We start from the raw sequence: 57,313 nt of genomic DNA on the forward strand, positions 1-57,313 counted from the left end.
TTTTTCCTTGCATTCGGCCATTTTTTACTCAAAAAACCGCTTCGCAAGCCGAATGTCAACACGCCCTAGTTTGAGGCAGCCTGAAAACCGGTGGCAGGGTTTCAGGCTGCTTTTGTTTTGCGGGGGAGGTCTGAAACGGTTTTTTCAGACGCCTTTGCGGCTTTCAGGCTGCTTTTCGTTTTTTAACATAATGCAGGGCGGCGGGTAAAGCAGTTTGCTTTTGGATGGGAAGCGGTGGCTGAGCGGGCGGGCGGAGATGTTTTTCAGGCTGCTTTTTTGGGAGTGGATGGACGGCAAAAAGCAGCCTGAAAAAACAGAAGCCGTCTGAACCCGAAATCAGGTTTTCAGAGAGCCGCGAACACGCAAAGGCAGCCTGAAAAATGTTTCAGGCTGCCTGCGCTGTTGGTTTTGCTTTGCGTTTTTTAACAAAAAACAAAACCGGCGCAGCAGTAGTTATCTGTAAAAAAACTTTGTTAAATCAAATTTGAATGCGGCGGTTATTTGCGGCGCGGATATGCGGTATCAGAAAAAAAAATTAGCCTGGGGCGCTCGGGCTTGTTTATAAATTGCTGCAAGGTTGGGGCGCGGGCCGTTGCAGACGGTTCGCAGGCAGCCTGAAAGGTTTTCAGGCTGTCTGTGTTTTCAGGCTGCAGCTCTTTCGCTTCCCCGGCCGACAATGATCCGAAAAACGATGAGAAGAGGAGCAAACCGATGAGTAAAGCGCAAACTCGAAACCATGCTGCGGAAAAAGCGCGGGCGGCCAGGGTGCTGGCGCATCCGGCTTTCCGTTCGATGGCGCGGCAGAAAGCCTGGTTGGGCTGGAGTTTTTCCGCGATTGTGTTCGCGGTGTATGTGGCCTATATCTGGGTAATCGGCACGTCGCCGCAAACGCTGGCGGCGAAGGTGAATCCGGGGGAGGTGACGACCTGGGGCATTTGGGTCGGGATGTTTGTGATTGTGTTTTCTTTCCTGATTACGCTGGTTTATGTGTGGCTGGCCAACGGCAAATTTGAGGAGATGACGCAAAAAGCGGTGCGCGAAACACAAGAAGGAGAAAAATGATGGGAAAACATAAGTTTCTGTTTGCCGCGTGGGCGGCGGGTTTTTCAGGCTGCCTGTGGGCGGATGCGTTTAGCGGCGAGGTGGAGAAACAGGCGACCAACTGGACGGCTGTGGTGATGTTCTTCATCTTCGTGGGCGCCACGCTGTGGATTACCAAATGGGCGGCGAAGAAAAACCGTTCCACCCAGGATTTCTACACCGCCGGCGGCGGTATCACCGGCTTTCAAAACGGGCTGGCGATTGCGGGGGATTTTATGTCGGCCGCGTCGTTTCTCGGCATTTCGGCGATGGTGTTCACCACCGGTTACGACGGCCTGATTTATTCGACGGGCTTTCTGGTCGGCTGGCCGCTGGTGCTGTTTCTGGTGGCGGAGCGGCTGCGCAATCTGGGGCAGTTTACCTTTGCCGATGTGGCGGCCTACCGCCTGAAACAGACGCCGGTGCGCCTGTTTGCCGCTTCGGGTTCGCTGCTGGTGGTGATGCTGTATCTCATCGCGCAGGTGGTGGGCGCGGGCAAGCTGATCCAGCTTTTGTTCGGCATGGACTATATTTGGGCGGTGCTGATTGTCGGTGCGCTGATGGTGGCCTATGTGCTGTTCGGCGGTATGCTGGCGACGACTTGGGTGCAGATGATTAAAGCCGTGTTGCTGTTGGGCGGCGCAACGTTTATGTCGTTTATGGTGCTGTATGTCAGCGGTTTCAGCATGGAAACGATGTTCCAAAAAGCCGTCGATACCCATACGCTCGGCGAGGCGATTTTGGCGCCCGGCGGCTTGGTGAAAAATCCGGTGGACGCGCTCTCGCTCGGCCTGGCGCTGATGTTCGGCACCGCCGGCCTGCCGCATATCCTGATGCGTTTCTTCACCGTGCCCGACGCCCGCGAAGCGCGCAAATCGGTAGTCGTCGCCACCGGCTTTATCGGCTATTTCTACCTGCTCACCTTTATCATCGGTTTTGGCGCGATTATTTTCCTGACCAATAATCCCGAGTTTTTCAAAGCCGTAGTCAAAGACGGCAAAACCGTGTACGAAATGATCGGCGGCACCAACATGGCGGCGGTTCACCTGTCGGCAGCCGTCGGCGGCAACCTGCTGTTGGGCTTTATCTCCGCCGTAGCCTTCGCCACCATTTTGGCGGTGGTGGCCGGACTGACCCTGTCGGGCGCATCGGCGGTGAGTCACGATATTTACTCTTCGGTAATCCGCAAAGGCAAAGCCCTGCCGAAAGAAGAAATGCGCGTCTCCCGCGCCGCCACTTTGGGTTTGGGCGTGTTGGCCATCATCTTCGGCATTGCCTTTGAAAACCAAAACGTCGCCTTTATGGTCGGTCTCGCCTTTGCCGTTGCCGCGTCTGCCAACTTCCCCGTGCTAATGCTGAGCATGTTCTGGAAAGGGCTGACCACGCGCGGCGCCGTTGCCGGCGGCTTCGCGGGACTGATCGGCGCGCTGGTGCTTATCGTGCTCGGCCCCACCGTGTGGGTGAGCGTGCTGCACAACGACAGCCCCATCTTCCCCTACGGCAACCCCGCGCTGTTCACCATCCCGCTGGCCTTTGTTGTGGCGTGGATAGTGTCGGTGCTCGACAAGTCCGAACAGGCGGCGCAGGACAAAGCCGGTTTCGACGCCCAGTATGTGCGCTCGATGACGGGCATTGGCGCGGCGGAGGCGTCGGATCATTAGACTCGACGGCAACCGGTTTTCAGGCTGCCTTTGCCAAACACCAATAGCAAAAGCGGCCTGAAAACGGCAAAAACCAAACAGGCAGCCTTTTTCAGGCTGCCTGATGATTTGGGTTTCGGCATCGCTCGCCAAACCAGCCAAAAAACCGCAAGCGCCATTATCCGCTGAAGCTGCCTGTTCAAACGCTTTCAGGCTGCTTTCACTAAAGCTAAAGGCAGCCTGAAAACTTCAGCGGCGTTTTTTTCAGGCTGCCTGAGTGTTTGGCAAAAGCAGCCTGAAAATAGTGGGAATCAAACAGGCAGCCTGAAAAGGCCGCCTGTTTTAGTGCTGATGGAGAGACGAAACCGTGCGCCGGCATTTGCTGCTTGTTTTTCCAAACGTGCCATCAGGCAGCCTGAAAACGGAATCAGTGCTTTCAGGCTGCCTGATCGTTATCGCTCTCGATTTCAAGGTGCGGGCCGCGCTGTTTGAAGGCTTCCTGAAAAGCCGCCAACAGCGCGGCGTCGGTGTACCAGCGGCCGTTATCGGTGAGCAGGGCGCCGCTGTCGCAAACCATAACGGCGCTGCGGCCGGAAACGGGATCAGTTTCGCGGATGCGCAAGCGGCCGGCGGCCGGCCAGATGCCGCGCGGCAGGGCGGGCAGCGCCCGGCGCGCGCTGCGCTCGTGTAAATCAAAGTCTTGCCGCGCGCAGGCAGGGCTGCAGCCGCCGGCCAGCGCGGCGGGACACGGTGCGCCCGCCGGCAGGGTGTGGGGCAGGATGCCGAGCAGGGTCGGGCACAAACCGCTGTCCTGCGCCCATTGCTGCAGGCTGCGTTTAGCGGCTTTCGGATGTTTGAACACGCCCGTCGGCGCATGCTCGCGCCAGCCTGAAAGCAGCGGGCGCACACGGGCTTTCAGGCTGCCTGCGGGGGCGCCGGCAAACCATTCGATGCTGTGGCAGCCGGTATTTTCTTCGGGTGGCGGCAGCCGGTGTTCGGCCAATAGCGCAATGCGCAGGGCGTGGCTGTGCAGGCTGCCGGCGGCGGGCAGAAACTGCAGCCGCGCGACGGCATCCGGCTGGCGGTGCAGCAGCCGCACGGTTTCGCGAAAAGCCTGACGGTGGCTGTGCACGGCGCCAACGGCACCGTCGTGCCCGTACCAAACCGATACGCCATAGCCGTCGCCAAACGCGGACAAATCGTCGCGCAGCGCAGTGGAAATACCCGCCGGCAGCCGCTGCGGATTGAGCAGGCTCTCGGCGGTGTTTTGCCAGCGCTCGGCACCGTGCTCGGCCAGCGCGGCCTGCAGATACTGCGCCAGCGCTTCCACATCGGCCAGCGCCCGATGGCGGCCGCGCACGTTGATTTGGTGTCGTTCGATAATGCTGTCGAGACTGTGCTTGCGCTGCTGCGGATAGAGTTTGCGCGAAAGCTGGACGCTGCACAGCGCCGGCGCGCCAAAGGCAAAACCGTGGCGGCGGCATTCCTGCTGCAGCATGGTGTAGTCGAAACGGCTGTTGTGCGCGATCAGCAGGCTGCCGCGCAGTTGCGGCAGAATCTGCGGCAGGCATTGGGAGAGCGTCGGCGCGCCGGCAACGGTGTCGTCGCTGATGCCGGTGAGTTCGGCAACAAAGCGGCTGATGGGAATCTGCGGATTGACCAGTTGTTCGACGGCGCTCACCGCACCGTTTTCAAAACGCAAAAAAGCGATTTCGGTAATGCGGTCGCGCTCGAGATGGCCGCCGGTGGTTTCCAAATCAAGAATGGCCACCGGCTGTCCGAAGGCGGCGAGCTGTTCGGCCAGCGGCTGTAAATATCGGTAGGGCATGGGATGGGTGCCGCGCGGGCGGCGGAAAATTTTTCGGCAGGGGTGCGGCGGGATTTTTTCTTGTTTTCAACAGGGAAACCGGAAAAGCCGCTGGAAATGGGGCGCGGATTATAAAGTTTTTTAAAAATTTTCGGCAATAATGCTTGACGCAAAACGGTGCCGTTACTATAATCCGAATCTTTGCTGCACCCGTAGCTCAGTTGGATAGAGTATCTGGCTACGAACCAGAGGGTCGGGCGTTCGAATCGCTCCGGGTGCGCCAAAAACCATTCCGCGCCCATCGTCTAGCGGTTAGGACATCGCCCTTTCACGGCGGTAACCGGGGTTCGATTCCCCGTGGGCGTGCCAGTTTAGAGAAAAAGCCTGCAAGCGATTGCAGGCTTTTTCGTATTGTGTCGAAGCAATCGGGCGGGCGGTTTGCAGATGCCGCTGCCGCTGCCGCAGTTCCCAAGCCGGCAACAGGCGTTTTACCCTTTGCGCGCCAAGTTTTCAGGCTGCCTGCCGCACGTCCCGCAGGCAGCCTGAAAATATATGCCGCCGAACGGGCTGCTTGCGGCAGCCGCGAAAGTCTGATCAGCCTGCCTATTACCCGCCATCGGCGCGCGCAATGAGCAATCAGGACATTGCGGTTAAAGCAAACCCGCCTGGCTCTTTTCAGGCTGCCTTTGCAGCGCGGCGGCTTTTAGTATAATCCGCGCTTTTTCAGGCAGCCTGAAAGCTGCTGCCAAACCACAAAACCACAGAAAGAAACGAATATGACCGTCAAACCACGCTTCACTCTCTTTGCCGCCGCGCTGCTGCTGGCAGCCTGCGGCGAACCGGCTGCGCAAAATGCCGCTTCGGCGGCGCCTAGCGCATCATCCGCCGCTTCCGCTCCCGCCGTTGATACCGCCGCATCATCTGCCGCTTCGGCGTCGGCACCGTTTTCGCTGGCGATGAAAACCGATTTGGAGCAGATTTGGTCGGTGCTGCAGCCCGGTTTTAGCGAGCAGGCGGCCAAGGAAGTGGAATGGTCGCGCCGCATTGATGCGGCGAAAACAACGGCGCAAGTCCAAGCGGTTGCCGAAGAGAGGCTGGCGTTGAACGACAAACAATGGCGCGCGCTGCAGGATTTGAAGCTGGTCGATTCCACCGCGCAGTCGCTGCGCGACCGGCTGGTGCTCGAAGGGCGCAAGAGCAGCGAAGCCTATCAGGCCGAGCTGGCCGTTGCCCGTGAGAAAAGCGGTGGCGTGTTGAGCGAAGAGCAGTTTGCCAAACTAACTGCCGGCGAACGCGAACGCCAGGTGGAAATATCGCAAACGCTCACCGAACTGCTGAAGCTGTCCAAACAGGCCGGCATCAAAAACGAGCTGGTGCAATAGCGCCGCCGCCCGTATTTTCAGGCTGCCTGCCGCCCGCAAGGCAGCCTGAAAAACCATTCGCAAGGAGACGCCCATGAATATCCGCGCCGTATTGTTCGATCTCGACGGCACGCTGGCCGATACCGCGCCCGACTTGGGTGCGGCGCTCAACAGCCTGCTGCGCGCGCTGGGGCAGCCTGAAAAAGCGCTGGCCGACATCCGTCCCCACTCCAGCCACGGTGCCGCCGCGCTGCTCGCTTTCGGCATGGGCATCACGCCCGAGCATCCCGACTATCCCGGGCTGCGCCGCCGCTATCTGGACGAATACCAAGCCTGCAACGGCGAAGCGAGTGTTTTGTTTGACGGCATTCCCGAATTGTTGGAAGAGATCGACGGCCGCAATCTGGTTTGGGGCATCGTAACCAACAAGCCCGAAGCCCTTGCCCGAGAGCTGGCCGACGCGCTGCCGCTGCCGGTGCTACCTGCGGTGCTGGTCGGCGGCGACACCTGCGCCCAAGCCAAGCCTTCGCCGCAGCCGCTGCACCACGCCTGCGCCGCCATTGGCATTCCCGCCGCGCACTGCCTGTATATTGGTGACGCCGAACGCGACATGCAGGCCGCCAAAAACGCCGGTATGGTGGCGGTGCTGGCCGAATGGGGCTATATCGGCGCCGACGATTGCATAGCAGACTGGCCGGCCGATTACACCGTCCGCCACCCCGCCGACATCGTCCGCCTGCTGTAAGCCGTGCAAACAAGGCAGCCTGAAAACGCAATCTTCCGTTTTCAGGCTGCTTTTTGCTTTACAGACGGCGTTTTCAGGCTGCCTTATTTCTTCAACCTGCCATGCAGTTCCTGCACGCTGTACACGCCCATGTTGTTCAGGCTTTTGGCGCCTTCGCTCATGGCTTCGCCGCCGGCGACGGTGGTGTATTGCGGCACGCGCTGGGTGAGGGCGCTGCGGCGGATGCTGTGGCTGTCGGCGATTTCCTGCGGGTTGCTGGCGGTGGTGTTCACCACTAGGGCAATTTCGCCGTTTTTAATCGCATCGACAATGTGCGGGCGGCCTTCGGGGACTTTGTTCACGGTTTGCACCACCACGCCGTGCGCGGTGAGATAAGCCGCCGTGCCGCGTGTGGCGCACACGCCGTAGCCTAAGGTTTGGAAGTTTTTGGCCGTCTGAACAATCAGCGGCTTGTCTTCTTCGCGCACGGAAAGGAAGATTTTGCCGGTGGCGGGCATGCGTTCGCCTGCGCCGAGCTGGGCTTTGAGATAGGCTTCGGAGAAGGTTTCGCCCACGCCCATCACTTCGCCGGTGGAGCGCATTTCGGGGCCGAGAATGGTGTCCACACCGGGGAATTTGATGAAGGGGAACACGGCTTCTTTCACGGCATAGAAATCGGGGATGATTTCGTGTTCTACGCCTTGCTCTTTCAGGGCGATGCCTGCCATCGCGCGCGCGCCGATTTTGGCAAGCGGCTGGCCGGTGGCTTTGGAGACAAACGGCACGGTACGCGAAGCGCGCGGGTTCACTTCCAACACAAACACCACGCCGTCCTGCACGGCAAACTGTACGTTCATCAGGCCGACCACATTCAGCGCATACGCCATCGCTTTGGTTTGGCGGCGGATTTCGTCTTGGATTTCTTCGCTGAGCGAGTAGGGCGGCAGCGAGCAGCCGGAGTCGCCGGAGTGGATGCCTGCCTGTTCGACGTGCTGCATGATGCCGCCGATAACGACGTCTTTGCCGTCTGAAACGCAGTCTACATCGACTTCAATCGCGTTGTTCAGGAAGAAATCGAGCAACACGGGGCTGTCTTCGGATACTTGCACGGCTTCGCGCATGTATTTTTGCAGCTCTTCGGCGGAGTGGACGACCTGCATGGCGCGGCCGCCGAGGACGTAAGACGGGCGCACGACCAGCGGATAGCCGATTTCTTCGGCTTTGACGAGCGCTTCTTCTTCGTTGTGGGCGATGCGGTTGGGCGGTTGGCGCAGGCCTAAGTCGTTCAACACTTTTTGGAAGCGTTCGCGGTCTTCGGCGGCGTCGATGCTGTCGGCGGACGTGCCGATGATGTTCACACCGTTTTCAACCAGCGCGTTGGCAAGTTTCAGCGGGGTTTGGCCGCCGTAATGCACAATCACGCCCCACGGATTTTCGGTGCGGACGATTTCCAATACGTCTTCCAGCGTCAGCGGCTCGAAATACAGGCGGTCGCTGGTGTCGAAGTCGGTGGACACGGTTTCGGGGTTGCAGTTCACCATGATGGTTTCAAAGCCCGATTCGCGCAGGGCGAGCGCGGCGTGAACGCAGCAGTAGTCAAATTCGATGCCCTGACCGATGCGGTTCGGGCCGCCGCCGAGAATCATCACTTTTTTACGGTCGGAAGGACGCGCTTCGCATTCCTCTTCGTAAGTGGAATAGAGGTAGGCGGTTTCGGTGGCGAACTCGGCGGCGCAGGTATCGACGCGTTTATAGACGGGATGCAGGTTCAGCGCGTAGCGGTGTTCGCGCACTTCTTTTTCTTTTACGCCCAAAAGCTGCGCGATGCGTTTGTCGGAAAAGCCTTTGCGTTTCAGACGACGTAAGGCGGCGAAATCCAAATCTTGCAGGCAGCCTGCACTTACCTGCTGCTCTTCTTTCACCAAGTCTTCGATTTGCGCCAAGAACCAAGGGTCGATGGCGCAGATTTCGTGGATTTCTTCCAGCGTGAAGCCCGCGCGGAACGCGTCTGCCACAAAGAGCATACGCTCAGGGCCGGGGTTCGCCAGTTCGCGGCGGATTTCGGCTTTGTCTTCGCTGCGCGGATTGAAGCCGCACAAGCCTGTTTCCAAGCCGCGCAGGGCTTTTTGGAAGCTTTCCTGAATCGTGCGGCCCATCGCCATCACTTCGCCCACCGATTTCATCTGCGTGGTCAGGCGGTCGTCTGCGGCGGGGAATTTTTCAAACGCAAAACGCGGGATTTTGGTCACGACATAGTCGATGGAAGGCTCGAACGACGCGGGCGTGCGGCCGCCGGTGATGTCGTTGCGCAACTCGTCCAGCGTAAAGCCGACCGCCAGCTTCGCCGCCACCTTCGCAATCGGGAAGCCCGTCGCTTTGGAAGCTAGCGCGGACGAACGGCTCACGCGTGGGTTCATCTCAATCACAATCATCTCGCCGTTTTCAGGGTTCACCGCAAACTGCACGTTCGAGCCGCCCGTGTCCACGCCGATTTCGCGCAATACCGCCAACGAAGCGTTGCGCATGATTTGGTATTCCTTGTCCGTCAGCGTTTGCGCCGGCGCAACCGTAATCGAGTCGCCCGTATGCACGCCCATCGGGTCGAAGTTTTCAATCGAACAGATGATGATGCAGTTGTCCGCCTTGTCGCGCACCACCTCCATCTCGTACTCTTTCCAGCCGAGAACGGACTGCTCAATCAGCAGCTCATGCGTGGGCGACGCATCGAAACCGCGTTCGCAAATCGCCAAGAACTCGTCTTTATTGTAGGCAATACCGCCGCCCGAACCGCCCATCGTGAAAGACGGACGAATCAGCGTCGGAAAGCCGACCTGTTCCTGCGCCGCCAAGGCTTCGTTCATCGTGTGGCAGACAAAAGATTTCGGGCAGGAGAGGCCGATTTTCTCCATCGCCTCCTTAAAGCGGCCGCGGTCTTCCGCCTTGTCGATCGCATCTTCCGTCGCGCCGATCAGCTCGACATTATATTTCGCCAGCACGCCGTTGCGCGCCAAATCCAGCGCACAGTTCAGCGCGGTCTGGCCGCCCATCGTGGGCAGAATCGCATCGGGCCGCTCCTTGGCGATAATCTTCTCCACCGTCTGCCACATAATCGGCTCGATGTAGGTAACATCCGCCATTTCAGGGTCGGTCATGATGGTGGCGGGGTTGGAATTCACCAGAATGACTTTATAGCCTTCTTCACGCAAAGCCTTACAGGCCTGTGCGCCCGAATAGTCAAATTCGCAGGCCTGACCGATAACGATAGGGCCGGCGCCGATGATAAGGATGGATTTTAGGTCGGTACGTTTGGGCATGGGTGGGTCTTTCTTAGTTAAATATTCTTTAAATTATCAACATAGTCATTATAATTTAAATTATTTATGAATTTTTTCTCAATTTCATTAATTAGGCTATGAATATCAACTTCTTTTACTCTTATATCATTTATTTCTTTTATCTTTTTTGTTGATCCTTTGGTAATAATCCAGATTTGCTTGTCAGAATTTTTACTAAGACTAATTTCTTTACCATTTACAGTTAAACTTGTTTGCTCCAATTTTGCAGCATAATTATGTATCTGCTCTCTTTTGTAGTCTTCATAATTTGATGACAAAGTACAATCATAGATTACTTCTAGATTCTTTATTTTAAATAAACCATCAAACATTCCCGCTTGATTCTGTTGTGGAATTGGATATATCTCCGTAACAAGCATTTTTAGTATTATATTTGTATAGTCTTCGAAGATATAAGGATCTGTAATTAGATTAGCATTTTCTCTTATACTAGAAATAATAGTTTCTATAGCTTCAGAAATAGAATTAACTACTTGCCTTTGTAAATTATCTGATACAGCCTGTTTGGCTTCTACCATGGCTGGTTTGTTATTTATTACATTTATTTTATTCGCAAAATCTCCGTTCGGTTCAAATTGAACGTCCATGCCTTCTTTTAATTGTTCAAACTTAATATTGAGCAATTCTTTTTCAGCAAAGACAAAATCTTTTTTTGCATTTTGATTTATTTTAGAAATAAACCCAGTTCGCTTTTCGGCATCTAACTTTTTAATTTTAGAAGAAATTACAGATCTTTCAGGTTTAAGAATTTCTATTTTATTTGCAAAATTCCCGTTTGGTTCAAATTGAACTTCCACACCTTCTTTAAGTTGTTCAAATGTAATATTGAGTAATTCTTTCTCTACAAAGAAAAAATCGTTTTCCGCATTGTTATCCAGTTTTTTAATATATCCATTGCGTTTATCCGTATTCAAAAATTTGATTACAGAAATTTTCTTACTGTCCATGACAATCTCCTAGTTTATATAGCAAACGTAGCAAGCCGTAGCCCGCATGTAGGGTGTGCGCGGTACGCGCACACGCGTTCTCCATTTTCCCTGCAACCCCAACCCACCGCGTGCGTGCCTTGCGGCACACACCCTACCGATGGGTTCAAAGGTTGTCTGAAAAAACGCTCGCAGCGTTTGTTCCATCTGCCTTGCGATAAAGGCTACCTGAAAAATTTCCACTGTTGATTTTTTGGGCATTCTTTTTCAGACGACCTGTAACGCTTAAATTCGCCGCAACCTGCTCCCTCCCCCGTGGGGGAGGGCTGGGGAGAGGGCATTCTCCAAATTGCGGCAATCTTTCCCACCACCCTAACTGCCCAATACAAGCCTTGCGGCTTGTTGCCCTCTCTCTAACTCTCTCCCACGGGGAGAGAGCAAGCGTAGGTTGGGTCGCGATCCAACAAAAAATCGGTCAAATCATCTGCTTTGTGTTGGGTTTTCAACCCAACCTACCGCGAGGTGTTTGGCCGTTGCTTGAGGCCGTCTGAAACTGTAGGTTGGGTCGAGACCCAACAAGAAACCGTTAAATTATCTATCTCATGTTGGGTTTACAACCCAAGCTACCAAGGTTCGCCAAAACTGCTGTCTTCCATATCGCCGCCCGCCCAATCTGCGGGCAGTATGCCCTGCCGCACATAACGGTGAAACGAGGAATACGGCCAATCTGCCACGTAGGTAACGTATCCGTGTTTGACGGGGTTGATATGGATGTAGTCGATATGGGCGTTTAAATCTTCTTGGCTGCGGATTTGGTGTTCCCAATAACGCCGCTGCCAAATGCCGCGCTCGTTTTTATGTCTGCGCGACGGGGAAACGGTTTCAGTTTTCGGTAGTGCCTGCGAAAACTTGGCTTTAATCAGGCGCAGGCGCATCGAGTAGTTTTGGTCGTGTTCGGGTAATTTGACCAGTAGGTGCAGATGGTCAGGCAATACGCACACGGCGGTGATTTCAAACGGATGCCGCGCTCTGACTTCGGCAAACGCCTGCCGCAGGATGCCGATATGGCGCACCAGCAAATCTTGTTTTCTGTCTTGCAGGGCAAGTGTGAAAAAATAGCTGCCGCCCGGGGTAAATGCGCGGCGGTATTGCATGGCCTGCTCCCGTTTATGTTTTCGTTTGGGTTTAACAAGGTAGTAAGTTTGTGCGTTTGATGTTGGGTTTACAACCCAACCTACCCTACTTGCCTCCCCAATTTCAAACTACTTTTTCAGGCAGCCTGAAAGTCTTCTACGTTTTCAGGCTGCCTGTTTTAGCGGTTTTACGCTTTGGCCGCTGCCATATTGGCGATAAATTTGTCGAAGAGATAGCCGACATCGTGCGGGCCGGGGCTGGCTTCGGGGTGGCCTTGGAAGGTGAAGGCGGGGCGGTCGGTCAGTTCGATGCCTTGCAAGGAGCCGTCAAACAGCGAGCGGTGGGTAACGCGGGCGTTGGCGGGCAGGGTGTCGGCGTCCACTTCAAAGCCGTGGTTTTGGCTGGTAATCATCACGCGGCCGCTATCCAAATCCTGCACGGGGTGGTTGGCGCCGTGGTGGCCGAAGGGCATTTTGCGGGTTTTACTGCCGAGCGCGAGTCCCAAAAGCTGGTGGCCGAGGCAGATGCCGAAAAAGGGTTTTCGGCTGTCGAGCACTTGGCGCAGGGCGGTAATGGCGTAGTCGCAGGGTTCGGGGTCGCCCGGGCCGTTGGAGAAGAAGATGCCGTCGGGATTGTGGGCAAGGGCTTCGGCGGCGGGGGTTTGCGCGGGGACGACGGTTAGGCGGCAGCCGCGCTCGGCAAGCATGCGTAGGATGTTGGTTTTGATGCCGAAGTCGTACACGACAACGTGATAGCGGCTTTCAGGCTGCCTGAAACCGGCACCGAGCTGCCATACGCCTTCGGTCCATTGGTAAGGCGCGCCGACGGTAACTTCTTTGGCCAGGTCTTTGCCGACCATGCTGCCGAAGGCGGCGATCAGTTCGCGGGCTTTGTCTTCGGTGGCGTCGCTGCCGGTGAGAATGGCGCCGGCCTGGGCGCCTTTGTCGCGCAGGATGCGGGTGAGACGGCGGGTGTCGATGTCGGCGATGGCGACGGTTTGGGTGCGGATTAGGTATTCCTGCAGGCTCTCTTGGGCGCGGAAGCTGCTGTGCAAGAGCGGCAGATCGCGGATAACCAGGCCGGCGGCATATACTTCGCGGCCTTCGGTGTCTTCGCCGTTGGCGCCGGTGTTGCCGATGTGCGGGTAGGTCAGGGTAACGATCTGCCTGCTGTAGGATGGGTCGGTAAGGATTTCCTGATAGCCGGTCATCGAGGTGTTGAACACGACTTCGCCGGAGGTCGAACCCGGATGGCCGACAGAGATGCCGCGAAAGATGCTGCCGTCGGCAAGAACGAGAATGGCGGGGGTGGACATGGGTGGCTCCTGTGATGGGTCGGAAGGCGCGGTCGGCCTGCAAGAATGGGTGTGTGTTTCGCTGTGAAGGCAGCCTGAAAAGCTTTCAGGCTGCCTGAAGTGTTCTGGAAACCTGTTCAAAAAAAAGCACGCGCACAACTGCTAAGCGGCTGTGTGACGTGCTTCTGTACGCGGCGGATTCCCTGCCGCAGAAAGCAGCGCATTCTACGTCAAAACCTGCCTGCTTTCAAGTTGGCGGCGGGCGGGCGCGGCTATTCGAACAGGGCGCAGGTGCCGTCTTCGGCGCAGTTGGTGCGGCGGTAAAGGCGGATCAGGCGGGTCGTGGACGAGTCGTGTTCGGCCGGCTCGATGGCGCCGGTGAGCTCGCCGAGTATGGTTTTGGCCAGCTGCTTGCCCAGTTCCACCCCCCATTGGTCGAAACTGTTGATGCCCCAAACCACGCCCTGCACGAAGACTTTGTGTTCGTAAAGCGCGATCAGGCTGCCCATATTGCGCGGGTCGATGCGGTCGGTCAGGATGATGTTGCTGGGGCGGTTGCCGTCGAACACTTTGTGCGGCAGCAGCTCGGCGATTTCGTTTTCAGGCTGCCCCTGCGCTTGGAGTTCGGCGCGCACTTGGGCGGCGGTTTTGCCCTGCATCAGCGCTTCGGCTTGGGCGAATACGTTGGAGAGCAGGATTTCGTGGTGGCCGGGCAGGTTGCTGCGTTTTTCCAAGCTGGCAATCAGATCGACCGGCACCAGCTGGGTGCCCTGGTGCAGCATTTGGAAAAAAGCGTGCTGGCCGTTGATGCCCGACTCGCCCCACAGCACGGGGCCGGTGCCGGCGCGCACGCGGCCGCCGTCGAGCCGCACCTGTTTACCATTGGATTCCATATCGAGCTGGCGTAGGAATTTGGGCAGCAGGTGCAGGTGGTAGTCGTAAGGGGCGACCACGCAGCTGCCGCTGCGGTAAAAGTCGATATACCAGATGCCCAGCAGCGCCAGCACCACCGGCATATTCTGCGCCAGCGGCGCGGTGGCGAAATGGCGGTCCATCAGGTGGGCGCCTTCGAGCATGTCGATAAAGTTTTCTTCGCCCAGATACAGCATGATCGGCAGGCCGATGGCCGACCACAGGCTGTAGCGGCCGCCTACCCAGTCCCAAAACTCAAACATATGCGCCGGATCGATGCCAAATTCCGCCACCGCCTGACGGTTGGTGGAAACGGCAACGAAATGGCGGGCGATGTCCGCTTCGCCGGCTTCGCGCAGAAACCAGGCGCGGGCGGTGCGGGCGTTGGTGATGGTTTCCTGGGTGGTAAAGGTTTTCGACGCGATCACAAACAGCGTGGTTTCGGGGCGCACCTTATCGAGCACGTCGCGCAGCTGGGCGCCGTCCACGGTGGAAACAAAGTGCATGTTCAGCCGCGGCGAGCCGTAGGGCGCGAGCGCCGAACACATCATCAGCGGCCCCAAATCCGAGCCGCCGATGCCGATATTGACCACGTCGGTAATCATCTGGCGGGTATAGCCCAGCCATTGGCCGCTGCGCACCGCGCGGGCGAAATCGCCCATCTGCGAAAGCACTGCGCGCACTTTGGGCATCACGTCTTCGCCGTCCACCACCACCGGCGCGTCCGACAGATTGCGCAGCGCGGTGTGCAGCGCGGCACGGTGTTCGCTGCGGTTGATTTTTTCGCCGGCAAACATCGCGGCGATTTTTTCCGGCAGACGGCATTCTTCGGCCAGCGCCACCAAATCGTTCATCACGCGGTCGGTGATGCGGTTTTTCGAGTAGTCCAGCCGGATGCCGCCGGCTTCCAGCCAGTAGCGCTCGGCGCGGCCGGGGTCCTGGCGGAACAAATCGCGCATATGCAGGTGGCGGGTGGCTTCAAAGTCTTGCTGCAGCCGCTGCCAGGCGGGCAGGTCGATAGGGTACATAGTCGGCTCCAAACGGGTTTTACCCTTAGGGGCAATGGAAAAACGGCATAAGGCTTTTCAGGCTGCCTTTGCCCTGTGCCGGCAGGCAGCCTGAAAAGCCGTTTTCATTCTTCGGCGGCACCGGCGCGGTGCGCCTCCACGCTGCGCTTGCCTTTGGCCAGGCTGCTGCTGGCGGCCTCGCCCAGCCGCAGCGCCAGCGAAATCACCAGAATGTCGATTACCGCCAGATGCAAAAGGCGCGACACCATCGGCGTGTACAGCCGGCCGTCTTCGCGCGAAGGCACCGCCAGCAGGCAGTCGGCCTGTTCGGCCAGCGGGCTGCCCGGGCGGGTCAGGCCGATAATTACGCAGCCGTTGTTTTTGGCGATTTCCACCGCTTCGAGCACCTCGCGCGACAGGCCGGAATTGGACACCGCCACCAGCACGTCCTGCGGGCTGAGCACCGACGCGGCCATCAGCTGGATATGGCTGTCCACATAGGCGACGGTGGAAATGCCGAAGCGGAAAAACTTGTGCTGCGCATCCTGCGCGACAATGCCGGAATTGCCGACGCCGTAAAACTCCACCCGCCGCGCCGCCGCCAGCAGCGACACCGCGCGCTCCACTTCAGCGTCGTCCAGGCTGCCGCGCAAGCCGAGCATGGCGGCGGCGGTGTTGGACAGCACTTTTTCGCGCACGGCGGCAACGTTGTCGTCGATGTTCAGCTCTTCATGCACATAGGGCAGGCCGTTGTGGCTGGTGGCGGCCGACAGTGCGAGCTTGAACTGCGGCAGGCCGTCGTAACCCAGGCTGCGGCAAAAGCGGATCACCGTGGGCTGGCTCACTTGGGCGCGGGCGGCGATTTCCGCCACCGGCGACTGCACAAACCATTTGGGCTCGGCCAGCACATATTCGCCGACTTTGCGTTCGGCTTTGGAAAGGGTGTCGAGTTGGCGGCTGATGGTGGCAAGCATGGGAAACTCCGTATCGTGGCGGTAGCGGGCGGCTTTCAGGCAGCCTGAAAGGCAAAAAACGGGCGGCGCGGTTTTTCAGGCTGCTTTTGGGCTATGGAGCGCGGCGGGTGCGGCAAAACGCGGATGCCGCATTGCGGCGCGTGTTTCGGTGCGCGGGGCGCACCCTATGGCGCTTTGGCGAAACGGGCACATCGGTGCGAAACGGACGGCGGGCAGGGTTTCGCATTTTCAGGCTGCTTTGGTGTTTCGGCTGTAGGGTGCGCCCCGTGCACCGCAAACCGGCGCTGCCTGATTCCTTTCGCCCTATCCCGAATCTGCAAAAAGCAGCCTGAAAACATTTAGCGCTTGGCGAGCAGGCGTTGCAGCAGAAACAGCGCGGCCAGCGTGCGCGAATCGCCGGTGGCGGGGTTGTCGAGAATTTCGTCTAGGCGCGACAGCGGCAGCGGGTGCAGGATTAGCGGTTCGGGTTCGTCGCCTTCCAGTTGCGACGGGTACAGGTCTTCGGCCAGGAAAACGTGCATCGGGCTGTACATGTGGCTGGGCGAAGAATACAGCACGCGCAGCGGTTTCAGGCTGCGGGCGGCCATGCCGATTTCTTCCTGCAATTCGCGATTGGCGGCCTGCTCGGGCGTTTCGCCCTCGTCTATCAGGCCTTTGGGCAGCGTCAGCTCGTAGCGCTCGGTGCCGACGGCGTATTCGCGGATCATCATCAGGCTGCCTTCGTGCAGCGCCAGCACCATCACCGCCGGCCGGCGCGCGGGGGTCAGCCGCTCGTAGGTGCGCTCGGTGCCGTTGGCAAAACGCAGATCAACCGCCTGCACTTGGAAAATGCGGGTTTGGGCGGCGGTGCGTACCGCCAGGATTTCGGGTTTGCCGCGTTCGCTGTCGAAAGCCGCCATACGATGTCCTCTCTTCGATGGCAGGCAGCCTGAAAGGTTTTCAGGCTGCCTGCAGATGGTTGTCCAGCGCCACCGCCGCGCCGCTGATGCCGGGGTGTTTGCTCAGCACCACATATACCGGAATCGCCGCCAGATAGGCGTCGAAGCGGCCTTTGCTCTCGAAGCGGTTGCGAAAGGGCGACTGGCGGAAGTAGTCGATAAAGCGCGGAACGATGCCGCCGCACAGGTACACGCCGCCGCGCGCGCCTAAAGTGAGCGCCAGATTGGACGACACGGTGCCGAGCATGGCGCAGAAAATGTCGAGCGTCAGCCGGCACAGCGGCGACGAGCCGCTTAGGGCGCGTTCGCTGATTTCGGCGGCGGTCAGATCCTGCCGGCGCGCGCCTTCGCGCTCGGCCAGCGCTTCGTAAATCAGCACCAGTCCAGCGCCGCTGAGAAAGCGCTCGGCGGAAACGTGGCCGTAGCGCTGTTTGGCATACTGCCAGACTGCCATTTCCGCATCGTCGAAAGGCGGAAAGCTGGTGTGGCCGCCTTCGCCGGCCAGCGGCACATAGCCGGCGGGCGACGGAATCAGCCCGCTCACGCCCAAGCCGGTGCCCGGGCCGATAACCGCCTTGGGCGCGCCTTCCACCGGCGCCAGCCCGCCCACCTGCAGCAACTCTTCGCTGGGTGTGCGGGTAATGGCCAGCGCCTGCGCGGTGAAATCGTTGAGAAACAGCAGGGTTTCCAGATGCAGCGCCTGGCGGGTGGTTTCGATGGAAAACGCCCAATGGTGGTTGGTCATCTGCACCCAATCGCCGACGATTGGGTTGGCAATCGCCACCGCGGCGTGGCGCACGGCGGAAATATCGTGGCGGCGCAGAAATTCTTTCACCGCATCGACCAGCGTGTTGTAGTCGTTGCAGGCGAGCACTTCGACGAATTTGAACTGCTGCGGCGCGATTTCCAGCGCGAAGCGGGCGTTGGTGCCGCCGATATCGGCCACCAGCCGCGGATAGGTGTCAGGGGTGGGTGATGACATGGCAGTCTGCCTTTGCGGAATGAAGGACGAAGCTGACCGGCAGTTCGGGATCGACGCCCTGCTCGGCCTGCTGCAGCACGCGCAGCTTGTCGCCGCCGCCCAGCGCCAGATAGCAGTGCGGCGTGCGCTCGATGGCCGCCAGCGTCAGCGTGATGCGCTCGTGCGGCGCGGTTTGAGGGCTGGTAACGGCCAGCGGCTGCGGATTATCGGCGGCCAGCGCTTGCGCCAGCTGCGGCGCCTGCGGAAACAGGCTGGCGGTGTGGCCGTCGCCGCCCATGCCCAGCACCAGCACATCGGGCTGTTTGAACTGCGACAGCGCGAAAGCCAGCGCCTGCTCGTGGTTTTTCAGGCTGCCCTCGTCGGCATTATCGGCCACCAGCGGCAGCCATTGCGCGGCGGCGGCGCGGTTTTGCCGCAGATGGTGGCGCACCAGTGCGGTATTGCTGTCGGTGTGATCGGTCGGCACCAGCCGCTCGTCCACCAGCGTCAGAGCAACGCGCGCCCAGTCGAGATCGGTGCGGCTGAGTATTTCAAAAAACGCCACTGGCGATTTGCCGCCGGATACCGCCAGCACGGCCTGCGGCGATTCCGCCAGCACGCGGCGCAAATCGGCGGCCACGGCATCGGCCAGCGTTTGCGCCGCTGCTTGGGCGTCGGCGGTTTCGGTGATACGGAACATGGGATTTTCTCCGGCAGGCTGCGGCAGGCAGCCTGAAAAAGCGATACGGCAGGGCAGACAGTCTTTCAGGCTGCCTGTCGCGAATGGGGAGCGGATGACCGCGGCAGGCAGCCTGAAACGTAAAAGCAAGCGCCATGCGTTTGGTGCTTGGGCTGTAGGGCAGGGCGTTTTTCAGGCAGCCTGAAAACGCTGCGGGCAGCCTGAAAGCCGCCGCGCGTTTGGAACAGACGTTTCAGGCTGCTTCCGACCAGCGGTTGCCGTCGCGCGCGGGCAGCTCGTCGGCGGCCTGCGGCCCCCAGCTGCCGGCGGGATAGTCGTAAAGCGGCACGCTGTCAGCCGCCCAGTTTTGCAGCAGCGGCTCGAGCCACGCCCACACGGTTTCGGCTTCGTCGCGGCGGACAAACAATTCCTGCCGGCCGGCAATCACTTCGCGCAGCAGCAGCTCGTAAGCGTCGGCACGGCGGCCGGCGGCAGCCTGCGCCAGATCGAGCGTCATCTCGGCGGCGGTGGTTTTGCTGCTGCCGGGCGCTTTCACCTGCAGCGACAGCGACACGGTTTCCTGCGGCTGCAGGCTGATCAGCAGGCGGTTGGCGCTGCCGCCGAAAGCGCCGGCTGCCGCTTTGAAGTTGAGCACGATGCGGGCGCTGCGCTCGGCCATGCGCTTGCCGGTACGCAGGTAAAACGGCACGCCCGCCCAGCGCGGGTTGTCGATTTCCAGCCGCAGCGCGGCAAAGGTTTCGGTGCGGCTCTCGGGCGGGACTTTGGACTCTTGGCGGTAGCCTTTCAGGCTGCCTTGCGCGGCGTATTGGCCGCGGACGCTGCCGGCGGCGGCATCGTCGCGGCTCATCGGTTTGAGCGACTGCAACAAGGCGAGTTTGGCGGCGTGGATGCCTTGGGCATCGGCGGCTGCCGGCGCTTCCATCGCGGTGTAGCACAGCATCTGCATGATGTGGTTTTGCAGCATGTCGCGCAGGGCGCCGGCGCCGTCATAAAAGCCGCCGCGCTCTTCCACGCCCAGCGTTTCGGCGGCGGTGATTTCCACCGAGCGCACATAATCGCGGTTCCACAAAGGCTCGAACACCGTATTGCCAAAACGCAGCGGCAGCAGGTTTTGCAAGCTTTCTTTGCCTAAATAATGGTCGATGCGGTAAATCTGGTTTTCGCCGAAATGGCGGCCGACGGCTTCGCTGATGGCGCGGGCGGACGAAAGGTCGGTGCCCAGCGGTTTTTCCAGCACGATGCGCACCTGTGGCGTATTGAGTCCGACCGCGGCCAGATTGGCGCAGGCGTCGGCGAAAAATTCGGGCGCGGTGGAAAGATAGACGACAACGCTTGCCGCCTGCCGCCGCTGCACGGTTTGCGCCAGCGCGTCGAAGTCGGCACGGCGGGTGATGTCGAGCCTGAGATAGACGATGCGGCGGGTGAATGCCGCCCATTGCGCTTCATCAAACGCGGTTTTGATGTGGATTTTGGCTTCGGCGTCCGTTTTGGCGACAAAGCCTGCGGTATCCAGATCGCTGCGCCCCAGCGCGATAATCCGCCCGTCGGGATGCAGCTCGCCCGCGGCGTGCGCCTGATAGAGTGCGGGCAGCAGTTTGCGCATCGACAAATCGCCGGTGGCGCCGAATAAAACCATATCGAAATCGGGCGGCATAACAATCCTTTGAAACCGTTTCAGGCTGCCTGAAATGCGCGGCACTCTGGCGGCGCGGCGGCGGGGAAAACGCGCCGCAACAGGCGGCGCGGTACACGGACGGCGGCAAAATGCTACACGCGCCGGCAGGGTTTGTCCATGCGCGGGCAGCCTGAAAAGACTGCGGGCGGGTTCTACTATATAATTGCGGCGCCGATTCACGCAAACATCCTAGGTTTACGCATGAACAACACCACTTTTCTGATCATCATCGTGCTGCTGCTGACCGTTTTGGTGGCGGTGGTGGCCTACAACATCCACCAGGAAAACCAATACCGCAAAAAAATCCGCAGCCAGTTCGGCCATGCCGACCGCGACGCGCTGATGCAGAGCCAAACCACGTCGGTGCGCGACGGCCAGACTTTCGGCGAAAGCGGCGGCAGCGGTTTGGGCGCATCGCTCAACCGCACGCCCGCCGCGCCCAAGCAGCCTGAAAAGCCTGACGAGCCTATTGAAACTCCCGCATCACCCGCGCCGTCCGCCGCCCCCCAAGCCGACGGCGACCGCACCGAAACCGCTGCCCAAAAGCAGCCTGAAAAACCCGCGCCCGCTGCCGAAACCCCTGCCGCCGAAGCGCCCGCCGCCCGATCGCAAAGCGAATTTCCGTTTGAACTGGTGTCGCCCGAGCAGCCGCCCAAGCCGGCCAAAGTCGAGCGCAAAAGCGCCGCCAAAAGCGCCGCGCCCAAACATCAGGCGCTGGATTTGGAAGACTTGCGCCGCGCCAAGCTCAAATGGTTCGACAAACGTTTCGACTATATGGCCTATGTGTCGCTGAACGAGCCCAGAGAGCTGCATTCGGTGCCGCGTCTGTCCGGCCGCCACCGCTTTCAGGTAATCGGCTGCACCATGGACGGCCGTTTTCAGGCTGCCGAGCCGATTCCCGGCATTCTCTACCAAGCGTTTGTTATCGGCCTGCAGGCGGTGAGCCGCATCGGTTTGGCCGAGCGGCGCGATTTGGACGACTTCCGCAGCCAGGTCGAGCGCTTTGCGGCAAAAAACGGCGGCAGCGCGCTGTTTGAAAACGCCACCGCCTTTCTCGAAACCGCCGGCCCGCTCGACGAATTGTGCGCCCGCGTCGATCAGGCCATCGCCATCCATCTGGTAAACCAGGCCGGCGTGTCGGGCAACGAATTGCGCGCCGCGCTTACCCGCCGCGGCTTCGAGCTGATGCCCGACGGTTCGTTTGTGCTGGCGGCCGATACCGGCGGCGCCAAATACACCGCGGTTACGCTGGACGGCAACCCGTTTACCGACGGCCTGCTCTCCAGCCAGCCCTACAAAGGCTTCAGCCTGCTGTTCGACATCACCCGTGTGCCGGCATCCGACGACAATTTCGACCAGTTTATGAATCTGGTGGTGGCGGTGTCCAAAGAATTACGGCTCGATCTGGTGGACGAAAAAATCCAGCCGATTTCCAGCCAGTGGCTGAAAAACGTGCGCCGCTACATCAAGGCGCGGCAGGAAGAAATGCTGGCGGTGGAAATCGTCCCCGGCGGTGCGCTGGCCAAGCGGCTGTTTTCCTAAAGCGGTTTCAAACCGCTGCGCCCTTGTTTTCAGGCTGCCTTTGCTATGCTGCAAAGGCAGCCTGAAAACTTTTTTGCGCCGAAAAATGCCGTTTTTCGCCCTAGCCTTGCCGTCTCTTGCAAAAAATCCCCGCCCCGCCCCTTGAAAAGCCGCCAAGTTCCCCTATTTTGCCTGCCGTCGGGATGCAGCCGCATCCGCCTGAATTTATTTTATCCATCTGTTAGGAGACGCAAACATGGCAAAAGTCATCGGTATCGACCTGGGTACCACCAATTCCTGCCTGGCCATTTCCGAAAACGGCCAAACCAAAGTAATCGAAAACGCCGAAGGCGCGCGCACCACGCCTTCCATCATCGCCTATCTTGACGGCGGCGAAATCCTGGTGGGCGCACCTGCCAAACGCCAGGCCGTTACCAACGCGAAAAACACCATTTACGCGGTCAAACGCCTAATCGGCCACAAATTCGAAGACAAAGAAGTGCAGCGCGACATCGAAACCATGCCCTTCGACATCGTGAAAGCCAACAACGGCGACGCATGGGTAAGGGCGCAAGGCAAAGAACTTTCCCCGCCGCAGGTTTCCGCCGAAGTGCTGCGTAAAATGAAGCAGGCTGCCGAAGCCTATTTGGGCGAGCCGGTTACCGAAGCGGTGATTACCGTTCCGGCCTACTTCAACGACAGCCAGCGCCAGGCCACCAAAGACGCCGGCCGCATCGCCGGTTTGGAAGTCAAACGCATCATCAACGAGCCGACCGCCGCAGCTTTGGCCTTCGGCATGGACAAAAACGCCAAAGGCGACCGCAAAATCGCGGTTTACGACTTGGGCGGCGGTACTTTCGATATTTCCATTATCGAAATCGCCGATGTGGACGGTGAAAAACAGTTTGAAGTATTGGCCACCAACGGTGACACCTTTCTGGGCGGCGAAGACTTCGACCAACGCCTGATCGACCACATCATCGCCGAGTTTAAAAAAGAACAGGGCATCGATCTGAAAAACGACGTGATGGCGCTGCAACGCCTGAAAGAAGCCGCCGAAAAAGCCAAAATCGAGCTTTCCAGCGGCCAGCAGACCGAAATCAACCTGCCCTACATCACCATGGATGCCGCAGGCCCCAAACACTTGGCGATGAAAATCACCCGCGCCAAATTTGAAAGCCTGGTGGAAGACCTGATCCAACGTTCCATCGAGCCCTGCCGCACCGCGCTCAAAGATGCCGGCCTGTCCGCCAGCGACATCGACGACGTGATTTTGGTCGGCGGCCAAACTCGCATGCCCAAAGTGCAGGAAGCCGTTAAAGACTTCTTCGGCAAAGAGCCGCGCAAAGACGTCAACCCCGACGAAGCCGTGGCCGTGGGCGCCGCGATTCAGGGCGAAGTATTGGGCGGTGGCCGCAGCGACGTACTGCTGCTCGACGTAACCCCGTTGTCGCTCGGTATCGAAACCATGGGCGGCGTGATGACCAAGCTGATTCAGAAAAACACCACCATCCCGACCAAAGCGTCGCAGGTGTTCTCCACAGCCGAAGACAACCAGAGCGCGGTAACCATCCATGTATTGCAGGGCGAACGCGAACGCGCTTCGGCCAACAAATCACTGGGTCAGTTTAACCTCGGCGACATCGCCCCCGCCCCGCGCGGTATGCCGCAGATTGAAGTAACCTTCGATATCGACGCCAACGGCATCCTGCACGTGTCTGCCAAAGACAAAGGCACAGGCAAAGCCGCCAACATCACCATCCAAGGCTCTTCCGGCTTGAGCGAGGAAGAAATCGAACGCATGGTGAAAGACGCCGAAGCCAACGCCGAAGAAGACAAAAAACTGCACGAGCTGGTGCAAAGCCGCAACCAGGCCGAAGCCCTGATCCATTCGGTGAAAAAATCGCTGGCCGACTACGGCGACAAACTCGACGCTGCCGAGAAAGAAAAAATCGAAGCCGCGTTGAAAGAAGCCGAAGAAGCCGTGAAAGGCGACGACAAAGCCGCCATCGACGCCAAAGCCGAAGCCCTCGGCGCCGCCAGCCAGAAGCTCGGCGAAATGGTGTACGCACAGGCGCAGGCCGAAGCCCAAGCCGGCGAAGGCGCGGCGCAGTCGGAATCTTCCGCCAAGAAAGACGACGACGTAGTCGATGCCGATTTTGAAGAAGTGAAAGACGACCAGAAATAAGCAGTCGTTTTATGAAAACCAACGCCGCAATCCGCGCAGGATTGCGGCGTTTTTTTATCCGGCAGGCAAACACAAAGGCAGCCTGAAAGCCGCAGTTTTCAACGAAGTCAAAACAGAAAAGCCGCCCGAAAGCAGGAAAAAGCAGCCTGAAACCTTTACCAAGTCTGCCCCTTTCACACGACGCCATTAGCTTACGCCAGTCCGCTACAGACAGGCAGCCTGAAAAAACCGCGCGGTCTTTCAGGCTGCCTGAAAAAACGGCCGCCGCAGAAAAGTGTTGCGGCGGCCGTTTGGCTAAAAGCGGGTTTAACGCGGGGCGTGCTGGCGGAAGTATTCCCACTCTTCAACAACCGTGCCGTCGGGCAGGTGGCACAGGGCGTATTCGCCGCCTTCGGCGTCTTTTTTGGTTTCGAGCTTGCCGCCTTGTTTGATGCAGAACTCGGAAGCGGGGTTGGACATGCCGACCATCGGCGAATCCGGGTGTTTTTCAGGCTGCCCGTTGCCGGCGCAGGCGGCCAGCAGCAGGGCGGCGGACAGGGGGATCAGTTTGCTCATGGCGTTTTCCTTTCGGATGGTGGGTGCGGCCGGCGGCCGCAGGTTGGGAAAGCGGGGGCCTTAGCGGCGGTAGTCGGGGCGGCTCGGGCGCTGGCGGAAGTATTCCCACTCTTCAACAACCGTGCCGTCGGGCAGGCGGCAGGTGCTGCGGCCGCCTGGTTGTTCGATGCGGCCGCCGTTTTGGGCGCAGAAGCGCTCGACCATATCGCGGCCGAAAGCGCTTTGCGCCGGCACATGGCGGCTGTTGTCTTTGGCCGGCTGGACAACAGTAACCGGCCGGTGGCGGTGGATGTGCTGCGGTTCGGGATCGTGATGGCGGGGGGCGTGCGGCGGCGGTTCGACCGCGCAGGCGACCAGCAGCACGGCGGCGCATAACAAGACAGGGCGTTTCATGGTTTTTCCTTTCGTTCCGATGATGCGGTTGAGGCAGCCTGAAAGCCTTTCAGGCTGCTTGGTGGCTCTACAGGCCACCGGCGCCGACGCCCAGCGCGATGTCGCGCACGGCCATCACATACAGGCGGCTGTTGTTGTAGTGCCAGACGGTGTAGAAATTGTTGAGACCGATAAAGTAGCGGTATTCGCCGGGCGCGGTTTCCAGGCGGAACAGCACCGCTTTTTCATCGTCGGCCACCGTTTCCTGCGGCATCACGCCCATGCGCTTGAGATCGGCTACGGTGTGGTCCATCTCGGTTTTGCGCTCCATCAGCGCCGAAAGTTCGGGCGTTGGCGTCAGCGTAACCGGCACCGCCATGCGGCCGCCGCTCTGCCAGCCGTTTTGCTTCATATAGTTGGCAACCGATGCCGCGGCGTCGGCCACGTTGTTCCAGATGTCGCGGCGGCCGTCGCCGTCGCCGTCCGCCGCCCATTTGCGGTAGCTGGAAGGCATAAACTGCGGCATGCCCATCGCGCCGGCGAAACTGCCGCTAAAGCTCTGCGGATCGCGCCCTTCTTCGGCGGCCAGCTGCAGAAATTCCGCCAGCTCGCCGCGGAAATAGGCGGCGCGGCGCGGATAGCCGAAAGCAAGCGTGGGCAGCGAATCGGCCAGGCGGATGTTGCCCATATTGCTGCCGTAATTGGTTTCGATGCCGAGAATGGCCACAATCAGCCCGGCCGGCACGCCGTATTGCGCGGAGGCGTGGTCGATGGCGGCGCGGTTGGCCTGATAGAAGCGGCGGCCGGCGGTGATGCGCGCGGCCGGCGCGTTATTGTTGCGGAACACATACCACGGCCGCGAAGTGCCGGGCTTGTCCATCAGCCGGATAATGTCGCCGCGGTAGCCCGCGGTATCGAAAAAGGCTTTCAGGCTGCCTTCGTCCAGCCCGCGCCCCTGATTGCGCCGCTCGGCAACAAACGCCTGCACATCAGGATGGGCGGAGTAGCCGGTTTGCGCCACATCGGGCGCGGGCAGGTTTACCTTGGGAATCAGCAAAGGCGCCAGCGGGTCGGTATCGGCGGCATTGGGGGTGGACGTGATCGGCTGCTCGCTGCTGCCGCAGGCGGCCAAGAGCAGCGCCAGTGTGGTGGGAACGGCAGGGCGGAGTATGGGTTTCATGGCGGTTGATTGTTTGGATTGCACAGGCGGCCGATTATATACGCAAAAAAGAGGCAGCCTGAAAGCATAAAATGTCGCATTGCCGCCCTTTTCAGGCTGCCTGCCGCTATGGCGGCGCTTGGGGCGCGCGGTGTGCCGTGTATAATGCCGCACGCCGCTGCGGCGCCTGTATGCCGCCGCTTGTGATTGTTTTTCCGCCGCAAGAGGAACCCGTATGAAACTGCCTGCGATTGCCCCCGAATATGCCGCCCATCTCAAAGATTTCGAACAAATCCTGCTGCAAAACCAAACGCGCATCGAAGCGTGGTTCCGCCAGAAATGGAAGCAGCACCGGCCGCCGTTTTACGGCTCGGTGGACATCCGCAACGCCGGCTACAAAATGGCTTCTATCGATATGAACCTGTTTCCCGGCGGCTTTAATAATCTCAATCCCAACTTTATCCCGCTGGCGAGCATCGCCGCACAGGATGCCGTCGATCGCGCCTGCGACAACGCCCGTTCGGTGCTGCTGGTGCCGGAAAACCACACCCGCAACACCTTCTATCTGCAAAACGTTTACGCGCTGGCCGGCATTTTGCGCAATGCCGGCTTTGAAGTGCGCATCGGCAGCCTGAATCCCGAAATCACCGAAGCGGTGGAGCTGGAAACCGCACTGGGTAACCGGCTGACCATCGAGCCGCTGTTGCGCACCCGCGGCCGCGTGCATCTGGCCGACGGTTTTTCGCCCTGCTTCGTATTGTTGAACAACGATCTTTCCGCCGGGGTGCCGGAAATCCTGCAGGACATCAGCCAAACCGTGCTGCCGCCCCTGCACGGCGGCTGGACGACGCGGCGCAAAACCGAGCATTTTGCCGCCTACAACAGCATCGCCGCCGAGTTTGCCGAACTGCTGGGCATCGATGAGTGGCAGATCAATCCCTATTTCGAAAAAATCGGCGGACTGAACTTCCAAGAGCGCGAAGGCGAAGACGCGCTGGCCGCAGCCGTGGAGCGCGTGCTGGTGAAAATCCAGGCGAAATACGACGAAAAAGGCATCACCGACCAGCCCTTTGTGATCGTTAAAGCCGACGCCGGCACCTACGGCATGGGCGTGATGAGCGTGAAATCGGCCGACGAAGTGCGCGGCCTGAACCGCAAAAACCGCAACAAAATGGCCAAAGTCAAAGAAGGGCTGGAGGTGAGCGAAGTCATCGTCCAAGAAGGCATCTACACCTACGAAACCCTGAACGGCGCGGTGTGCGAGCCGGTGGTGTATATGATGGACCGCTTCGTTATCGGCGGCTTTTTCCGTGTCCACGAAGGGCGCGGCGCCGACGAAAACCTGAACGCCGGCGGCATGGTGTTCGTGCCGCTCAACCACAGCATTCCCACCACCGGCTGTGCCGACGAGAACGAAGCACAGGATGGCGACGAGAGCGGCGACTGCAAGCGCGTGTTCGCCCAATGGGACGAGCTGGGCATCCCGCGCCCCAATCCGCAAGACCCCGACAGCACCGGCAACCGCCTGTATGTTTACGGCGTGATGGCGCGGCTCTCGCTGCTGGCCGCCGCGCTGGAATTGGAGCGCACCGCCGCCCAAGCAGCCTGAAAACCGTTTTCCCGACCATCCGCCTTTTTCAGGCTGCTTGGGCGATAAGCGCACAGCCCAATCAGGCAGCCTGAAAACCCAAAACCATCCCCCTACGAAAGAGCGCCATGCTGAACGCCGCCGATTTTCCCGCCACCCTGCCCGTTTGCGCCGATGCCGTCGCCCACACCCCGCAGCACGATCTGCCCTATCTGCAAATCCTGCCGCCCTTTGAGCTGCTCGCCAGTCCGCTTTACGCGCAAATCGACGCGCTGGCCAGGCTCTACACCGCCGGCCGCAGCGTGTGTGCCGCCGTAGTCGGCAACGGCGCCGCCTTTGAAGCGGGCGAAGACGCCGAAATCGTCGATGTGGTGTACGACCCCGCCGGCCGCACCGCGCCGCAGGATTTGCTCGCTGCCGCCGAAGTGCTGGGCAGCCAGACGCCGCAGCCACTTTCAGGCAGCCTGATCCGCCCGCTGCCCGCCCGGCCGCAACTACGGCTGGCGCGGATGCTGCTGTGGCGGCCGCACCTGCCCGACGGCGTGCTGCGCGCCCGCTGCGTGCCGGTACTCGCCGCCGAGGGCGTGGCCGCCGTTACCCTGCTGCCCGCCCGCTACTGGGCGCATATGCCCTACTACCGGCAGTGGGTGGCCGCCGGACAGGGCTTGGATGCCGCCGCCGCTTTTGCCGCACTGCTGGCGCAGGAACCGGTTTTTTGGAAAGGCTTTGCCGACGCCGTGCGCCCGACTGCCGCCGAACTGCCGACGCTGGGCAGCGTGCCCGGCACCGCCTTTCAGGCTGCTGACGACGCCCGCGGCAAACAATTCGTGCGCAACTGCCGCTGGCAGGCCGGCCGCAGCTACGGCCGCAGCAGCGAGCAGGGCGCCGGCGACGACGCGGTAATGGCGGCGGCGAAAAAACTGGTGTCCGGCCAGAATGCCGGCAATGACGGCGCCGTGCGTTACGCCAAACTGCGGCTGGCCGACTTTGGCGGCGCCTTTGCCGAGCTGGCCGACGACGCACTCAACCGCCTGCTCGGCAGCCGCACGCCCGACAAAATCCATCAGGCGGTGCAAAGCGGCCGCCTGAACGCCCAGCAGACGCCGGCGCTGGTTGCCGCGCTGCTGCGGCTGTACAACAGCGGCCAGGCCAACGCCGCCGTTTATCTCGCCTATCTCTACGGCAAAGGGCTGTATGTGCCGCAGAGCCTGCGCGAAGCCGCCGCCTGGGCGCGCCGCGCCGCTGCCGCCGGCGACTGGCGCGGCCTGCGCCTGCACGCCGAAATGGTGCTCGCCGCCCCCGAAGCCGCGCCTGAATTGCTGTCCGCCGATGCCGAAGAGCAGGCCGCCGCCGTGGCATGGCCGCAAGGCAAGGCACCCGACGAGCGCAAAATCGCCACCGCTGTCAGCCAGTTTCTCGTCCAAGACCCCGCCGTCAAACAGATGGCGCGCGCCAAACTGCTGCAGGCCGCCCAAGCCGGCCACCCGCACGCCGAAGCGCGCATCGCCGAGCTGGTGGCGCAAGGCACGCTCACCGCCGCCCCGCCCGCACCGCAATACAGCGACATCGCTATCTGGCTCAACAACCGCCTGCAGCCGCGCAGCAGCCGTCCGGCCGTGCCCAGCGAAGAAGACGACATCGTCGTTTTCCCCGAAAACATGCCCGAGCTGATGCAGGACGACGAAGACCCCTACCGCCAAAAATTCATCCGTCTGGGCATCGCCGCCGCCTTCGGCCTGTTTTTGGCGGTGGTAATGGTGGTGGTGATGCGGCTGATCGCCTGAGCCGCGCAAAAAAAAGCAGCCTGCGTAGCAAAGCGGAGTTGCGAAGCTAAAACCGTTTGAATAGGAAAACCGGCAATGTCCGATAAAACAAAACGCATACTTATCGGTTTGGTACTGCTGGGGTTGGTGTCGCTGTTTGTCTTTGATCTGCAGCTGCGCCGGCAGCGCAAGCAGGATTTCAGGGACAGCGTGATCAGCAAAACCATCGGCGGCGAAACCGGTTTGGCCCTCAAGGCCGCCGATCCCGCTGCCTATGGCCGGCTGGAAGAAAAACTGCACGCCGCAATCGATCGCCATCTGCAGGCCGGCGGAGCAACCGATGCCTACGGCCAAGCGGCCGTTGCCCAAGAAATCGGCCCTGAAATCGATACTTTCGCCGGCAGATATATGGCCAAAGGCAGCGACGAAGCCATATTGTCCTTATTCTCCGCTACCGCCGACCTGCTGGATCAGGCCAACCGCCAGCCCACCCGCAACTGCATCGACCTTCTCGAAACCCCCTACAGCATTGTCCGTAAAAAATCGGAATCGCTGGATTTGGGCGCCGTGGATCGCGCCGTTGCCCAAGCCATCCGCAGCTACCGTGCCGAGCGCAGCATTCCGACAGCAAGCGAAGTGGCCGCCGCAGGGGAATCCTTAGGCGATTATCTGTTGCAGCAATATGGCGAAGAAGCTCAGGAAGTCATGAATGCCGAACCGGCAAAGCTGGATCCGGCACGGCAGCGCCAGTATTGCGAAATGACCATCGGCGCCATGCGTCATTTGGTCAGCCGCCGCGAAGCCGCCCTGCTGCGCCGGATGCTGGCCGATGCAGACGCAGAAGAGGGCGGGGAAGAATAGGGGCGCAGCGCCCGTGTTTCGTTTTTCGTTGCAAAAAGCAGCCTGAAAACCGTTTGGAACGGCTTTCAGGCTGCTTTTGCGGGGCAGACTGCTTTGTAGGAGGCGTACCGTGTACCGGCTTGTTTGCTTGAGTGCTTTGGTGCGCGGTGCGCCCCCTGGGGCTGGTTGCCGGCGCCGTTTTTTTGAGCCAAAAGCAGCCTGAAAACGGGAAATTCCGTTTTCAGGCTGCTTTGTTGTTGCGGGCGGCGGTTTCAGGCTGCTTATTCTGTCCAGCGTTTGAAAATCAGCGAGGTATTGACGCCGCCGAAGGCGAAGTTGTTGTTCATTACGTATTCGGTATTGATGGCGCGGGGGCTGCCGGCGATGTAGTCGGCGTCGCCGCAGCGCGGGTCGGGATTGTCGAGATTGAGGGTAGGGAAGAACTGTCCGTCGCGCATCATTTCGATTGCGAACCACGATTCGAGCGCGCCGCAGGCGCCGAGAGTGTGGCCGAGATAGCTTTTTTGCGAACTGATGGGGATGCGGCCGAAAACGGCGGCGGTGGCGCGGGTTTCGGCGATGTCGCCCTGTTCGGTGGCCGTGCCGTGGCCGCTGACATAGCCGATGGCATCGGGCGGCAGATCGGCATCTTCCAGCGCCAGCTCGATGCAGCGGCGCATGGTGGCTTCTTCGGGGCGGGTGATGTGGCTGCCGTCGCAGTTGGCGCCGTAGCCGACGATTTCGGCGATGATTTCGGCGCCGCGCGCGCGGGCGTGTTCCAGCTCTTCGAGCACCATCATGCAGCCGCCTTCGCCCAGCACCAGGCCGTCGCGCGCGGCATCGTAGGGGCGCGGGGTGAGCGCTGCTTCGCCGTTGCGGCGGCTGGCGGCGTACAGGGTGTCGAACACGAATACTTCCGACGGACACAGCTGGTCGGCGCCGCCGGCGAGCATCATCGGGATTTTGCCGAATTTAATGGCTTCGTAGGCATAGCCGATGCCCTGGCTGCCGGAAGTGCAGGCGCTGGAAGTGGGAATCAGGCGGCCGGTCAGGCCGAAGAAAATCGCCACGTTGGCGGCGGTGGTGTGCGGCATCATGCGTACATAGGTGTTGGCGCTGAAGTTGTTGGGCTGGTGGGCGAGCATCAGGCCGATGTCGAGCACGTCGGCGGTGCTACCGGACGACGAGCCGGCGGCCACGCCCATGCGGCCGTCGCGGATGGCCGGGTCGCCGAGCAGGCCGGCTTGGGCGAGCGCCTGTTCGGCGGCGTCGGTGCAGTATTGCGCCAGCGGCCCCATGCTGCGCAGCTGCTTGCGCGTCCAATGCGCTGGCGGTGCGTAATCGGCAATCGGCGCGCCGAGTTTGGTTTCCAGCTCGGGATAGCTCTCCCAAGCGGCGATGTAGCGCACGGCGTTTTCTCCGGCGGCAAAGCGCGCGCGGATGTCGTCCCAAGTGCGGCCGAAAGCGCTCACCGCGCCGACGCCGGTAATCACCACCCGTTTGCTTTTCATCAGCACAGCCCCCCGTTTACCGCAATCACCTGGCGGGTGATGTAGCCGGCTTTTTCGTCCATCAGAAAACGCACCGCGTGTGCCACTTCTTCAGGCTGCCCCATGCGCGCGGCGGGAACGGCCTTCAGGATTTCGTCCACCGGCACGCGCTCATCGACGATTTCGGTGTCGATCAGGCCTGGAGCGACGCAGTTGACGGTGATTTTGCGCTTGGCCAGCTCCACCGCCAGCGCCTTGGCCGCGCCGATCAGCCCAGCTTTGGAAGCGCTGTAATTGACCTGGCCGCGGTTGCCGGTGATGCCGGACACCGACGCCATGCACACGATGCGCCCGGGCGCGCGGCGGCGGATCATCGGCATCACCAGCGGGTGCAGCACATTGTAAAAACCGTCGAGATTGGTGCGCAGCACCTTATCCCAGTCGTCGTCTTCCAGCGCGGGAAAGGCATTGTCGCGCGTCAAACCCGCGTTCAGCACCACGCCGTAGTAGGCGCCGTGCGCTTCGATATCCGCTTCCAGCGCCGCGCGGCTTCCGGCGCGGTCGGATACGTCAAACTGCAGCACCCGCGCCTGCCGCCCCAGCGCGCGGATTTCTTCGGTAACCGCTTCGGCTTCGTCGCGCCTGCTGCGGCAGTGGACGACAATGTCAAAACCGTCGGCCGCCAGACCCAGGGCAACGGCCTTGCCGATGCCGCGGTTGGAGCCGGTAATCAGAATGGTGGGGGTGCTCATGGTGCGGGGTTTCCTTTGCAAATTCGGACGGGAAAAGGGTTTCAGGCTGCCTGCCCGGCGATGCTGTTTTGCCCTTTCAGGCTGCCTGAAAACATAAGGGCAGCCTGAAAGCGCTGTTAGCCGGGCGGACGCAGGGCGGCAGCGGTGCGGGTGGTTTTCAGGAGCCTGAAAGTTTGGTGCCTGAGTGTTTGGCCGGCTGCCGCATGGTTTTTTCAGGCTGCCTTTTATCCAGGGCAAAGCAGCCTGAAAGTTCGGGCGGGTTAATCCGCCAGTATCGCTGCCAGCGCTTCCTGGCTTTTGGGCATAAACACATTGAGCGCGCCGGAGAGCAGCAGGGTGCCGGCGGGCAGTTCGGCTTCGCGGCCGGCGGGCGGGGTGCGCACGGCAAGCGTGCAGTCGAACACGCCCATATTGTTGGCGTTGTCGAGCCAGGAAAGCACGGCTTTCACGTCCATCACGGTGCCGACGGGGATCGCGGGCACGCCGAATTCGAGCTTGCGGGTGCCGAGCAGAAAGCCGAGCTGCACGGGGCGGCCGGCATCGAGCGCCTGCACGCCCGCCCAGGCGCCGACGCCCTGCGCCATGATTTCCATGCCCTGCCAGCCGGGCAGCGCGTCGGGGCTGTTTGGCGGCAGCAGGATGCAGTCGGGGCGGACGGTGCAGACGGCGTGCAGGCTGGTGTCGTCGTAGGACAGCACTTCGTCCAAGAGCACCATGCGGCCGCTGTGCGGCAGCAGGTGGTCGGTGGGTTTGATCGGGCAGGGCTGCATTTAGGGTTCTCCGATAATAAGCACGCTGTTGTTGCCGCCGAAAGCGAAGGACGAACTGGCGCCGATGCGGCGGCCTTCGGGCCAGCGGCAGCCTGAAACGGTCAGCGCGATCGGCGGCAGATCGGCATCGCGTTCGCCGTCCCACAGCTGCGGCGGCAGCAGGCCGGCGGGGTTGTCGGCACGGCTGACGGCGCCCCACACAAAGGCCGCTTCGAGCGCGCCGGCGGCGCCGAGCGTGTGGCCGGTGAGCGGCTTGGTGGACGTGGCGGCGGTGGCGCAGCCGAACACTTCGGCCACGGCGCGGCTTTCCATGCCGTCGTTGAGCTTGGTGCCGGTGCCGTGCAGGTTGATCCAGCCGATTTGTGCGGGCGCAAGGGCGGCGTGTTTTAAGGCAGCCTGAAAAGCCTGCGCCGCGCCGAGTCCGTCGGGGCGGGGGGACGACATATGGTGGGCGTCGCTGCTGGCGCCGTAGCCCAAGAGCGGCAGGCTCTCGCCGTCGTTATCGCGCGTCATCACAAAGGCGGCGGCCGCTTCGCCGATATTGATGCCGTCGCGGCGCTCGGAAAACGGATTGGCGATGCCTGCGGACAAGACTTCCAGCGCCGCAAAGCCGTTAATCGTCAGCGGCGACAGGGTATCGACGCCGCCGCACACCACCGCGTCGCACAGATTCGCGCGCAGCAGCCGCGCCGCGCTGATCAGCGCCCGCGCGCCGGACGTGCAGGCGGTGGAAACGCCGTAGCACAGCCCGCTCAGACCATAGGCGGCGGCGACGAAATCGGCGGGCGAGGACAACAGCTGCTGCTGCTGGCCGAAGGGCAGGCCGTCCCACGCGCCGCCGTTGGCAACGTGGCGGAACAGCGGAATGTTTTCGTCGGCGCCGCCCACCGAAGTGCCGATCACCACCGCCACCCGTTCGGCGCCGTAGCGGGACACGGCAGCCTGAATCTGCGGCTCGATTTGTTCGAGCGCGTCCCACAAAAGCTGGTTGTTGCGGCTGATATGCTCGGCGCCGAGGTTTTCAGGCAGCCTTCTGAGTTCGCGGTTTACCGCGCCGAAAGCACGGTTTTTGCCGATTACCCATTCGCTGCTGAAAGTGAGCGGACTCGCCGCCGGCGGCGCAAACAGGCCGCGCAGGTGTTCGTCCAAACCGCTGCCGAGCGCCGAAACCAGTGCGGGGCGGCCGAGCCAGACGGCGTCATTCATCGCCGTTCTCCGGCGGCAGCGGCGTAACCCGCCATTTGACGCCGCCTGCGTTGATATTGATGTCCCGCTCGTCGCTGCTGTAGTCTTTGAGCATCGGGAACATCTCGGTAAACAGCGCCTGCGCCGCGTGGTTGGGCGGCACGAAGCCGTCGCGCCGCCAGCCGCGCTCGGTGGCCGAAAGCCGCGCCAGCGGGGCGCCGAAAGCGTCGGTTTGAATCCAACGCGTCCGCCCGCCGGCTTCGCCCTGCACCACCAGGAGCGACACCTGTTCGGTGCCGCCCGCGCCGTCGAGCCGCTCGATTTTGAAACGGCGGCTCTCGCCCACATCCAGCTGCGGGCGCGCCTGCGGGTTGAAAGAAGTGCCGCAGGCGGCTAAAAGCAGCGCGGCGGCGGTAATCAGGGCGGAAAGTTTGGCATTCATGTTTTCAGGCTGCCTTTAAGGTAAAAAAACGGGCGCAGTTTGGCAGTTTGGGTGGGGAAATTCAAGCTGCTGCGGAGCGGGAAAAGGCAGCCTGAAACAGTGTTTCAGGCTGCTTGGGTTTTCAGGCTGCCCTGTCGGCAGGGCAGCCTGAACAGCACTTAATGCCGGTTTAACGGCATTCCTGCGGGCCGACAGTGGCGGCGAGCGCTTCAAGGCGGCGCTGCGATTTTTCCACGTAGGGGTTGGCGGTGTCCCAGGCGTAGCCGGCAAGGATCGAGCTGATCATGCGGCCGATTTCGGGGTTGCGCTCGGGGGCGTAGATGGCGTCTTGGAAGCTGCCGTCGTACCAACCTTCAACATAGGTGCGGAAGGCATCGACGCCCACCATCAAAGGTTCGACAAAGCCGCTTTGCCAATCGACGGTTTCGCCTTTGAGCTGGCGGCCGAGCAGGTCGGCGGCGAGTTTGGCCGAGTGCATGGCGATGGTTACGCCAGATGAGAATACCGGATCGAGAAACTCGGCGGCGTTGCCCAACAGCGCGAAGTGTTTGCCGTAGAGCGCTTTGACGTTGGCCGAGTAGCCGCTGATTTTGCGGAAAGGGAAGTCGTTGTGCCATTGGGCGTTGGCCAGCACGCGTTTGAGCATGGGGACTTCGTCGGCGTAGCGGCGCAGGATGGCTTCGGAATCGCCCAGCCCGGCAAAGCGCTCGGGCAGGCCGACCACGCCGATGGAGCAGCGGTTGTCGCCGAAGGGAATCAGCCACAGCCACACGTCGCGGTGTTCGGGGTGGGTGGAAATCAGGATTTTGTTGCGGTCGAACTCGGGGTCGCTGATGTTGTCGTCGATATGGGTGAAATGGGCTTCGCGCACGGGCAGATGGGACGGGGTGTCCAAGTCCAACAGGCGCGGCAGCACGCGGCCGTAGCCGCTGGCATCGAGCACGAATTTGGCTTCCAGCACGTATTCGGCACCGTTTTCAGGCTGCACGGTGAGGCGGGCGCCGCTGTCGGTGTCGGCGAAGGCGGTAACGGCGTGGCCGAAGCGCACGTCCGCGCCCTGCTTGGCGGCTTCGTCGATCAGGATTTTGTCGAAAATCTCGCGGCGCACTTGGAAAGTGGTGCCGGGGCCGGCGGTGAATTTGTCGGTGAAGTCGAAATAGGTGTAGCGGCTGCCCCAGGTAAAGGCGGCGCCGTTTTTAAACTGGAAGCGCTTTTCGGCTTCGACGGCGGGCAGAAATCCGGCTTCTTCGATAAATTCCATACAGTGCGGCAGCAGGCTCTCGCCGATCACAAAGCGCGGGAAATGCTGCTTTTCGAGCACGCACACGGAAAAGCCGTGTTTGAGCAGCAGGGCGGCGGCGACTGCGCCGGAGGGGCCGGCGCCGATGATGGCGATATCGCAGGATTGGGACATGTTTGGTCTCCTTAGGGGTGGGGGTGTGGGTTTCAGATAGCCTTTCAGACGGCCTGGAAGGCTACCTGAAAATGGAGGGATAAGGTTTGCGCGGCATCAATATATAAAACCGTATGGGTTTAAGTTTCAGACGGCCTTTTTATATTAGGCGGGCAGGTTTCGTCATTCATAATTCACATTAGGGGAGGCTACCTGAAAAGTTCTAGCCAGCCTCCGGGGTTCAGGCGAAATATTTGAGGGATGGCCTATTTGTCCAAAACTTTGGTATTGACCAACAAGCGCACCGCTGTACCTTCATAACGCTGGTTCAACCATGCCTGTAACCGTTCGCGGTCTTTGGCGGGCAGAGGTTGGTCGAATTCGAGGGAGACAACAATATTGTTACTTGCGTCCGCTTCTTCGCTTTGAACTCTCTCAGGCTGCTCCTGCGTAGCGGGTGCAGTTTGTGCTTTTTCCCAAACCAAACCGCGCCCAACAACGATTTTTTCGGCTTCCGGATATTGGGCTTTGATTTCCCTCAGTACTGCTACGTCTTCGGGACTGGTGGTTTTGCCCGCCAGCACGGTATCGATGTAGGCCTGCTGCTCTTCCAGCTTGTTCTGTAACTGCACCGAGTTGTTATGGCTTGCCAGCAGTTCTTCAATTTTGGTGTCACTGCCCCCCGCATAGACTACTTTCACTTGCGGTTCTTTTATACCTGCCGCTTTCAGATTTGTGACCAGCAGAGTGGTAATTTTCTCGGCATTCCCTGTTCCGTTGACAATCAGCCCGACTGCACGTTCTTTGTAGTTCACCATTTTACGCAGCACGAAAAAACCTTCCTGCTGTTGTGCAGCGGCGATGGCATTGTTGGCTTTGGTATTAAACAGCTCCTGACGCACTAGTCCCGATGCCATATATCCGCTCGGAATCATCACTGCCAACACTACGGCTGTGATAATAATACGGTGCAGTCTGCGTTTGGTCTCACTTACCAGCCCCCTGCGCGGCAGCTTAAGTAGTTTGGAAAACAGTAGGGTGGAAAAAGCGATGAACACGCAGTTGATGGCAAACAGATAAAAAGCACCGAAAAAATAGTGCCAGTTACCGTGTGCTAGTCCATAGCCCGCCGTGCACAGAGGAGGCATCAGTGCAGTGGCAATTGCCACACCTGGGATGGCATTGCCTCCTTCTTTGCGCGTTAATGCCACAATGCCTGCACTACCGCCGAAGAAGGCAATTAACACGTCCCATAGGGTTGGCTGGGTACGCGCCAAAAGCTCGCTTTGCGCCTCTTTCAGCGGGGTTAGCAGGAAATACAGTGTAGCGGTAACCAAACTGATGGCGATGAACACAATAATATTGCGTGCTGCTTGGCGGATCAGTGCAGTATCGCCTACCGCGGCACCGTAACCCACACCGACGATCGGCCCCATCAACGGAGAAATCAACATCGCCCCGATCACTACCGCCGTGCTGTTTACATTCAAACCGATACTCGCCACGGCAATGGCAAACATCAATACCCACATGTTAGTTCCAGATACCCGCGTATTGGCACGGATGGCGGCATCGATTTTGTCAGGATGAGCTTGGTCATGTGCAAGGTTGAATACATCTTGCAGTTTGGTCATTGTGTGATTGTCTTGTACTTCCTGATTTTTACTATTTTCCTGTTCTTGCATTTTCTTATCCTCAAATTTTAACGATTGTTTTGAATGCCACCTCACAATTGTGATCAAGGATAGGCGGCACACTTTTTATTAAGAAGCTATATTTTAGTTTTGCAGAAGTCCAACCTTAGCTTTGCCAAGATGTCGATTCATTAGTTGAAGCTCACGTTTTCAGGTAGCCTTTTTCAGACGGCCTCCCGCCCCGCGCCTTCCTTCTTCAGCAGCCAGGCCGAGAGCAATACGTTCAGCCCCACGCCGAGCGATACGGTGATGCCGAAGGCGGCAACGGCGGGGGTGGTGCTGATGGCAAGCAGCAGGAAGGAGATGGCGGTGGTAAGGGCGGCGAGGAGGATGCCGCCGAGTTTGGCGGCGGGGGGTTCGCGTGCGGTGAGGGCGTAGACGGCGTAGTCGGCGCCGATGGCGGCCACCAGCAGCAGGCCGAACATGGCGAACAGGCTCACCGGCAGGCCGAGCCAGCCGAGCATGCCTACCGTGGCGGCGGCGGCGGTGAGCGGCACCAGCAGGATCAGGCTGCCGCGCCGCGCGCCGAACACGCGCCACAGCACCAGCCACGCCAGCGCGAAGGAAGCGAGCTTGAGCCAGGCGGCCTGGTTGCGGGTGTGGCGGAACAGGCCGTTCAGGTGCTGGCGCTTGTCGATCAGGCGGGCGCAGGCGCCGCCGTTTCGGTTGCACGGCAGTTTTGCCAGCGCGGCGGCAAGATCGCCGCTGCCGGCGGCGCCCTGAATGCGCACGATATTGGCGTGCCGCGCGCCGATTTTGCCCAGATACAGGCTGCGCCACGCTTCGGCGATTTCAGGCTGCAAACCCTGCTCCAGCGACACCGGCGGCGCTTTAGCGGCATCGCGCAGGGCAGCCTGAACGGTGGCGGCGGGCACGCCCAGCTGCTCGAATGCGGCGAAGTTTTCAGGCTGCTCGGCGATGTCGCGCAAACGGCGCTGCAGGCGGCGCTGTTCGTCCTGCGGCAGCAGCCATTGGTTGAGCGACTGCACGCCTTTCAGGCTGCCTTGCGCCAACAGCGGCGCTAGGGCGGTTTCCACTTCGGCGTTGCGCCGCAGAAGCTCGTCGGTATTGCCGGCGGCCACCAGCACGAAGCGGCCGCTGCTGTCGCTGCCGCTGATGTCGGCCACGGCTTTGGTGTCGGCCAAGAGCGCCGGATCGAGCGCCACCCAGTCGCGGATATCGTCCTGCCAGTTGCTTTTCAGGCTGCCTGCGGCAGCAAACAGCAGCAGCGGCCACAGCAGCAGATGCACTTTGCAAGCAGCCGCGCGCCGCATCGCGCCGGCAAACCAGGTTTCGCGCGCGGCATAGCCTTTAAACAGCGGCGGCAGCAGCAAAACCGTTGCTGCAAAAGCGCCGCAGAGCGCGGTCACCGAAAACACCGCCGTTTGGCGCAGCACCGGCAGCGGCGTGAACGCCAGCAGCAGATAGCCGGTAACGGTAATCGCCAAACTGGCGCAAAACGCCGGCAGCACACGGCGCATCGCCGGCACGCCCTGCCAGCCGCGCTCGAATACCGAAGGCGCCAGCCAGTGCAGCGGAAAATCGACCATCATGCCGACCAGGCTGGTGCCGATCACCACCGCCAGAATATGGATGTGGCCGAACAGGCCGATCACCGCCGCCAGCCCCAGCAGCATGCCGGCAATCAGCGGCACAAACAGCGCCAGCACGCGCAGGCTGCGGAACACCGCCAGCAGCAGGGCAAAGGTCAGCCCCAGCCCCAGCGCCGACATCAGCGTGCTTTCGCGCTCGGATTTGTGTTTGGCATCGGCGGCAAACAGCGCGCCGCCGGCGGCAAGGACGCGGTATCCCTTGCGCGCCGCCGTATCGCGGGTGGCATCCAGCAGCGGCAGCAGTTTTTCCTGAGCGCCGATGCCGGTTTCAGGCAGCCTGGCCCGCAGCAGCACCCAAGTAATGTTTTCATGCTCGGCAAACAGCATGCCGCTGCCGCTGTGCCATTGTAGGCGGCCGGCGGGCTGCTTTTGCTGCACAAAGCGGCCGAAGCCCGGCCAGTCCTGCTCCAGCGGCAGCAGGTTTTGCGCGAACGGGTCGGCGGCATCTTCGGCGCGGCTTTGGAAATAGGCCGCCGGATCGCTGTCCAGCAACCGGCGGTTGGGCGCATCGAGCGCATTGACGCCCAGCGCGCGGATTTGCGCGCGCAGCGCGTCCAAATCGGGGTTGATGCGGCTGTCCACCGCGGCAAACAGGCCGCTCTGGCGCCATTGCCGCGCGGTGTTTTCGGCAGCGGCAATGGCTTGCTCGGCATCGGATGCACCCACCAAGAGCAGAATCTGGCCGTTGAGCGCCCGTTCGTTGGCTTGATCGGCGGCGCGCCACAGCTCATCGATGCCGGCATCGGCCGGCAGCAGCGCGGCAAAGTCGGTCTCAATCCGCCCGCCCTGCGGCAGCCAGATGGCCAGCAGCACCGCGGCCGCCGCCAGCAGCAGCGCATACAGCCGCGCCCATTTAGCCATGAAGCGCCACCCTGCCCGAAGCGCAGGCGGTGTCGCCCTGCGTGATGGAAAAGTGGATTTTGCGCTTGGCTTCGTCGTAGCGCAGCGTCAGATCGACGGTGTCGTTCGGCCGCACAAAGTGCTGGTATTTCAGGTTTTCAATCTGTTTGATGCTGCCGTTTGCCCAGCCTAATGACGCCGCCAGATCCATCGCCCACTGCACTTCGATAACGCCGGGCACCAGCGGAAAGGTGGCGAAATGGCCGCCGAACCAGGCCAGATCGAGCGGCACGCAGCCTGAAAAACGGTAGCTGCCGCTATTTTGGTCTTGTTCGATTAAACGCCATTGCGGCGCGGTTTGCGGTACGGTAAAGGCAGCCTGAAAGTCCTGCTCGCCGATTTTAGCCTGCGGATTGCGCGGCAGCGCGGCGGCAAAACGCCAGTAGCGCGGCAGCGCGGCGGTGTCCTGCGTTTGCGCCAGATGGCGGCGCAGCGCGTCGATAACCGCAGGCCGCCCCTGTTCGCGCCAGGCTGCGATGCCTTCGGCATTGAGCGCCACCCAGGCGGCGATGCGCCCGTGCTGCGGATGGCGGCCGCAATGGGCGTCGTCCGTCCACGGATGCTCGAGCAGGTCGTGCTCGATTTGGTTGAGCGACACGCGCTTGTCTTCAAATTTGATGATGCGGTCTTGGCGGCCAAGCAGTTTCAGGCTGCTGCCGGACAATTCGGCGGCATCGGCGGTCTGCTGGCGGCCTGCCGTCCACGGCGCTTCCAGCGCCAGCGTGCCGCCGCCGCTGATATCGGCGGAAACTGCCGGCAGCAGTGTCCACGCGCCGCCGCCTTCGCGCAGCGCCACCGCGCCGGTTTCGGTGCTGCCGTACACATCGTGCGGGAAAAAGTCGAGTTTGCCGTGCAGCATTTCGGCGGTGCTCTCCGGCAGCATGCCGCCGGCGCTGACGATGCCGCGCAGGTTTTGCCGCAGCCGCGGCCAGTCGCGCGCTTCGCCCAGGCGGTTCAGCAGCGCCGGGCTGGCAATCCAGATGCAGGGCGCGCGGCTGGCGGCGATCAGGTCTTCGGGATAAACGCATTGGCGCCGGCCGAGCACCCAGCCGCAGGAAAGCGCGGCAAAGACGCGGAAACTCAGGCCGTACAAATGCTGCGGGCTGACGCTACCGTGCGCCGTCAAACCGCGCCATGCCGCCGGCAGCCGCCGCGAGAGCGCCGCCGCTTCGGCCTGCATTTGGGCAAAGGTTTTTTCGATGACTTTCGCTTCGCCGGACGAGCCGGAGGTTTTCAGCCGCAGGCGGGCACCGGCGGCCGGCAGCGGCATTGCCTGCGCCGGCGCGTCGACCTGCTCGGCATCGGCGCCGTAATGCCATTGGCAGCCTGAAAGCGTTTCGTCGTCGCTCAGCCACAGCGCGCCGGCCTGATCCGCCCAGCTGCGGTTGGCATCGGCCAGATTGGGCGGCAGATACACTTCGGCGCCCGCCTGCCAGGCCGACAGCAGGGCGGAGGCAAAACGGGCGCCGTCGTCAAACCACAGCGCCACGGTATGCACGTCGTTTTCGCGCAGCCGAACCGCCAGCGCGGCGGTGGCGGCGGCAAACTGCGCGGCCGTCCAGTTTTCCGCCAGCAGCGCGTCGGCGGGGCGGTGGAGCAGGGAAAGCAGGGGGGAAGCGGTAGCGGACATTTTTTTCAGGCTGCCTTGGCGGCGGATGGAAAACGGCGCGCATTATAGCGCGCCGGCAAAGGCAAGGCAGCCTGAAAGACGGCGGACGGGTCTTTCAGGCTGCCTTCGGCTTTCAGGTTGCCTTTAAGGTAAAAAAACGGGTGGGGTTTAGCAGTTTGGGCGGGGAAATTCAACTTGCCTCACAGAGCGGGACAGGTTGTTTCGGCAATGGGGATGGCGACTTTCAGGCTGCTTGGGTTTGTTTGCGCGTTTTGGTGCGCGGTGCGCACCCTACCGGCACTTTCATCACAAAGCAGCCTGAAACGCCCGAACAACCCGCTGTAGGGTGCGCACCGCGCACCATAGTGGGCGTTGATGGGCGTTTCGGGCTGCCTTTGGGTTTCGGGCTGCCTATTCCAGCGCCTGTTTGGCGGCGGCATCCAGGGCTTGGTCGGTTTGCAGCTGTTCAAACTGCATCACCGTGCGGTCGCCCTGTTTTTCTTTAAGCTCGATGCGGCGCACCAGCTTATCGCCGCTGATGGTGATGTTTTCAAACACCTGCTTCATCACCACGGTTTTGGGTAAGAGCAGCAGCTGCCAATTGCCGGCGCTGCCGCTGAGTTTGAGGGTGAAGTGGCGCTGCAGCTCGGCGGTGTCGCCGCCGAGTACCGCCATAAACAGTTTGACTTGGGCGGCCTGCGTGCTCTGGCTGCCGTTGCTTTTCCAGGCGCCGGAAGCGTCTTGGCGGCTGATGCCGTCGCGGCGCACGCGCAGGCGCAGCTCGAAGGGTTTTTGCAGGTGCCAGAACAGGCCGTGGCCGGGGTGCAGGGCGAAGCGGCCGCTGGTGGTTACAGGCTTGGTCAGGGTGCGCAGGTATTTTTGTTGGGTAAAGCGCCCCTGCACGGTTTTGGGCGCCTGCAGCTGGACGGTGAGTTCGCGGCTGTCGAAGGCGTGCGCGGCGGCGGCCAGGCACAGGGCGGTGAGGGCGGCGAGTAGTTTGTTCATGGGCTTGTCCTTGCGGGTGTGGGGCAGCCTGAAAAGGGGAAAACGGCTTTCAGGCTGCTTTTTTCAGGCTGCTGGGTCGGTTTAGCTTTTGCCGTCGGCTTTGGCCGGCGGCGCGTCGGCTTTGGCGCCGCTCGCTTGGTCGGGTTTTTTGCCGCCGTCTTTGCCGTCTTTTCCATCTTTGACATCGGCGGGGCTTTCGCTTTCAGGCTGCGGCCAAAACAGCACCGACGGCCGTTCTTTGACAATCTGCCAGAAGGCGGCAAACACGCCCCACCAGCTGTCGATTTTGGTTTCGCGCGAGCGCAGCGCCACCCACAGGGTGATGGAAAAACTCACCAGCAGATTGACGCCGCCGATCATCAGTACAAACACAATGCTGCGGATAAACACCCACAGGCCGAGGCCGCCGCTGGCAACGGTGTAGCCGACGTTGGCGGAAGAGAAGGCGACGTGGCGGATGTCGAGCGGCAGGCCGGTGGCGTGGCCGAAAAAGCCGGTGATGCCCAGCAGCATGCCGAAGCAGACATTACCCACCAGCGAGCCGTAGTTGCGGTGCCAGTAGTCGGCAAACCAGTTGCGCGCGCGTTGGGGCAGCAGGCGTTTGAGCAAGGGATGGTGGCGCAGGCGCATCCGCAGGTTGAGGTAGTCGCAGCGGTTGTCGAAAAAGCCGGAGATGATGCCGGAGCAAAACAGCCACACGCCGGCGATGGCGGCATACCACAGGGTGGGGCCGGCGGGGTCGATGGCTTTGAGTTGGTAGCGGATTTGCGCGTCGTTGAGCAGCGGCGTGCCGTGGTACAGGCCGTAAAACAGGGTAATCAGCAGCGCCAGGGTGGCCGCGACAAACATATTGCCGAACACCGCCACGCCCTGCGAGCGGAAAACGTCCACCAAAAGCTGCGCCAGCTTTTGGTTGACCGCGCGCTTGCCGTCGTTGCGCTCGACGGCGGCGGCGATGGTGGAAGCGGTCATCGCCGGCTGCTTGGTGGCGACGGTGCCGTGCAGCACGAAAATCAGCATAAAGCCGATGCCGTAGTTCAAACCTTCGGCGATGCTGCGCCAGAAATGGTTGTCGATTTTGGTGCCCAGATAGATTTTAAACAGCGACATCAGCGCAATCAGCACGCCGCCGCCGGCCGCGGAATAAAACAGGCCGCGAAACTCTTTTTTATTGCGGGTGATGTAGTGTTCGCCGTGGTCGCTGGTATTTTGGGTGATGCTGCGCGAGAGCATTTTCACGCTGCGCTTCCACAGCCAGGAAATGCTGTGCTGCTCGGCAGCGGCGTTGGCCAGCGTGCCGGTAAGCTCGAGCAGGCAGCGCGGCGGAATCTGCTCGGGCGAGAATACGTCCATCAGGAGCGTCATGCGGTTGAGGGTCTGCTCCAGCCGCTCTAGCAGGTGCGCCACCCCCAGCGACGAGCCGGCGCCGGCGCCGGTGCCGCGTTTGCGCAGGTGTTCGACCTGGCGGCGGCACTGGTCGAGCATCACATACAAATGGCTGTCGTCAAAAGGCGTGTTGCTGCTGCGCGCTTCCACCCAGTGCGCCACTTCGCGCTTCAGGGCGACAAAGGGCGAATCGGCGTCCAGCAGTTTGGTGTCGAGCCGGATTAAGTCGGGCTCCAGCTCTTCGGCCGCCACCCAGATCGACAGCATTTCCACCGCATACAGCCCTTCCTGGCGCAGATAGCGGTGCACGGTTTCACGCTCGCTCTCGCCCGCTGCCGCGCGCAGCAGCCGCAGCAGCGACGCCCACAGATGAATCGGCACCGCCGTCAGCCAGCGGCCGTCGTGCTCGTCGCTAAACAGAATGGCAAACACGTCGCGCAGGTCTTTTGGGTCTTTGTAAGAAGGATTGATGCGCTCGTACAGGCGGTCGGCCAGCTCGCGGCCGAAGCCTTCGCGCGAGAAAATCCCCACGCTGATAAACAGCGGGTACAGGCGCACGCTGCCGAGCCAGCGGCAGAACATCGACGCCGTCTGCGCGCGCAGCTGCGGGTCTTTTTTCAGCAGCGACAACAAGGCCTGCACCCGCTGCGGCGCGCGCTTGGCCTTGCCGCGGCGCAGCCAGACCGTCAGCGCCTTGAGCAGGCCGAAGGCATCGTTGCGCGCCGCGCACAGCGCCACAAAATCGGCCAGTTTTTTTTCGTTCAAACGAACAACCATTGCGGCAAAACTCCTTTTCAGGCTGCCTGAAAGACTGCCCCGTCCGCCGTTTGCAAGCGGCTACCTGAAAGCGGGCGGAAACATCAAAAAGGGGGCGATTATACCGCCAAAATCCGCCACGCCCGTTTGGCGGTTTTCAGGCTGCCTGCCAAAAGGCGGCCGGCGGCAGGCAGCCTGAAAGTCGGCGCAGGGCGCTTTGCCGCCCCGCCGCACTTGTCCGCCGGCGGGAAACTCTCTATAATCCGCCGGCTTTCGTTTTGGAAGCCTTTTTTATTTTCAACCAAACGCTCGCATTTGCCGCGACAAGGGTGCTTTGTCTGCAAAGTTCTTGCGCAAATGTCTGCTTTAACCCTTTGTAAGGAAATTCAATGTCTCAAATCACCATGCGCCAGATGATGGAAGCCGGCGTACACTTCGGCCACCAAACCCGTTACTGGAACCCGAAAATGGAACAATACATTTTCGGCGCGCGCAACAAAATCCACATCATCAACCTGGAAAAAACCCTGCCGCTGTTTCAGGCTGCCCAAGAAGCCGTCCGCCGTCTGGTTGCCAACAAAGGCACCGTACTGTTTGTCGGCACCAAACGCCAGGCACGCGACATCATCCGCGAAGAAGCCACCCGCGCCGGCATGCCCTATGTCGATCACCGCTGGTTGGGCGGCATGCTGACCAACTACAAAACCGTCAAACAGTCGATCAAACGCCTGGAAGAAAAAGCTGCCATTTTGGAAAACGGCGAAGCCAGCGGCTACAACAAAAAAGAGCTGCTGGACATGACCCGCGAAGTGGAAAAACTGCAGCGCTCTTTGGGCGGCATCAAAGACATGAAAGGCCTGCCCGACGCCATTTTCGTGATTGACACCGGCTACCAGCACGGCACCATCGTCGAAGCCGCCAAACTCGGCATTCCGGTTATCGCCGTTGTCGACAGCAACAACAGCTTCGACAATGTGGACTACATCATCCCCGGCAACGACGACTCCGCCAAAGCCATCCGCCTGTACTGCCGCGGCATCGCCGACGCGGTACTGGAAGGCAAAAACCAGTCGCTGCAGGAAACCGTAGCCGCCGCACAGGCCGCTGCCGAAGCACAATAAGCGGGGCTTCCCGCACAAGGGGCGCTCGCCCCTTTTCCCTTTCAGGCAGGCTGTCCGCCCTTTTCAGGCAGCCTGCCCCGTTTTGAATGCGGCTGCGGCCGTAACACTTTAGGAGTTTGAAAAAATGGCGAATATTACTGCGAAAATGGTTGCCGATCTGCGCGCCGCCACCGGCCTGGGCATGATGGAATGCAAAAAAGCGCTGGTGGAAGCCGACGGCGACATGGCCAAAGCCGAAGAAATCCTGCGCATCAAATCCGGCGCCAAAGCCGGCAAACTGGCCGGCCGTACCGCCGCCGAAGGCGTGCTGGCCTACGCCATCGAAGGCAATGCCGGCGCACTGGTGGAAATCAACTGCGAAACCGACTTCGTTGCCAAAGACGCCGGTTTCCTGGCTTTCGCCCAGTCTGTAGCCAAAACCGCGGTAGCGAAAAAACCCGCTTCCGTTGAAGATTTGGCCGCGCTGGTGGAAGAAGAGCGCAAAGCCGTGATCGCCAAACTGGGCGAAAACATCAGCGTGCGCCGCTTCCAGCTGATCGAAACCGCCAACTCGCTGACCGCCTACATCCACGGCGCCGCCGCCAACGAAGGCGTGCTGGTGGAATACAAAGGCGCCGAAGACGTTGCCCGCAAAGTCGGCATGCACATCGTTGCCGCCAAACCGCAATGCGTATCCGAAGACCAGGTGGACGCCGAAACCGTGGAAAAAGAGCGCCACATCTACACCCAGCAGGCCATCGAGTCCGGCAAACCCGCCGACATTGCCGCCAAAATGGTTGAAGGCCGCATCAAAAAATTCCTTGCCGAAGTGACCCTCAACGGCCAGGCTTTCGTGATGAACCCCGACCAGACCGTTGCCCAGTTCCTGAAAGAGAACGGCGCCGAAGTGGTGAATTTCGTCCGCTACAAAGTGGGCGACGGCATCGAGAAAAAAGAAGTCGATTACGCAGCCGAAGTGGCCGCTGCCGCCAAAGTGTAAACCGGCATCTCATCCAAACGCCCGCAGGCAACTGCGGGTGTTTTTTCGTTTTCCAACAAAAAAGCAGCCTGAAAACCATGATTTTGGCTTTCAGGCTGCTTTTTGCCGTTTTGCAGGCTTGAAAAGACGTGTTTGCTGCGGTTTCAGGCTGCCTGCCCGTTAAAACCGACTATCCGCGCGTAATCGACGGCGGCCTTGCAATGCCAGTCCCAGTCCGGCCGCTCGGCCTGCTCGCAAAAGGTGGTCAGCCGGCCCAGCTGCGGGTGATCGAGTTCGACACGCCAGCGTTCGGGCTGGCGGAAGATGCCGGCGATGCGGCAGCTCTCGCCTTCGCCGCCGAGACGGATGGCGTCGGGCGGCACATAGCGCGTTTCGCTGACATTCAGGCAGCCGAGCAGGCGGGCGGCGGCGGCGGATGCCGGCCGCGCCAGTATTTGCTGCGGCGTGCCGTGCTGGATGATGCGGCCGTTGGCCAGCAGGGCGATGGCATCGGCGGTCAGGCAGGCTTCGGCGGGGTCGTGGCTGAGCAGCACGGCGGGCACGGCGCAGCGGACAACCTGTTCGCGCACCTGCGCCTGTAATTGGCTGCGCAGCACGGTATCGAGACTGGAAAACGGTTCGTCCAGCAGCATTACCTGCGGCTCGGCCAGCAGCGCGCGCGCCAGCGCCACCCGCTGCTGTTCGCCGCCGGAAAGAGCGGTAACGCGGCGCTCGGCAAGCGCGGCCATGCCCAGCTGTTCGAGCACGGCTTCGGTGCGGCGGCGGGCTTCGGCTTTGGGCGTGCCGCGCAGGCGCAGGCCGAAGGCGGCGTTCTGCCACACGTTCAGGTGCGGAAGCAGGGCGAAATCCTGAAACATCATCGCGCAGCCGCGCCGCTGCGGCGGCAGGCCGTTGAGCCGGCGGCCGGCCAGCAGGATGTCGCCGCTGTCGGGCTCGGTCAGGCCGGCGATCATATTGAGCAGCGTCGATTTGCCGCTGCCGCTGGCGCCGAGCACCGCCAGAATGCGGCCGTTTTCCACCGTCAGGCTGATGTCGCGGGCAACGGTTTTGGCGGGGAAGCGTTTGCAGATGTTTTTCAGTTCGAGCATGGCGGCCACTCGGGAAACGGGGTAAGGGCGGCTATCGTAGCAGGGTTTGCTGCCGCCGGTGGGTTTTTGCGGCTTTCAGGCTGCCTGAAAAGCGTAAGGGCATCTTTTTTCAGGCTGCCTGAACAGTCTTGGCAGGCGCGGCGGCAGGCAGCCTGAAAAGCGGATTTCAGTCTTTCAGGCTGCCTGATTGTCGCTTTCCAAGATGGCCAGCCAGCTTTTCAAATCCTGCTCCAGGCGCTGCCGCGTTGCAGGGTCGAGCTTGTCGAGCAGGCGCTGTTCGTTGGCCACGTGGGGGAAGACGGCCTGTTCGATCCGTTCTTTGCCGCTGGCACTCAGGCGCACCAGCAGGCTGCGGGCGTCTTCGGGGTTGGTCAGGCGCTCGATCCAGCCTTCGGCTTCGAGCTTTTTCAGGCGGGTGCTGATGGTGCCGGAGCTGACCATCAGCGACGAGTAAAGCTCGGTGGGCGTCAGCGTGTAGGGCGCGCCGCTGCGGCGCAGGGTGGCGAGTACGTCAAACAGCCCGCCGCCCAGCCCGTGCGCGGCAAATACCCGCTCCAATTCGCGGTCGATCTGCGCGGCGCAGCGTTTGAGCCGGCCGATCAGTATCATGTTTTCCGCTGCCAAAGCGGGCAGCTCTTTGTGCCATTGGGCGGCGATGGCGTCCACCGCGTCTTGCTCCTGGGCGTTCATAGCGTCTCCTTTGTGCCGGTTGGTCAGTCAGTGCGCTATTTTATCTTGACAGCAAGACAGTTGCTGCGTTAATTTGTCTCGCCATTAAGATAAATCCATAAACTGCTTTTCAGGCTGCCTGATCCCGCCCGAACGCATCCGCCAAGGAAAACCCATGTCCGCCGCCCGCAACCGCGATTTGCTGATTACTGCCCTTGCCCCGCTGATTTGGGGCAGCACTTATCTGGTTACCACCGAATTTCTGCCGCCCAACCGCCCGTTTACCGCCGCGCTGATCCGCGTGCTGCCCGCCGGTTTGCTGCTGCTGGCCTACACCCGCCGCGCGCCCGCACGCGGCGAATGGGCGCGGGTGGTACTGCTGGGTGTGCTCAATATCGGCCTGTTTCAGGCCATGCTGTTTGTTTCCGCCTACCGCCTGCCGGGCGGGCTGGCGGCCACGCTCAGCTCGACGCAGACGCTGATGATTCTGCTATTAGGCTGGCTGATCGGTAAAAACATGCCGCCCAAAGCCGCATGGGGCTGGGCGGCGGCGGGGGTGGCGGGCATCGCGCTGATGGTGCTGTCGCCGCAGGCGCGGTTTGACGGCTGGGGCATGGCGGCGGCGCTCACCGGCGCGGCGGGCATGGCGCTGGGCGTGTATCTGTCGAAACACTGGCGCATTTCGCTGAACGCGCTGGCCTTTACCGGCTGGCAGTTATTGTTTGGCGGACTGTTTCTGCTGCCCGCCGCCCTGCTGCTGGAAACGCCGCCCGACACGCTGACGGCGGCCAATATCGGCGGTTATCTCTATCTGAGCCTGTTTGGCGCGTTGTTTGCCTACGCGCTGTATTTTCGCGGCATCGCCAAGCTGCCGCCCGCCGTGGTTTCTTCGCTCGCCCTGCTCAGCCCCGTGTGCGCCTTTGTACTGGGCTGGCTGTTTTTGGGGCAGAGCATGGACGCCAAATCGCTCTTGGGCTTCGCGCTGGCGCTGGCATCGATTTTCGGCGTGCAAAAGGCGATGCGCCAGGCATAGGCAGTCTGAAAAGTAAAAAGCAGCCTGAAAACCGAAAACCGGGTTTCAGGCTGTTTTTTACGGCGTTTTATCTTCGGCTTCGGCGCAGAAAAACGAATACAGCAGTTTGATGGTTTCGCCCACGCGCGCATCGGCCAGATAGTAGAGCCGCTCGCGGTGCTTGGTTTCGCAGGCCACCAGCCCCGCTTCGCGCAGCAGGGCCAGTTGTGTAGAAGTGGCCGCCTGCGGCAGGCCGGTAAGCTGCGAAAGCTCGGTAACGTTGCGTTGCGCTTCGTGCAGGTTGCACAGCACGGCCAGGCGGTTGGGGTTGGCCAGCAGCTTCAAAAAGGCGGCGGCTTCTTCATAGGGGGGATTTTCGGTGTCCATGATGGCGGGTTTGCGGTGTGTTTTTGTTTTAAAAGATGTTTCAGACGGCCTTTGTCGGTATTGCAAAGGCCGTCTGAAATATTGTGGCAGGCGGATTGTACCAGCTTTGCTTCAAGCCTGATTCCACGGCATCCGCGCCAGCAGTTTGGCCATGCCGCAAAATCCGGTCAGCCCCGCCGTGAGCAGTCCCGCGCCCACCAAAGCAGCGAGCAGGTAAAACACGGGGGAGAAAACCGCGCCGCCGATAACGCTAAGCAACACCAGCGAGCCGGCGCCAATCTGCACCTGCCGCATCATATCCAGCGGCGCGCTGCGGTCGGTGACGGTGGGCAGGCCGGCTTTTTTCCATGCCTGCAGACCGCCGTCCAAAATATAGGCCGTGCGCCCGTTTGCCGCTGCCGCCAGCGTTGCCGCTGCCTGCGCGGTGCGCATGCCCGACAGGCAATGGAACACCAATATATCGGCATTGGCGGCGGCAGATGGCAGTTTTTCTGCCAACTCATCGGGCGCGATGCACAGCGCTTGGGCAATATGCTCGCGCCGGTATTCGGCTGGGCTGCGGATGTCGATAAGCAGCACTTCTTTGCCGAACTTGCCGATTTCGTCCGCTCCGATGCGCGGCAAAGTGTCCGCCGCGCTCATTTTTTATCAACCGGACAAGTATTGATGCCGAGCAGGCTGTACAGCAGGCAGCTCGACATTAAACCGGTAGCCAGCGGCACTACGCCGATCCAGCCCCACCAGCCGATATAGCCCATTAGCGCGCCCGCAATCAGGGCGATACCCAAAACAATCCGGATAATCCGGTCGATTGTGCCGACATTTCGTTTCATGTTCATCTCCTGAGAAGCATATATAAGTAATTTTATATATGTGTTGAATGATAGATGAAAAGATGGCGGCTTGTCAAACTCGGGGCGGTACTTTCAGGCTGCCTGAAAGTTTTATAAAAGCCCGAAGCTGCCTGAATACCGTCTTGCCATTGATATGGAAAAAGCAGCCTGAAACCGAGAATCAGGTTTCAGACTGCCTTTAACATTTGCCTTATTTACTATCCAACTTCGGAATCACCGCGCCTTCGCCCAGCTGCACCAGTCCGGTTTGCGCGTAAATACCCAGTTTGGTGCGGGTGTCGGTAATGTCCAGATTGCGCATGGTAAGCTGGCCGATTCTATCCAGCGGGGTGAAAGCGGCGTTTTCCACTTTTTCCATGCTCAGGCGTTCCGGATGGTAGGTCAGGTTGGGCGATTCGGTATTCAGAATCGAATAGTCGTTGCCGCGGCGCAATTCGAGGGTGACTTCGCCGGTGATGGCTTTGGCCACCCAGCGTTGCGCCGTTTCGCGCAGCATCAGCGCTTGGCTGTCGAACCAGCGGCCTTGGTAAAGCAGCCTGCCCAAGCGCAAGCCGTTGATGCGGTATTGCTCGATGGTGTCTTCGTTGTGGATGCCGGTGACCAAACGTTCGTAGGCAATGTGCAGCAGCGCCATGCCTGGGGCTTCGTAGATGCCGCGCGATTTGGCTTCGATGATGCGGTTTTCAATTTGGTCGCTCATGCCCAAGCCGTGGCGGCCGCCGATGCGGTTGGCTTCAAGGAAGAGTTCGACGGGGTCGGCGTATTCTTTGCCGTTCAATGCAACCGGCATGCCTTCTTCAAAGCGCACGGACACGGTTTCGGGTTTCACCTCCACGTTTTCATCCCAAAACGCTACGCCCATAATGGGTTTGACGATTTTGATGCCGCTGTTCAGAAATTCCAAGTCTTTGGCTTCGTGCGTTGCGCCGAGCATATTGGAATCGGTGGAATAGGCTTTTTCTACCGACATTTTGTAATTGAAGCCGTTGGCAATCAGAAATTCGCTCATTTCATGGCGGCCGCCGAGTTCGTCGATAAATTGTTGGTCGAGCCAGGGTTTGTAGATTTTCAGCGCGGGATTGGTCAAGAGGCCGTAGCGGTAGAAACGTTCGATGTCATTGCCTTTGTAGGTGCTGCCGTCGCCCCAGATGTTCACGTCGTCTTCTTTCATGGCGGAAACAAGCATGGTGCCGGTCACAGCGCGGCCGAGCGGGGTGGTGTTGAAATAGGGCACGCCGCCGGTGGAAATGTGGAACGCGCCGCATTGGATGGCGGCGATGCCTTCGTGTGCCAACTGGGCGCGGCAGTCGATTAAGCGGGCGTTTTCTGCGCCGTATTCCATCGCTTTCTTGGGAATGGCGTTATAGTCGTCTTCGTCCGGCTGACCGAGGTTGGCGGTGTAGGCGTAGGGCAGCGCGCCTTTGAGTTTCATCCACAACAGCGCGGCGGAGGTATCCAGCCCGCCGGAAAAGGCGATACCGACTTTTTGTCCGATGGGGAGAGTTTGGAGAATGGTGTGGTTCGAACTCATATTTTTTCCTTTGCAAACGGGTGAATCAGGCTGCCGATTATATGCGGATGCGCCGGCGCTTTCTATGGCAAAAGGCAGCCTGAAAGCTCCCAAGCAAATTTAGAAATCCGCACAAGTGCCGGCCATGCAAAAGGCAGCCTGAAAATGTTTCAGGCTGCCTTTTTGCCGTACGGGATTTAGTCGTCGATTTTCTCTTTCAGAATCCGCAGGTCGGGGTAGGAGAGTTTGATGTCGTATTCGACATTGCCTTTGTAGGCATCGACATCGAATGCGGGGCGGCCGCGGTGGTCGTCGGCTTCGATTTTGTACACGCGGTAGCCGCGCTTTTCGAGCATTTTTACCGCTTTGGCGCGGTTTTGCTCGTAGGCGGGGTCTTGGTGCATTTTGTATTCGATGTAGTCGTCGGCCACGGCGGCGCCGGAGATGGCGATCAGGGCGGCAAGCATCAGTTTTTTCATTTTGGATTCCTTTCGTGTTGTTTGGGGCGTCTTGTTCGACGTGGGCGGATTATAGGCGGCGATAATTTGCGGAAAATTAGCGCGGCAAAAAATATCGGGCGGGGTAGGGCGGCGGGGTTTTCAGGCAGCCTGAAAACGGGCAGCCTGAAAATTTGGCACACGCCGTATGCCGTGCCTGCGCTTTCAGGCTGCCATCGGTGTTTTACTGCAGGCAGCCTGAAAGCCAAAAAAAACGCCTGCCGTTAATCGGGCAGGCGGCGGGGCGCTTTCAGGCTGCTTCGGCCGGGTCGCCGGTAACCGAATAGACTTGGCTGCTGCTGCCGGCATCGTTCAGAACGGCCAAAACGGCGGCGGCCAGACCGTTGCGGGTCATGTAGCCGGCGGGCACGGAGGTGTCGCTGCCGCTTAAGCGGTAGGCTTTGCTCTCGCCGTTGCCCAAGCCGCAGGGGCGCAGGATGCTCCAGTTCAGGCTGCTTTGGCGCAGTACGTTTTCGGCTTCGGTTTTGGCCTGCACGGCTTCGCCGAGCGCCTGTTTGAAGCGCTCGCTCATGCCGTCCCATTGTTCGCCGCAGCCCATGCTGGTGATAAGGATGAAGCGGGCGTTGGGGGTGTGGCGTTCGGCGGCGCGGATGATGTGGATATTGCCGGTGGCGTCGCTGCGGATGCCGGCTTCGTTTTTGCCGCCGACAAAGCTGATAACGATGTCGGGACGGCTGCGCTCGAAGGCGGCATCGACGGCGGCTTCATCGAGCACGTCGGCGTGAATCACGGGGATGTTGCACGCGGCGAAAAAGCCGTCGTCGGCAGCGCGCAGCACGGCGGTCAGGTTGTGGCCGCCGTGCTGTTCGATAAAGGCGCGGCCGGCGGCGCCGTTGGCACCGAAGAGCAGGATCATGGTCAGGCTCCTTCAAACAGCTTGCGCATGGCTTCGAGCTGGTGGGCTTTGAGTTCGCCGTTTTCGTCGCGGCCGACGAAGATTTTGAACATGGCGCCGCCGTTTTTGTTCATAAAGTTGAGCGAGCAGGTGGCTTTGCCCATAAAGGGGCGTTCCATCAGGTAGATGCGCTGGCAGTTTTCATAATAGATGTGGCCGTGCACGCCGCCGGCTTCGGCTTCTTGGAAGTTGTAAAAGCCGTGGCCGACTTTGCCGTTGGGCAGTTTGCCGGTTACTTCGACGATGGCGTCGGGGGTGTGGGCGATAAAGGTAACGGCTTCGTTCCAGCCGGCCACCGCCTGCAGAAATTCGACGATGCGGCTGCCTTCGGTGTGGCGGATCATGTTGTCGGGCAGGCAGCGGATTACGTCTTCGAGACTGCACTGGTGTTTGGCGGCGAGCATTTCGAGAATCTGGCCGGGATTGTCGGCCAGCGATTGGCGCAGTACGGTTTGCTGTTCGGCAGAGAGCGGTGAAGACATGGAATTTTCCTTTCCTGAAGTTTGCGGGAGGGCAAGCATCAGCTTGCGGGTAAGGGTAGGCGACCAGTAGCGGCCGCTGGTGTTAAGGCGGGCGATGCCGTCTTGATCGATTTCGAGCAGCGCGATTTTCTGCCATTGGGCGATGAGTTTTTGCGCTTCGGGGCAGCCTGAAAACAGCGAGGTGTCGATGCGGCCGAGTTCGATATCGTGCTGGACGCGGCCGAGCAGGGTTTTGTGTTCGCCGTGGCGGCTCATAAACGACAGGTTTTTGCTGCCTTTGGGCGTGTCGAGATAGCTTTTCAAATCGCCCTGCACCTGATAGCTGAAACGGCGGGTGTTGCCGCCGGCGCCGGAGCCGAAAGCCAGGCAGGGCATATTGGATTTGACCAGGGTGTTGTAAAGGTTGCGCTCGCCGCGGCCGGGATAGGCGAAGTGGTTGTTGCTCACCTGCTGCCAGCCCTGCTCGCGCAGATAGGCGACGGCGTAGGCATACTGGCGCGACTGCATGTCCAGCCCGGGTGGCACGGGGAAGGCGCCTTTTTCGATCATGCGGTTGATGGGCAAAAAGGGATAGCAGTTAAACGCGTAGGTGTCGAGACCGGAGAGCGGCAGCGACAGAGCCAGCTCCAAATCGCGCTGCCAGACATCATCGTTTTGGGCGGGCAGGCCGAACATCAAATCGGCCACAATCACCGCATCCAGCCGGCACAGTTTTTCCAGATAGGCCAGCGCTTCTTCGCCGCTGTTTTTGCGGCCGAGCCGCTTGCGGATGGCGGTATTGAAAGTCTGCACGCCGATGGAAATGCGCGTGGCGCCGGCGTCGATGCAGGCTTGGGCTTTGTCCATGCCGAAATGGCTCATGCGGCCTTCAACGGTAAATTCGCAATCATCGGCCAGCGGCAGATATCGGTAGCAGGCGCGGATCAGGCGCGCCAAGTCTTCGCTGTGCAGCGCGGTGGGCGTGCCGCCGCCGAAATACACCGCGCGGATTTTGCCGCCGATGCTGCGCTGCTCGGCTTCGCAGGCCATCTCTTCGATAACTTTATCGACATAAACCGCGCTGTAGCCGTCTTTCCAAGCATTGCGGTAGAAACCGCAGAACACGCAGTGGTTGGCGCAAAAGGGGATGTGCAGATAGGCCAGCGCGTCTTCGTTGATCGGCTGCGCCAAATCCTGCTGCCAGATTTGCTGCCATTGCGGCTGGGGCAGCGGCACCCCGCCCCAAATCGGCATCAGCGCCTGACGCTCGGGAAAAGCGTCGGGCGCGGCTTCGGTGTTGCGCCAGCTGATGGTTTGGATCATGGGTACCGCCAAATGTAAAGAAAACGGTGGTAATTGTAAATGATTTTCAGCAACGCTGCGATTGATTTACATCAAGGCGCGGAATTTTTCGAAGATTGTTGCGGTAAAGCGGGAAAAGCAACATAAAGGCAGCCTGAAAACCGTAAAACCGGCTTTCAGGCTGCCTTTTTACTGCGCGCTTGGGCGCAAACGCCGCTTAACGTTTGTTGTCCAACTCGTTACGCAGTTTTTTGGTTACGGCCATCATCACTTCGAGCTGTTCCAGCGTTTCTTTCCAGCCGCGGGTTTTCAGGCCGCAGTCAGGGTTGACCCACAGGCGCTCGACGGGCACGACTTCCATCGCTTTGCGCAGCAGGTGTTCGACTTCGCCTTCGGTCGGCACGCGCGGGCTGTGGATGTCGTACACGCCCGGGCCGATGTCGTTGGGGTATTTGAAGTCGCCGAACGCGGTCAGCAGCTCCATGTCGGAGCGCGAGGTTTCGATGGTGATGACGTCGGCGTCCATCGAAGCGATCGCGGGCAGGATGTCGTTGAACTCGGAGTAGCACATATGGGTGTGGATCTGGGTGCTGTCTTCGGCGCCGACGGACGACAGGCGGAAGGATTCGCACGCCCAGGCCAGGTATTCGTCCCATTGCGCTTTTTTCAGCGGCATGGCTTCGCGGATGGCGGGCTCGTCAATCTGGATGACTTTGATGCCGGCTTTTTCCAAGTCCAAAACTTCGTCGTTCAGGGCGAGGGCGATTTGTTTGGCAACGACGGACAGCGGGATATCGTCGCGCACAAACGACCATTTGAACATGGTAACCGGGCCGGTGAGCATGCCTTTCATCGGGCGTTTGGTCAGGCTTTGCGCGTAGGACGACCAGTAAACGGTCATCGGCGCGGGGCGGGAGACGTCGCCGAAGATGACGGGCGGTTTGACGCAGCGGCTGCCGTAGCTCTGCACCCAGCCGAACTGGGTGAAGCAGTAGCCGGCCAGCTGTTCGCCGAAGTATTCGACCATGTCGTTGCGCTCGGCTTCGC

At 60.6% G+C, this 57,313-nt stretch carries 48 protein-coding genes and 2 tRNA genes (1 of these 50 cut by a window edge); 14 read left to right on the top strand and 36 right to left on the bottom strand.

The window, feature by feature from the left end; genetic code table 11:
- Positions 1–144: 144 nt before the first annotated feature.
- Entirely contained in the window at positions 145–297 is a 153-nt protein-coding gene (locus MB824_RS11285) for a hypothetical protein (RefSeq protein WP_238748637.1), read from the bottom strand.
- Between the two features lie 414 nt (positions 298–711).
- Here MB824_RS11285 and MB824_RS11290 point away from each other — a divergent pair, with 414 nt between their 5' ends.
- Together MB824_RS11290 and MB824_RS11295 are read left to right on the top strand one after the other, a co-directional pair.
- On the top strand, positions 712–1,062 hold the full coding sequence (locus MB824_RS11290; RefSeq protein ID WP_238748638.1) for a DUF485 domain-containing protein: 351 nt from the start codon (positions 712–714) through the stop codon (positions 1,060–1,062).
- Complete coding sequence (locus MB824_RS11295; RefSeq protein WP_238748639.1) at positions 1,059–2,741, top strand: cation acetate symporter; 1,683 nt, start codon at positions 1,059–1,061, stop codon at positions 2,739–2,741. Before MB824_RS11290 ends, MB824_RS11295 begins: the two co-directional genes overlap by 4 nt.
- 415 nt (positions 2,742–3,156) lie before the next feature.
- Here the strand turns inward: MB824_RS11295 and MB824_RS11300 are convergent, their stop codons facing one another.
- Positions 3,157–4,548 (bottom strand): 3'-5' exonuclease, encoded by a 1,392-nt coding sequence (locus MB824_RS11300; protein WP_238748640.1) that lies wholly within the window; start codon positions 4,546–4,548, stop codon positions 3,157–3,159.
- A 185-nt stretch (positions 4,549–4,733) separates the two neighbouring features.
- Here MB824_RS11300 and MB824_RS11305 point away from each other — a divergent pair.
- The 4 genes from MB824_RS11305 to MB824_RS11320 all read left to right on the top strand — a co-directional run bounded on the left by MB824_RS11305 (position 4,734) and on the right by MB824_RS11320 (position 6,633).
- Positions 4,734–4,810, top strand: a tRNA-Arg gene (locus MB824_RS11305).
- Positions 4,811–4,821: 11 nt separating this feature from the next.
- A tRNA-Glu gene (locus MB824_RS11310) sits at positions 4,822–4,896 on the top strand.
- A 407-nt stretch (positions 4,897–5,303) separates the two neighbouring features.
- Positions 5,304–5,909 carry a hypothetical protein gene (locus tag MB824_RS11315; RefSeq protein ID WP_238748641.1) on the top strand — a complete coding sequence of 202 codons (606 nt, stop codon included), beginning with the start codon at positions 5,304–5,306 and terminating at the stop codon, positions 5,907–5,909.
- A 73-nt stretch (positions 5,910–5,982) separates the two neighbouring features.
- Entirely contained in the window at positions 5,983–6,633 is a 651-nt protein-coding gene (locus tag MB824_RS11320) for an HAD family hydrolase (RefSeq protein WP_238748642.1), read from the top strand.
- Between the two features lie 83 nt (positions 6,634–6,716).
- Here the strand turns inward: MB824_RS11320 and carB are convergent, their stop codons facing one another.
- The 10 genes from carB to zwf all read right to left on the bottom strand — a co-directional run bounded on the left by carB (position 6,717) and on the right by zwf (position 20,468).
- Positions 6,717–9,926 carry a carbamoyl-phosphate synthase large subunit gene (gene carB / locus MB824_RS11325; protein ID WP_238748643.1) on the bottom strand — a complete coding sequence of 1,070 codons (3,210 nt, stop codon included), beginning with the start codon at positions 9,924–9,926 and terminating at the stop codon, positions 6,717–6,719.
- A gap of 17 nt (positions 9,927–9,943) precedes the next feature.
- Positions 9,944–10,915, bottom strand: a complete 972-nt coding sequence (locus MB824_RS11330; RefSeq protein WP_238748644.1) for a hypothetical protein — start codon at positions 10,913–10,915, stop codon at positions 9,944–9,946.
- A gap of 602 nt (positions 10,916–11,517) precedes the next feature.
- Positions 11,518–12,048, bottom strand: a complete 531-nt coding sequence (locus MB824_RS11335) for an REP-associated tyrosine transposase (protein ID WP_238748645.1) — start codon at positions 12,046–12,048, stop codon at positions 11,518–11,520.
- Between the two features lie 167 nt (positions 12,049–12,215).
- Positions 12,216–13,343 (bottom strand): glutamine-hydrolyzing carbamoyl-phosphate synthase small subunit, encoded by a 1,128-nt coding sequence (gene carA, locus MB824_RS11340; RefSeq protein ID WP_238748646.1) that lies wholly within the window; start codon positions 13,341–13,343, stop codon positions 12,216–12,218.
- A gap of 251 nt (positions 13,344–13,594) precedes the next feature.
- Positions 13,595–15,262, bottom strand: a complete 1,668-nt coding sequence (gene pgi / locus MB824_RS11345; RefSeq protein WP_238748647.1) for a glucose-6-phosphate isomerase — start codon at positions 15,260–15,262, stop codon at positions 13,595–13,597.
- A gap of 104 nt (positions 15,263–15,366) precedes the next feature.
- Positions 15,367–16,215, bottom strand: a complete 849-nt coding sequence (locus tag MB824_RS11350; RefSeq protein WP_238748648.1) for a MurR/RpiR family transcriptional regulator — start codon at positions 16,213–16,215, stop codon at positions 15,367–15,369.
- A 338-nt stretch (positions 16,216–16,553) separates the two neighbouring features.
- Positions 16,554–17,114 carry an ADP compounds hydrolase NudE gene (gene nudE / locus MB824_RS11355; RefSeq protein WP_238748649.1) on the bottom strand — a complete coding sequence of 187 codons (561 nt, stop codon included), beginning with the start codon at positions 17,112–17,114 and terminating at the stop codon, positions 16,554–16,556.
- 40 nt (positions 17,115–17,154) lie between these two features.
- The gene (locus MB824_RS11360; RefSeq protein WP_238748650.1) at positions 17,155–18,135 is read right to left on the bottom strand and encodes a glucokinase; all 981 of its coding nucleotides are present in this window, start codon (positions 18,133–18,135) and stop codon (positions 17,155–17,157) included.
- On the bottom strand, positions 18,116–18,814 hold the full coding sequence (gene pgl / locus MB824_RS11365; RefSeq protein ID WP_238748651.1) for a 6-phosphogluconolactonase: 699 nt from the start codon (positions 18,812–18,814) through the stop codon (positions 18,116–18,118). Before pgl ends, MB824_RS11360 begins: the two co-directional genes overlap by 20 nt.
- Positions 18,815–19,046: 232 nt before the next feature.
- Positions 19,047–20,468: a glucose-6-phosphate dehydrogenase gene (gene zwf / locus MB824_RS11370; RefSeq protein ID WP_238748652.1), complete on the bottom strand. Its 1,422-nt coding sequence runs from the start codon at positions 20,466–20,468 to the stop codon at positions 19,047–19,049.
- A gap of 222 nt (positions 20,469–20,690) precedes the next feature.
- On the opposite strand from zwf, the gene MB824_RS11375 reads away from it, so the two are divergent.
- Together MB824_RS11375 and dnaK are read left to right on the top strand one after the other, a co-directional pair.
- The gene (locus MB824_RS11375) at positions 20,691–22,031 is read left to right on the top strand and encodes a cell division protein ZipA C-terminal FtsZ-binding domain-containing protein (RefSeq protein ID WP_238748653.1); all 1,341 of its coding nucleotides are present in this window, start codon (positions 20,691–20,693) and stop codon (positions 22,029–22,031) included.
- Positions 22,032–22,266: 235 nt separating this feature from the next.
- Positions 22,267–24,198 carry a molecular chaperone DnaK gene (dnaK, locus tag MB824_RS11380; protein ID WP_238748654.1) on the top strand — a complete coding sequence of 644 codons (1,932 nt, stop codon included), beginning with the start codon at positions 22,267–22,269 and terminating at the stop codon, positions 24,196–24,198.
- A gap of 306 nt (positions 24,199–24,504) precedes the next feature.
- On the opposite strand, the gene MB824_RS11385 is transcribed toward dnaK, so the two are convergent.
- The 3 genes from MB824_RS11385 to mltB form a co-directional block, all read right to left on the bottom strand.
- Positions 24,505–24,753: a putative hemolysin gene (locus MB824_RS11385; protein ID WP_238748655.1), complete on the bottom strand. Its 249-nt coding sequence runs from the start codon at positions 24,751–24,753 to the stop codon at positions 24,505–24,507.
- A 60-nt stretch (positions 24,754–24,813) separates the two neighbouring features.
- Positions 24,814–25,146 (bottom strand): DUF333 domain-containing protein, encoded by a 333-nt coding sequence (locus tag MB824_RS11390; RefSeq protein ID WP_238748656.1) that lies wholly within the window; start codon positions 25,144–25,146, stop codon positions 24,814–24,816.
- 67 nt (positions 25,147–25,213) lie between these two features.
- The gene (mltB, locus tag MB824_RS11395; protein WP_238748657.1) at positions 25,214–26,305 is read right to left on the bottom strand and encodes a lytic murein transglycosylase B; all 1,092 of its coding nucleotides are present in this window, start codon (positions 26,303–26,305) and stop codon (positions 25,214–25,216) included.
- Between the two features lie 214 nt (positions 26,306–26,519).
- Between mltB and gshA the strand changes: the two genes are divergently transcribed.
- From gshA to MB824_RS11410, 3 genes are all read left to right on the top strand, one after another.
- The gene (gene gshA, locus MB824_RS11400; RefSeq protein WP_238748658.1) at positions 26,520–27,893 is read left to right on the top strand and encodes a glutamate--cysteine ligase; all 1,374 of its coding nucleotides are present in this window, start codon (positions 26,520–26,522) and stop codon (positions 27,891–27,893) included.
- A 107-nt stretch (positions 27,894–28,000) separates the two neighbouring features.
- Positions 28,001–29,656: a hypothetical protein gene (locus MB824_RS11405; RefSeq protein ID WP_238748659.1), complete on the top strand. Its 1,656-nt coding sequence runs from the start codon at positions 28,001–28,003 to the stop codon at positions 29,654–29,656.
- Between the two features lie 75 nt (positions 29,657–29,731).
- The gene (locus MB824_RS11410) at positions 29,732–30,496 is read left to right on the top strand and encodes a hypothetical protein (RefSeq protein ID WP_238748660.1); all 765 of its coding nucleotides are present in this window, start codon (positions 29,732–29,734) and stop codon (positions 30,494–30,496) included.
- A 260-nt stretch (positions 30,497–30,756) separates the two neighbouring features.
- On the opposite strand, the gene MB824_RS11415 is transcribed toward MB824_RS11410, so the two are convergent.
- From MB824_RS11415 to MB824_RS11465, 11 genes are all read right to left on the bottom strand, one after another.
- Positions 30,757–31,986 carry a beta-ketoacyl-ACP synthase gene (locus MB824_RS11415; protein ID WP_238748661.1) on the bottom strand — a complete coding sequence of 410 codons (1,230 nt, stop codon included), beginning with the start codon at positions 31,984–31,986 and terminating at the stop codon, positions 30,757–30,759.
- The gene (fabG, locus tag MB824_RS11420) at positions 31,986–32,717 is read right to left on the bottom strand and encodes a 3-oxoacyl-ACP reductase FabG (protein ID WP_238748662.1); all 732 of its coding nucleotides are present in this window, start codon (positions 32,715–32,717) and stop codon (positions 31,986–31,988) included. Before fabG ends, MB824_RS11415 begins: the two co-directional genes overlap by 1 nt.
- Positions 32,718–32,977: 260 nt before the next feature.
- Positions 32,978–33,487, bottom strand: a complete 510-nt coding sequence (locus MB824_RS11425) for an ApeP family dehydratase (RefSeq protein WP_238748663.1) — start codon at positions 33,485–33,487, stop codon at positions 32,978–32,980.
- A complete protein-coding gene (locus tag MB824_RS11430) occupies positions 33,488–34,693 on the bottom strand; it encodes a beta-ketoacyl-ACP synthase (RefSeq protein ID WP_238748664.1) in 1,206 nt (401 codons plus the stop codon).
- Entirely contained in the window at positions 34,686–35,114 is a 429-nt protein-coding gene (locus MB824_RS11435) for a hypothetical protein (RefSeq protein ID WP_238748665.1), read from the bottom strand. The genes MB824_RS11430 and MB824_RS11435 overlap by 8 nt, the downstream gene beginning before the upstream one ends.
- Positions 35,115–35,283: 169 nt before the next feature.
- Entirely contained in the window at positions 35,284–36,528 is a 1,245-nt protein-coding gene (locus MB824_RS11440; RefSeq protein WP_238748666.1) for an NAD(P)/FAD-dependent oxidoreductase, read from the bottom strand.
- Between the two features lie 245 nt (positions 36,529–36,773).
- The gene (locus MB824_RS11445; RefSeq protein ID WP_238748667.1) at positions 36,774–38,192 is read right to left on the bottom strand and encodes a TIGR00341 family protein; all 1,419 of its coding nucleotides are present in this window, start codon (positions 38,190–38,192) and stop codon (positions 36,774–36,776) included.
- A gap of 173 nt (positions 38,193–38,365) precedes the next feature.
- Positions 38,366–40,675 (bottom strand): MMPL family transporter, encoded by a 2,310-nt coding sequence (locus MB824_RS11450; protein ID WP_238748668.1) that lies wholly within the window; start codon positions 40,673–40,675, stop codon positions 38,366–38,368.
- Positions 40,668–42,344 (bottom strand): ApeI family dehydratase, encoded by a 1,677-nt coding sequence (locus MB824_RS11455; RefSeq protein ID WP_238748669.1) that lies wholly within the window; start codon positions 42,342–42,344, stop codon positions 40,668–40,670. Before MB824_RS11455 ends, MB824_RS11450 begins: the two co-directional genes overlap by 8 nt.
- Before the next feature lie 390 nt (positions 42,345–42,734).
- Positions 42,735–43,328 (bottom strand): LolA family protein, encoded by a 594-nt coding sequence (locus MB824_RS11460; protein WP_238748670.1) that lies wholly within the window; start codon positions 43,326–43,328, stop codon positions 42,735–42,737.
- An 81-nt stretch (positions 43,329–43,409) separates the two neighbouring features.
- A complete protein-coding gene (locus MB824_RS11465; RefSeq protein WP_456077656.1) occupies positions 43,410–45,491 on the bottom strand; it encodes a site-specific recombinase in 2,082 nt (693 codons plus the stop codon).
- Positions 45,492–45,859: 368 nt separating this feature from the next.
- Here MB824_RS11465 and rpsB point away from each other — a divergent pair, with 368 nt between their 5' ends.
- Positions 45,860–46,591, top strand: a complete 732-nt coding sequence (rpsB, locus tag MB824_RS11470; protein WP_238748672.1) for a 30S ribosomal protein S2 — start codon at positions 45,860–45,862, stop codon at positions 46,589–46,591.
- 124 nt (positions 46,592–46,715) lie between these two features.
- Complete coding sequence (tsf, locus tag MB824_RS11475; RefSeq protein ID WP_238748673.1) at positions 46,716–47,570, top strand: translation elongation factor Ts; 855 nt, start codon at positions 46,716–46,718, stop codon at positions 47,568–47,570.
- 143 nt (positions 47,571–47,713) lie between these two features.
- Here the strand turns inward: tsf and MB824_RS11480 are convergent, their stop codons facing one another.
- Both MB824_RS11480 and MB824_RS11485 read right to left on the bottom strand, forming a co-directional pair.
- Complete coding sequence (locus MB824_RS11480; RefSeq protein ID WP_238748674.1) at positions 47,714–48,658, bottom strand: ABC transporter ATP-binding protein; 945 nt, start codon at positions 48,656–48,658, stop codon at positions 47,714–47,716.
- 174 nt (positions 48,659–48,832) lie between these two features.
- Positions 48,833–49,348, bottom strand: coding sequence for a MarR family winged helix-turn-helix transcriptional regulator (locus tag MB824_RS11485; RefSeq protein ID WP_238748675.1), 516 nt, complete (start codon positions 49,346–49,348; stop codon positions 48,833–48,835).
- 154 nt (positions 49,349–49,502) lie between these two features.
- Between MB824_RS11485 and MB824_RS11490 the strand changes: the two genes are divergently transcribed.
- Positions 49,503–50,360: an EamA family transporter gene (locus MB824_RS11490; RefSeq protein ID WP_238748676.1), complete on the top strand. Its 858-nt coding sequence runs from the start codon at positions 49,503–49,505 to the stop codon at positions 50,358–50,360.
- Positions 50,361–50,417: 57 nt separating this feature from the next.
- On the opposite strand, the gene MB824_RS11495 is transcribed toward MB824_RS11490, so the two are convergent.
- The 8 genes from MB824_RS11495 to metE form a co-directional block, all read right to left on the bottom strand.
- A complete protein-coding gene (locus MB824_RS11495) occupies positions 50,418–50,726 on the bottom strand; it encodes an ArsR/SmtB family transcription factor (protein WP_238748677.1) in 309 nt (102 codons plus the stop codon).
- A 111-nt stretch (positions 50,727–50,837) separates the two neighbouring features.
- On the bottom strand, positions 50,838–51,368 hold the full coding sequence (locus tag MB824_RS11500; protein ID WP_238748678.1) for a rhodanese-like domain-containing protein: 531 nt from the start codon (positions 51,366–51,368) through the stop codon (positions 50,838–50,840).
- Positions 51,365–51,559, bottom strand: coding sequence for a YgaP family membrane protein (locus MB824_RS11505; protein WP_238748679.1), 195 nt, complete (start codon positions 51,557–51,559; stop codon positions 51,365–51,367). Before MB824_RS11505 ends, MB824_RS11500 begins: the two co-directional genes overlap by 4 nt.
- 211 nt (positions 51,560–51,770) lie before the next feature.
- Positions 51,771–53,111 (bottom strand): argininosuccinate synthase, encoded by a 1,341-nt coding sequence (argG, locus tag MB824_RS11510; RefSeq protein WP_238748680.1) that lies wholly within the window; start codon positions 53,109–53,111, stop codon positions 51,771–51,773.
- A gap of 176 nt (positions 53,112–53,287) precedes the next feature.
- Positions 53,288–53,569 carry a PepSY domain-containing protein gene (locus MB824_RS11515; RefSeq protein ID WP_238748681.1) on the bottom strand — a complete coding sequence of 94 codons (282 nt, stop codon included), beginning with the start codon at positions 53,567–53,569 and terminating at the stop codon, positions 53,288–53,290.
- 268 nt (positions 53,570–53,837) lie between these two features.
- Positions 53,838–54,464: an NAD(P)-dependent oxidoreductase gene (locus MB824_RS11520; protein ID WP_238748682.1), complete on the bottom strand. Its 627-nt coding sequence runs from the start codon at positions 54,462–54,464 to the stop codon at positions 53,838–53,840.
- 2 nt (positions 54,465–54,466) lie between these two features.
- On the bottom strand, positions 54,467–56,287 hold the full coding sequence (gene hutW, locus MB824_RS11525) for a heme anaerobic degradation radical SAM methyltransferase ChuW/HutW (protein ID WP_238748683.1): 1,821 nt from the start codon (positions 56,285–56,287) through the stop codon (positions 54,467–54,469).
- 196 nt (positions 56,288–56,483) lie between these two features.
- Positions 56,484–57,313 carry the 3' end of a 5-methyltetrahydropteroyltriglutamate--homocysteine S-methyltransferase gene (gene metE / locus MB824_RS11530; RefSeq protein ID WP_238748684.1) on the bottom strand. 1,453 nt of this gene lie beyond the right edge of the window, so 830 of the gene's 2,283 nt are visible here — the last part of the coding sequence; its start codon lies beyond the right edge, outside the window — the gene reads right to left on this strand; it ends in the stop codon at positions 56,484–56,486.

Source organism: Kingella pumchi, from assembly GCF_022288825.1.
Lineage (GTDB): Bacteria > Pseudomonadota > Gammaproteobacteria > Burkholderiales > Neisseriaceae > Kingella_D > Kingella_D pumchi.

Coding starts and splice junctions, on each gene's coding strand:
- MB824_RS11445 (WP_238748667.1), bottom strand. CDS start 38,192: ATGCAAGAACAGGAAAATAGTAAAAATCAGGAAGTACAAGACAATCAC.
- carB (WP_238748643.1), bottom strand. CDS start 9,926: ATGCCCAAACGTACCGACCTAAAATCCATCCTTATCATCGGCGCCGGC.
- MB824_RS11415 (WP_238748661.1), bottom strand. CDS start 31,986: ATGAAAAGCAAACGGGTGGTGATTACCGGCGTCGGCGCGGTGAGCGCT.
- MB824_RS11460 (WP_238748670.1), bottom strand. CDS start 43,328: ATGAACAAACTACTCGCCGCCCTCACCGCCCTGTGCCTGGCCGCCGCC.
- MB824_RS11495 (WP_238748677.1), bottom strand. CDS start 50,726: ATGGACACCGAAAATCCCCCCTATGAAGAAGCCGCCGCCTTTTTGAAG.
- zwf (WP_238748652.1), bottom strand. CDS start 20,468: ATGCCGCCCGATTTCGATATGGTTTTATTCGGCGCCACCGGCGATTTG.
- MB824_RS11405 (WP_238748659.1), top strand. CDS start 28,001: ATGCTGAACGCCGCCGATTTTCCCGCCACCCTGCCCGTTTGCGCCGAT.
- MB824_RS11300 (WP_238748640.1), bottom strand. CDS start 4,548: ATGCCCTACCGATATTTACAGCCGCTGGCCGAACAGCTCGCCGCCTTC.
- MB824_RS11485 (WP_238748675.1), bottom strand. CDS start 49,348: ATGAACGCCCAGGAGCAAGACGCGGTGGACGCCATCGCCGCCCAATGG.
- dnaK (WP_238748654.1), top strand. CDS start 22,267: ATGGCAAAAGTCATCGGTATCGACCTGGGTACCACCAATTCCTGCCTG.
- MB824_RS11425 (WP_238748663.1), bottom strand. CDS start 33,487: ATGCAGCCCTGCCCGATCAAACCCACCGACCACCTGCTGCCGCACAGC.
- MB824_RS11450 (WP_238748668.1), bottom strand. CDS start 40,675: ATGGCTAAATGGGCGCGGCTGTATGCGCTGCTGCTGGCGGCGGCCGCG.
- MB824_RS11295 (WP_238748639.1), top strand. CDS start 1,059: ATGATGGGAAAACATAAGTTTCTGTTTGCCGCGTGGGCGGCGGGTTTT.
- argG (WP_238748680.1), bottom strand. CDS start 53,111: ATGAGTTCGAACCACACCATTCTCCAAACTCTCCCCATCGGACAAAAA.
- MB824_RS11490 (WP_238748676.1), top strand. CDS start 49,503: ATGTCCGCCGCCCGCAACCGCGATTTGCTGATTACTGCCCTTGCCCCG.
- MB824_RS11435 (WP_238748665.1), bottom strand. CDS start 35,114: ATGAATGCCAAACTTTCCGCCCTGATTACCGCCGCCGCGCTGCTTTTA.
- gshA (WP_238748658.1), top strand. CDS start 26,520: ATGAAACTGCCTGCGATTGCCCCCGAATATGCCGCCCATCTCAAAGAT.
- MB824_RS11465 (WP_456077656.1), bottom strand. CDS start 45,491: ATGGTTGTTCGTTTGAACGAAAAAAAACTGGCCGATTTTGTGGCGCTG.
- MB824_RS11480 (WP_238748674.1), bottom strand. CDS start 48,658: ATGCTCGAACTGAAAAACATCTGCAAACGCTTCCCCGCCAAAACCGTT.
- MB824_RS11505 (WP_238748679.1), bottom strand. CDS start 51,559: ATGAAACGAAATGTCGGCACAATCGACCGGATTATCCGGATTGTTTTG.
- MB824_RS11500 (WP_238748678.1), bottom strand. CDS start 51,368: ATGAGCGCGGCGGACACTTTGCCGCGCATCGGAGCGGACGAAATCGGC.
- MB824_RS11410 (WP_238748660.1), top strand. CDS start 29,732: ATGTCCGATAAAACAAAACGCATACTTATCGGTTTGGTACTGCTGGGG.
- MB824_RS11335 (WP_238748645.1), bottom strand. CDS start 12,048: ATGCAATACCGCCGCGCATTTACCCCGGGCGGCAGCTATTTTTTCACA.
- MB824_RS11320 (WP_238748642.1), top strand. CDS start 5,983: ATGAATATCCGCGCCGTATTGTTCGATCTCGACGGCACGCTGGCCGAT.
- MB824_RS11515 (WP_238748681.1), bottom strand. CDS start 53,569: ATGAAAAAACTGATGCTTGCCGCCCTGATCGCCATCTCCGGCGCCGCC.
- mltB (WP_238748657.1), bottom strand. CDS start 26,305: ATGAAACCCATACTCCGCCCTGCCGTTCCCACCACACTGGCGCTGCTC.
- MB824_RS11375 (WP_238748653.1), top strand. CDS start 20,691: ATGAACAACACCACTTTTCTGATCATCATCGTGCTGCTGCTGACCGTT.
- MB824_RS11390 (WP_238748656.1), bottom strand. CDS start 25,146: ATGAAACGCCCTGTCTTGTTATGCGCCGCCGTGCTGCTGGTCGCCTGC.
- MB824_RS11290 (WP_238748638.1), top strand. CDS start 712: ATGAGTAAAGCGCAAACTCGAAACCATGCTGCGGAAAAAGCGCGGGCG.
- MB824_RS11315 (WP_238748641.1), top strand. CDS start 5,304: ATGACCGTCAAACCACGCTTCACTCTCTTTGCCGCCGCGCTGCTGCTG.
- MB824_RS11385 (WP_238748655.1), bottom strand. CDS start 24,753: ATGAGCAAACTGATCCCCCTGTCCGCCGCCCTGCTGCTGGCCGCCTGC.
- MB824_RS11440 (WP_238748666.1), bottom strand. CDS start 36,528: ATGTCCCAATCCTGCGATATCGCCATCATCGGCGCCGGCCCCTCCGGC.
- carA (WP_238748646.1), bottom strand. CDS start 13,343: ATGTCCACCCCCGCCATTCTCGTTCTTGCCGACGGCAGCATCTTTCGC.
- MB824_RS11350 (WP_238748648.1), bottom strand. CDS start 16,215: ATGCTTGCCACCATCAGCCGCCAACTCGACACCCTTTCCAAAGCCGAA.
- pgl (WP_238748651.1), bottom strand. CDS start 18,814: ATGTTCCGTATCACCGAAACCGCCGACGCCCAAGCAGCGGCGCAAACG.
- MB824_RS11360 (WP_238748650.1), bottom strand. CDS start 18,135: ATGTCATCACCCACCCCTGACACCTATCCGCGGCTGGTGGCCGATATC.
- pgi (WP_238748647.1), bottom strand. CDS start 15,262: ATGTACCCTATCGACCTGCCCGCCTGGCAGCGGCTGCAGCAAGACTTT.
- tsf (WP_238748673.1), top strand. CDS start 46,716: ATGGCGAATATTACTGCGAAAATGGTTGCCGATCTGCGCGCCGCCACC.
- rpsB (WP_238748672.1), top strand. CDS start 45,860: ATGTCTCAAATCACCATGCGCCAGATGATGGAAGCCGGCGTACACTTC.
- hutW (WP_238748683.1), bottom strand. CDS start 56,287: ATGATCCAAACCATCAGCTGGCGCAACACCGAAGCCGCGCCCGACGCT.
- MB824_RS11430 (WP_238748664.1), bottom strand. CDS start 34,693: ATGAATGACGCCGTCTGGCTCGGCCGCCCCGCACTGGTTTCGGCGCTC.
- MB824_RS11455 (WP_238748669.1), bottom strand. CDS start 42,344: ATGTCCGCTACCGCTTCCCCCCTGCTTTCCCTGCTCCACCGCCCCGCC.
- MB824_RS11330 (WP_238748644.1), bottom strand. CDS start 10,915: ATGGACAGTAAGAAAATTTCTGTAATCAAATTTTTGAATACGGATAAA.
- fabG (WP_238748662.1), bottom strand. CDS start 32,717: ATGAGCACCCCCACCATTCTGATTACCGGCTCCAACCGCGGCATCGGC.
- MB824_RS11520 (WP_238748682.1), bottom strand. CDS start 54,464: ATGATCCTGCTCTTCGGTGCCAACGGCGCCGCCGGCCGCGCCTTTATC.
- nudE (WP_238748649.1), bottom strand. CDS start 17,114: ATGGCGGCTTTCGACAGCGAACGCGGCAAACCCGAAATCCTGGCGGTA.